The sequence below is a fragment of the Armatimonadota bacterium genome (assembly GCA_028871815.1).
In the GTDB taxonomy this organism is placed as follows: domain Bacteria; phylum Armatimonadota; class Chthonomonadetes; order Chthonomonadales; family Chthonomonadaceae; genus REEB205.
The window spans coordinates 1-55288 of sequence record JAGWMJ010000015.1; the positions used below are offsets into that span (position 1 = coordinate 1).

Here is a 55288-nt window from a genome sequence, read left to right on the forward strand (position 1 = left end):
TTGTCCGTCGTTGACGTCGCGCCCGGAACTTCGCAAAGTATCACAGAATACAGTCCGGACCTCGTACCTGGAACGTACACGGTGGTCACGTACCCAAGGGAAGCTTTGTATGGAACGGCCTTTGGCCCCCCGAAGGGCACGGGTAGCCCTGCCGTTATGCCGGGCGACCCCGCCACGACGGAAAATGCTAACCCGGTGACGATCTGGGTACCGTAGAGGCTGCGTGTAGCGATTCCGACATTGGGATCCGTGTTGCGCAGCTGGTCGCAGTCATCAGAGAAAGGGCGGTTGCGCAACACATGACCTAGCAACCACACAAGACGCCGGCGCGTCTCAGAGTAGCCGACAACTGAACTCGACGCGAGATTCGGAGCGCATTTTCACGTGAGGCGTATACAGTCGCAACGCAAACAGCGCCATCTAGCGCCAGATGGACTGGACAAGCGCCAACACCGGACCCTAGCCCACGATATTTCGACCGCTAGACGGCACCTGACACCGGCTGCAGAAGCCCGTCCGAGAAAACGGCGACCAGGAACGCGCGTGTCGCGACAGCCGACAGCGTAGCTGGAGGATTATGGCAATCTCACTGCGTTGACGTCGGCGGCGCCGGTGACTATAATGCCGCTGTGCGACGAGACTTTAACACATCGCCGCGCGGCGCCGACCGGTTGAACGCGGAAGCGCCCCCGGACCGGGAGTTGATGCGCCGCGTCACTGGGCGGCTGGTCCCGCTGCTGTTTGTGGTCTACATCGTTGCCTACATCGACCGGGTCAATGTGGGCTTTGCGCAGCTCACAATGGGGGCCGCGCTGGGCCTTTCCGCGGGTGTGTACGCATTCGGCGCCGGCATTTTCTTCATCGGCTACTTCCTGTTCGAGATACCGAGCAACCTGATTCTGCAGCGGGTTGGAGCTCGCCGTTGGATTGCCCGGATCATCTTCAGCTGGGGTCTTGTGAGCATGGCAATGGCTCTGACACGCTCACCTGCCATGTTCTGTACGCTCCGGTTTCTGCTCGGTGTTGCGGAGGCAGGCTTCTTCCCCGGCATCATTCTCTACCTCACATGGTGGTACCGGGCTGAGGAGCGCGCGCGACTGGTCGCCCTTTTTATGACCGCCAGCACGCTGGCCGGCGTTGTTGGCAGCCCGGTCTCCGGCATTCTGCTGCACGTGCACCGGTGGATGGGGATGGCAGGTTGGCAGCTGCTGTTCCTGGGGGAAGGCGCGCCGGCCCTCCTTCTGGACGCCTTCGTATTGCGGTGGCTGCCGGATGGCCCGGAAACCGCGCCGTGGCTCAGCGACCCTGAGCGGCAGCGCGTCAAGGAGCGGCTGAAGGGCGATGACCGTGCGATAGACTGCTCGCTGCGGCAGTCGGTGGCCGCGCTGCGTATGCCCGTGGTTTGGCTTCTGACCTGCGTCTACTTCACCGTGACGCTCGCTGGATACGGGGTGCAGCTCTGGCTGCCAATCATCATCAAAGCGGCCGGCCACCTGAGCAACCTGGCAACCGGCTGCACGACCGCGCTTCCCTACCTGGCAGCCACCGCTGCTATGCTGATTATGGGATTCCACTCGGACCGTACCGGTGAACGGAGCTGCCACATCTTTTTCTCCGCGGCCGCTGGAGCGATCGGGTTGGCAGGCGCCTTCTGCTATCCCGCGTATGGGCTGCTGTGGCTCTGCCTGGCGCTGGCCGGAACGAACGGCATCATGGGCCCGTTCTGGGCGCTGGCTACTGCCCGTATGGTACGCGAGACGCGCGCCGCCGGAGTGGCCGCAATCAACTGCATCGGGAACCTCGGCGGTTTCTTTGGTCCACAAGTGGTCGGCGCGCTGGGCGGGGCTGCAGGTGGGCGTGGGCTGCTGGCGCTGGCAGCCGCACTCTTCTTTGGAGGAGCGCTGGCGCTCACGGTGAAATATGATTACGGGAGTTTGAATAGATGAGAGTTTATTGCTGGGTACTGCCGGCGGCGTTGATTGGCACGATCGGAAGCGGGCATCGCATGCACCGGCTGCAGCCCGGACTGATAGTGCCGAATGTGGCGATGGTGATCAGCCGGGTGGGCCGCTACGGCCGGATACCGGTTCATCAGGATGCCGTTGAGGCGGAGATTGTGGCGGGAACCTGGAAGCCACCTCACTCTGGCGACACGGTAACGCTTCCGGATGGTAAGGTACGAACCTGGACGTTGCTGAACGCTGCGAAGAATGGCTCGTTCACCGCGCCGGGGCTGGGCAGCGGATATGCCGACATCGAGGTGAACTCACCATCCGACACGGTGATGCTATTGAACGCCTCGCACTACGGAATGGTCTATGTGAATGGTCAGCCGCGAGCCGGTGATCCGTACGGCAGCGGATACCTGCACCTGCCGGTTCGCCTGCGCGCGGGCCGGAACGACTTCCTCTTTGCCACCGCCGGAAGCGGCCTGCAGATGAGCCTCACGGCGCCGACCGCTCCGCAGATGCTGGATACCGGAGACATCACAACGCCGGACTATGTAATCGGCGCTCGGCGGAAACCATGGGCGGCGCTGGAGGTGGAAAACGCCACGGCGAGTGCGGCCAGTGGTCTGCGTATCCGCGCAGCGCGTGACGGGGCAGGCAGTGTAGAGACCGCCGTTCCGGAAATAGGGCGGCTCACCGTTCGGAAGGTGGGCTTTCGCCTGCCCTCGCCGCCCTCGTCCGCCGGACCGCCCGTGGCCGTGACCGTGCGCCTGATGCGCGGCGGCCACACGCTGTCAACCGCGAAGATCACGATCAACCGAACGCTGAGGGACCAGCTTCATAAAATCACCTTTGTCTCCGGAATTGACGGCAGCGTACAGTACTACGCCATTCAGCCGGCGCATCCGCTGCCGGGAGATCACGCGCCGCGCGCACTGGATCTGTCGCTGCACGGCGCCGGTGTGGAGGCGCTCGGTCAGGCGGCCTCATATGAGCCGAAAACATGGATCGACATCGTGGCGCCAACAAACCGACGTCCTTTTGGCTTCGATTGGGAGGACTGGGGACGACTGGATGCCGAGGAGGTGCTTGCGCTCGCCGAAAAAAGCCTCAAGCCGGATCCCACGCGGATCTTCCTTTCCGGCCACTCGATGGGCGGCCACGGTGCCTGGACGATCGGCGCCAACGACCCGGATCCGTTCGCTGCGATCTGCCCCAGTGCAGGCTGGCTGAGCTTCCGCACGTACGTAGCCAATGCCGTGCCGCCATATCCGGCGAGTGCCGTAGGCGACATGCTCAACCGCGCATGGAACGATAGTGACACTTCACTGCTGGTTCACAACTACAAGGACATGGGCGTTTTTATCATCCACGGTTCAAAGGATGACAATGTGCCGGTTACCGAAGCCATTCATATGACTCACGTTCTGGCGACGTTTCATCATGACTGGGTCTTCTACGAGCAGCCCGGCGCCTCACACTGGTGGGACGCATCGGATGAGCCTGGAACCGACTGCGTGGACCTGATGCAGCTCTGGGATTTCTTTGCCCGCCACCGTCGCCCGGAAGATGGGCAGACGCGGGAAGTGGAACTGGTTACCGTAAACCCGGGCATCACCGCGTGGCGGCACTGGCTGGGAATCATCCAGCAGATTCACCCGTACGCGGTGAGCAAAGTGACCATCCACTACGATCCTGGCCTCTACCGCTTTACGGGTACCACCGTAAACGTCCGTCACATGCAGCTCAAGGTGAACTGCTGGCAGCCTGCCGCCACATTGAAGGTGGTGCTGGATGGCCAGACGCTCAAGGCGATTCCCTGGCCGCGGACGGGCGCTCTCGACCTGGAGCGGCGAGCCGGCAGGTGGTCGGTGAGCGCCCCGGTGCCGGCCGGTGAGAAGAACCCGCTGCGCAGCGGTCCGTTCAAGGACGCATTCAAGAACGACATGGAGTTCGTCTACGGTACCGGCGGTACACCTTCGGAGAACCGGTGGGCATACGGCCGGGCCCGATTTGATGCCGAGACCTTCTGGTATCGTGGAAACGGCAGCGTCGACGTGGTTGCTGATACCGCGTTCAACGCAACCGCTCAACCACAGCGCTCGATTATCCTCTACGGCAACTCATCCACCAACCGCGCTTGGCCGGCACTGCTTGGCAGCAGCCCGCTTCAGGTTAGTGAAGGAGCGGTAAACGTCGGGGGCAAGACTCTCAATGGCGCCGGACTCGCAGTCCTCTTTGTTCAGCCAAGGCCGGGCAGCGCGGTGGCCGATGTCGGGGTGGTCGGCGGTACCGATCTCACCGGGATGCGGCTGACGGATCGGCTGCCGGTCTTTATCTCCGGGGTTGCATATCCGGACTGGATCGTTCTCGATCCGACGGTGCTTACGCAGGGTGTGTCGGGCGTTTTAGGTGCGGGATACTTCAACAATCGCTGGCAGTGGAGCCCCGGTGATGCGGCGTGGGGCGGCCAAGCCTTAGCCGGAGCACGGTGACCAGGTGCAAGCGGGAGGCTGCGGCTGCGGTGCTGGATCTGCTGGAGGCACGCTACCCTGAGGCTTCCTGCGCACTTCAGCACCGCGATCCATGGCAGCTCCTTACGGCCACCATTCTCAGCGCACAGTGCACGGACGTCCGGGTGAACATGGTTACGCCGGCGCTATTTGCAAAGTACGCAACCGCGGCTGCCCTTGGTGCCGCGAAGGCCGAGGATGTGGAGGCGATCATCCGCTCTACCGGCTTTTTCCGCCAGAAGGCGAAGAGCATCATCGCCATGAGCCAGGACCTTGTCGACCGGTTCGGCGGCAAGGTTCCTGAAACGCTTCCGGAGTTGACCTCGCTGCGCGGCGTAGGGCGCAAGACTGCTAATGTGATAATCGGCGTGGCATTTGGTGGTGCAGGCGTGGTGGTGGATACGCACGTCCGTCGCATCAGCCGCCGCCTCGGCTGGACGAAGCAAAGCCACCCGGCGAAGATTGAGCAGGAGTTGATGGCGCTGTTTCCACGGGAGCGGTGGACGCAGATGGGCACGGTGCTGATCTGGCATGGCCGTGACCTGTGCCCGGCGCGCAAACCGCGGTGCGCCGAATGTCCGGTAAATGAGTTGTGCCCCGAAGGCCGCAAGCGCTTAGCTACGCCCAGCACGGCGCGCCCGTAGTCGATCTCTGGGGGCATCGAGCGAATCTATGCGAAACGACGAACGGTTTCGGCGCGTTGGGCTGATGTGGCACGGTGACCGTGAAGCGCGCCAAACAGCATCGCTGGCTGCCGGCCGGTTTGAGCCGATGGCAAACGCCCTTCGCCATAGCGGGCTTGAGCCCGTTCCTGTTGTATTTAACAACGATTTTGCCGACGAAGCCCGTGAGGATCTGCGCGGTCTGGATGCCGTATTGGTGTGGGTGAACCCGATCGAGCAGGATCGCGACCGCAGCGTGTTGGATGCGCTGCTGCGCGGGGCCGCGGATGACGGCATCGGCGTCAGCGCCCATCCCGATACGATCCTGAAGATGGGTACCAAGGAGGTGTTGGTCACCACGCGCAGCATGAGTTGGGGCAGCGACACGCATCTCTATACTTCGCACCGGCAGTTGCTGGAACAGCTGCCGGAACGTCTGGCGGCCGGCTCGGCCCGGGTTCTCAAGCAGCTCCGTGGCAATGGCGGCAGCGGTGTGTGGAAGGCAGAGCGCGTAACGGATGACCACGCTCTGGTCCGAGTTCGACACGCCCAGCGTGGAAGCATAGAGACGGTGGAATCCATAGGACAGTTTATGCAGCGTCTCGAGCCGTACTTTGGGCAGCATGGGCAAGTAATCGACCAGGCATATCAGGAACGGTTGGTGGACGGAATGGTTCGCTGTTATATGGTCCAGGACGCTGTGGTGGGATTCGGCCATCAGGCTGTAAACGCTCTGTTCCCCGCGCCGCCCGGCGTACCGCCTGAGCAAGCGCCGCAACCGGGCCCGCGACTCTACCACCCACCGGATGCGCCTCAGTTTGAGCCTGTTCGAAGGAAGATGGAGGAGGATTGGCTTGACGCGATGTGCCGTACAACTGGAGTGGATCGCGGAGCACTACCCATGATCTGGGATGCCGATCTGTTGTACGGACCCAAAACCACCGACGGCGAGGATACCTACGTCCTCTGCGAAATCAATGTAAGTTCGGTCTACCCATATCCCGATTCGGCCGTTCAGCCGCTTGCCGAGCGCGTGAGCCAATGGATTCAATCACGGCCGCGACAGGCAAACTGACCGGCGCCAGGCGCCGCTGCTGGAGCGCTGGCATCCTTGTCGCGGAGCAGAATCCGCCGTCCGGCATCGGCATCATCCGATCCGACCGATCCGGCAGATTCCGGCGCCTGCGCTGCCCGCATAAGTGAGACACGAAACGTGACGTTCTCGTCCGTGCCGGGCTGCCTTTTACCCCGCCAGCCGAAAGCAGCGGCGTATGCGTCGCGATAAGTTCCACGTTCCGTACCGTCGTTCACTTCCCGGCGTAGTCAATCCGAGCACGGCCGAAGGATCGGCCGTTGGTGGTTCGGGTCCTGTCTCCGTTCCACGCTCTTACCGCACCTCGATCAGCACCGGCGCGACATCGTACACCTGCCGCGGATTGTAGTACGGGTAGACCCGGCTATCCGGCATCTGCGCGCGCAGCGGAAATCGCGCTCGAACCTGCCACTGGAACACCATCGTTTGGTGCGGCAGCAGTTGCGTCAGATAGAGCGTCACCTGCCGGCCCGCAATGGTGAACTTGCTCAACCGGCCCGCCTTCACGGCCGCGTCAAGCTGATCCGGAATCACATCAAAGCCCGGCGGCGTGCCGATGTCAATGAGCGGCATCTGCACCACTCCGGAGGTATTGTTGTGGACCGTCACCTCCAGCCCGGCGATGCTATTCGTACGGAGCTGCATGCGATCCCACGAAACGTGCAGGCTCAGCGGCGCGCGTCGCAGCGGCCGAACCGGGACCGCGCCCCATCGCTGGTACCAGCGCGCTACCACCTGTAACGCCGGCGCTCCCGTGCCGGAGTACTCCACGTCTATGCTATTTGTGCCGGCGTGCACGCGCTTCTTCAGGGTCACCGTCCGCATTACATCGCCGTTCTCCTGAGTTAGCTGCCACGTCGCCGCGGTGGCGCCGTCGGCCGTCACGGTTACCACTCCGCTGCTGTTGCCGGCGCCATGTTCACTGTCGTAGAGCAGCGCCCTGAGCGCCCAAACCGTCGCCTGCGTGGTGCCCCAGGCGCCATCACCACCGCGCTGTGCCGCCAGCCATGCCAGCGACTTCTGAACCACCGAGACATTCTCGCCCCACTTTTCAAGCGCGATAGTGGCCAAACCGACGGTTTCCGCGTCTGCGCTGCCGCCTGTGGCGCCGGTAAATGTCATCTGTTCCGTGCCCGTTGGCCACCACAGATCGCTGCCGTCGGATCGCGCCATGCCGATCAGCCGGTTTGCCGTCGCTCCGGTGGCGGCGCCGTGCGGCTCAAGATCGACCAGCAGGTTCAGGATTAACGCCAGGGTGTAGGCGTCCTTTGCCTCAGAGAGATGGCGCCGGACGTAGTCCGCGCCTCGGGCCGTTACCGAGCCGGTATAGCCCGACTCAACGAGCGCCCAATCCACGTACGCGGTTGTGCGCAGCGCTCCGGTCTGGCGGTTGATGATGCCCTCGGCAATTCCGCCGGTATCTTCCAGCCAGGAGCCGTTCTGCCGCTGCCGGCCGGCCAGCCACTCCTGAGTTCGCGAGATCAGCGCAGGATCAACGCTCGCGGCGCGCGCCATATCTGAGAACTCCAAAAGGCCATAAGCCGTCAGTACCTGATTTGCCGGCTCCTGCCCGAACCAGGAAAAGCCGCCGCCTCGGCACTCGAAGGTAAGCAGACGCTGATATCCGATATTCACAAGCGCTTCGGCCTTCATTCGGATCGCTGGATTATCGCGGTGCGTCGCCTTCAGGTAGTTCAGGACCAGCACGTTCGGGTACGTGGTGGAACTGGTCTGCTCGAAGCAGCCGTAAGGCATTCGCAGAAGACCGTCGAGGCCGTCGAGAGCCTGGCTGAGCGCACCGGGATAGAGCTTCACCTGAATGGAGCTGGCGCCGTCGATCGCCTGCGTCGGGATCACGATCGTCTGATGCCATGACGCCGTAACACGGTGGTTGATGATGCTCTCCATCGGACGGCCATCGGCAGTTACAGCCACCGTACGCCGCACGGCGTCGGAGTGCCTGGGACTTACAGCCGATACGGTGATGTGATGGCTGCCGGGCGTCAGGGCCGTGATCGTGAAAGAGACCGACGTCACTTCGCCGGCCGCCACCGTCACCTGCCGCGTGTCGGCGCCGGTGAGCGCAAACCATGCCGCCGGCTGCATTGAGACACGGATCGTCTGGGCGGTGGTGAGATAGTTGTAGATCGCAACTGGAAGGGTGATCTGGTCGTGCTGCGTCAGTTCCAGCGGCACGTCCACATCCACGAAGAACGGCTGAAACACGCGCACCGGCGTGACCGCGGAACCAAAGTTGCCCTGTAGGTCGATCGCCTCCAAGTTCAGTTGCCACGTGGTGATGGAGTCGGCCATGGTCAATCGCTGAACAGCGTAGCCACTGTCGTCCGTGATCAATTGCGGCTGCCAAAGCAGGGTCTCCGGAAACCACGATCTCAGGCGCGGCGCGGGGCCACCGCCGGCCTCCTGCTGCAGAGAGCCTTTGGCCGCGGCCAATCCATTGGAACCGATGGCATCCGCTGGGGTGTTCGTTGGCACCGCCATTTCCTCGCGGATTTCCCGCCGGTTGACTCCGGCGGGCAGTTCCACCGCGCCGCCGAGACCACCGGGCCCGCCACGGAAACCGCCGGCGCCGCCGAAGAAGCCGCCGACGGGTTCCGCCTCGCCGTCTAGGTCGTCAGCAGTGCCCCAGCGGCGGTCCGGTCCCGCGCTTTTGAGGATGCAGTAGTCAGCGCTTTGCCCCGGCCACTCCGGGCGGTACTGCGTTCCCCACGGATCTACCACGTCGGCCAACAGCAGGTAGCCATGGTGAATCAGCACATCCAGTGCATCGCTCATCCTCAGCGATTCGCCATGCTGCAGGCGGTAGTTCGAAAGCGCCCGGTTGACGCGAGCCTGTGCCTTTTCCAGGACGGCGATGGCAGCCCTCCTGATCGCGGACCAGCGCGTCAGCCAGGAGTCCTCGTTCAGCGACATGTCGGGTGGCCCGTCCGCAGCTGCCAGAACCAGCGCTGCAGCGCGCTCCTGCTCGGGCGAGCCGAACCGGATAGGTCCCGGACTGACGAGCATCGGCGGCGATATCCCGTGGATCTCGTATCGCGGCCGCATCAACGAGCTCTCCAGCGCATAATAGACGCGCGCTAGTCCGGCATGCTCGGCAGACAGAGAGAGCACGCTTTCATCCACCATCGAAAGCCCGAGCGCCGACGGGGCTGGATTGCCCGAGCCATCCGTGACGCGAAACCTGAGGAGTGCAGTTCCGCCCGGCTTGAATTCAGCTTCCGCGCCGGATATTCGTACCTGCAGCCCGGTGGCCGGCATCACAACTGTAGTGCGAGTATCGCGAACGATGTTCTCGTTTGTCAGGATACGGAACGCGCTGAATTGAACGGTGCCAACCATCGCCGCCGTTGCCGGAATGTTGAAGTCTGCGCGACCAGACCGCAGCGGACTATCCTCGGTGAGAACGGTATGCCCATTCAGGATCGCGTCCAGATAGATGGTGCCTGTGGACGCGCTCGCCAAAGCCCGAAAGTGCAGAATCTGACCCGCCTTCACCATCGGGTTGCTGCACTCAAGCAGCAATCCACCATCGTGCGCACTGAGTGGGACCGTAGTCTCCGACCGGCGACCGCCGGCGTCCACCGCGAAAACTGCAAGAGTCGTGCTGCCGGAGCCAGGCGTGAGAGTTATCTCTGCGATTCCCAGTCGGTCGGTCGTTCCTCGACAGATTTCCGTGCTATCGGCCGGACGGACAGAAAGTCGCACGCCAGGCAGCGCCTTTCCATCGGGTGTGGCCACCGAGAGATAGATCTTGTTCGGCAGTCCGGATTGGAGCGCGCCGTCCTCCGGTACCGCAACGACGGAGATAGCTGACCGCGCGACAACAACATCGATCGCAGCCCGCTGGAGGTGGCCGGCGCTGTCCACCACGTCGGCGCCGATCTCAAGGTTTCCATTGCCGTTGGAGAATTGCTGGCCGAACAGCGTATCGGGCAGGCGCAGTAGGAATCCGCACGTGCCGTCGGCGCCGGTGGTCAACTCTTGCGTGCCAAGCGTCTGCGCGCCTACGTCGAATGTCTGATAATCCAGTGAGACCTTGGCGCCGGCGACGGGCTTACCGAAGAAGTAACGCGCGGATAGCGTGCCCGTAACGGTCTGGCCCGGCAGATACCACGGCATCAACGGTTTGATCTCGATCTTGAATTTCGGCAGCGTGTAACGTTCTACGCGCACGTTGATCGTGGCCGAGCCTCCCGGGGTGTCAGCCGTCACGCGGTAGGAACCGAGGTTCACCTCGTCGGCAAGCTGAAAATCCGTGCCGGCGATTCCAAAGCGGGAGAGAGCTGCCGTCTTGCGAAAGACCTTGTTCCCGCGACCGTCCTCCACCAGGAATGCGATGCCGTCGCCGGTCTGCGGCCTTCCCGTCGCCTGGTCAATCGCCATCGCTCGTAGATGGATCAGCTGTCCGGGCTGGTAGAGCGGCTTGTCGCTGGTCAGGAGCAGGCGCACCTGTGGGCTCAGCGATATCGGCTCAGTCAAATGGTCGCGGCCCTCCACGGTAGCCGCCTCGACAACCAGGCTGGCGTGGGTTACGGTTGTGCGCGGTACGCGAAACTGCGCAGCCACGGTTCCGGCGCTATCGGAATGGGCGGAGAATAGTGGGATGCCGCTGGCGCCGGCGGCGCCGACCCGCAACTCGGCCGAGACATCGGCGGCTAATGGCAAACCGGTCTGATGGTCCGTGACGAGCACCCGAATCGCTGCGGTTGAGCCTGGCAGCCACGTGCGCTGGCCAAGTATTCGTGTCTCGATCCTACCAGCGTCCATGTTCCGGGTCTGCCCGGAGGCCGCTCCGAACGGCGTGAACGCCGCCGCCGACGATACTGCGAACACCACCAGGCGCTGAAATCGGTTCATAGATGCCTCCCTCAAGCCGTTCAAGCCGGTAGTTCGACGGCGAGCCCAACGCGTGGGTTACCAGAGAGAGAAAGTAAACAGGCGCGCCGGGCGGCTCGCGGCGTGCAAAGAGCTGGAAAGGCGGATGCGCGCTACAAGTCGTTCACGCCCGGAAGCAGTGGTACCGCCGGTCGCCTACTCCCAATGGCCGTGCGTATTGGGTGGAATGTGCCATCCGGTGGGATAGATGAGGTAAACAATGCCGTGCGATCGAGCCCATGCCCGGATAAACGCCTCACGGGGATAGACCCGCCGTGCGGTGGCCGACTCGGCGGCGTGGTATGCCGGATCGTTCAGCACGATGTCGCCGGCCGCCGTGAATCCGTCGCATACCAAAAGGTGCCCGGGATCGTTATCGACGGCTTTACCGCGAAGCAGGTCGTAAGATACGGAGACCACCACCGGGATACCCACGTACGTCCAGTCCTCGAGCTCACACACTGAATTGAAGCGCGTCACGTAGGCGCGCATTCCACGCCAGCGGCCGGCCCATGCCGTATTGAACGGCCAATTGCCGGTACCGTTGTAGATCGGATCAAAGATCGCTGCCGCGGCCTGCGGCACCGGCACGTCCATGTTCGGTCGATTGAGTCGTTTGGCCCAAAACGCCATGTCCATAGCCGCACTGGTCGGGCTGCACCAGCCGCTGGCTCCCTGCCAATCGAGCTGGCTCTTGCTGGGTACGGCAATCTCCTTACCCCAGGCTTCACGGTTGGCGGGCAACATGTCGCGCGGTGCGCTGGCATCGCAGAGAGAAAGGCCCAGGTATCGCAACGTTGGCGTCTGGCCGGCAGGAGGCGCATGCAGCGCAATACGCAGCTGCCAGCGGCTTGACCCACTCGTCAGCGAAAGCGTATCTGTAGCCACGCTGCCGTCTGCGTCCCGCTGACCGTCCACGCTGCTCCGCGGCATGTTTGGATCGGAAGACCACCGACCCATGCTGTAGTAGCCTGTCCATCGGTCGCCAAGCCATGCGCGGGCGTTGACTTCCAGCCATGTGCCGGGTGGCGTGTCGGCATTCCAGGATGCTACGGCCAAATTGGCAACACAGTCGCCATGGATCACGGGCGATGTCAGCCACATAACGCCCGGTTCACGCAGGTGTACAAAGGATCGAAATGTTGAAAAACCCACGAACTGGCTGCCGAGGCAAGCGCGTGGCGATGCGCTGGTGACTACGCTGCGTTTCAGCATCCGCCGGAGCGCTGCCGGATGGTCGGTCTGAATTCCGTCGGCGCCAAGAGCCAGCGCCCGTCGCCATCCGTCCGGAGTATCATCCGGGCCGAGGCAATCCATATACACAGCCGCACCCAGTGCGTGAGACTCGTCGACGAGTTCCACGGTCCAGTCACCAACGGAACCGTCGAACAGCCGTGCGCCTGTCTCACTCTGAAGCGCGCGCAAACCCGGTCCCGTCCGTTCATCTGGCGGGACGCTTGGCATCACTGGAATCTCAGGATCCAGTTCGCGCCACCCTGCGAGGGTCTGCCGGCCGCCCCATACCACCGTCCGCCGCTCCATGCCAAACCGTTTCAATATCGCCAGAATCGCCGTGGCCGAGCCGGCTTTGTGATCGATATAGAGATTGATGCGTCCGGCAGCTTTCGCAACGCACTGCTCCAGCGTTGGAACTCGCGCGGCCGCGAACCTTGCGCAAAACTTCGAGCCGGCATCCATCCGGGTGATCTCATCCAGGGTCAGGTCGGCGACGGCGCCGCTTCCCGAGGTCGTTCGATCCACGGTGCGGTCGTGCATCGCGATCAGATGTCCGTCACGCGTTTCGCGGACATCGATCTCAACGTAATCGGCCTTCGCGCGGATTGCGGAAGCGATTCCCGGCAGCGTGTTCTCCGGCGCCAGGGAGCTGGCGCCACGATGAGCTATTACGGCAATTGTGTGCTGCAACGGCGGCACCACTGTTGGAGCGATAATGCACATGAAACCATTATAATGCCGCAAAAGTGGCGGCATTTCCGTGTCCGGTTCGTATTCTGAACCGGCGCCCAAGCCGCGTTCAATCTGCCGTAGCCGTCGTTGCCGCAGATTATTGGAAATGGACGGTATAATCCTTGATGGGCGCAACGTGGATCCTCCGCGTTGCGCTTTTCGCGTTTCCTGCCGTATCCGCGCGCGGAGGCTCACGATGCCGATCTTCGACCAGCTTAAAAAGGGTGAGGCCAGAGTGCGGATTCTTCCACCAGATACCATGGGCGGCTTCGCCGTGCTGATGCAGCTCACCGGCGGTAAGCTGCAGGTACTACCGCAGGACCTCTATGTGGTGGAGGCCAAAATCCTGCCGATGCTGCGCGAGCGGAAGATAGCGTTTGAAGAGGTGACGTTTGGTGCGCCGCAGGCGCCGGATGGCGAGACGCAGAAATGACCAGGTTCATCTTTGTTACGGGTGGCGTTGTAAGCAGCCTCGGCAAGGGAATTGCCACCGCCAGCATTGGACGGCTGTTGCGCAGTCGCGGTTTGAACGTCCGGCTGCAAAAGCTGGATCCATATATCAATGTGGATGCCGACACCATGAATCCATTTCAGCATGGTGAAGCATTTGTAACGGACGATGGCGCCGTTACCGATCTGGATCTTGGCCATTATGAGCGCTTCACCAACATTGCGCTTACCCGGCATTCCAGCGTAACGACCGGTAGCGTCTACCGCGATGTAATCGCGGCAGAGCGCCGAGGCGATTACGATGGGGCCACCGTGCAAACGATCCCGCACGTAACAAACGCCATCAAGGATCGGATCCGGCTTGTGGCAAAAACGGGCAAGAACGAGCGTAAGGTGGATGTGGTGGTGGCCGAGGTCGGCGGGACGGTCGGAGACATTGAGGGCCTGCCGTTTTTGGAGGCTATCCGCCAGATGCGTGCGGATGTGGGACTGCGCAATGTGATGTACATTCACGTTACGCTGGTACCGGGTGTCGGACCGTGGGATGAGCAGAAGACCAAGCCGACGCAACATAGCGTTATCAAGCTGCGCGAGATCGGTATCCATCCCGATATGTTGATCTGCCGCTCAAAACGGCAAATGTCCGACGATATGCTGCGCAAGATCTCCCTTTTTTGCGATGTACCGGTTTGTGCCGTCATTCCATCCGTGGATACGAGCACGGTATACGATGTACCACTTAAACTGGAAGTCGCCGGAGTGGCCGAACAGATCGTTAAACGGTTCGGCCTTCGTTGCGACCCGCCGGACCTGGATGCCTGGCAGCGGATCGTTCGCCGCATCACCAGCAACACGCGCCGCGTACACGTTGCAGTGGTTGGGAAGTATGTGGACAACAGCGATGCATACATCTCAATTCGTGAGGCTCTGCACCACGCAGCAGCAGCAGCCGATTGCAACGTGATGATCACGTGGGTCAACAGCCGCGGACTTCGGTCGAGCGATATCGCAAAGGCCGTTAATGGCGCCAACGCCATGGTCGTAGCGCCCGGGTTCGGCGTGGACGGTATCGAGGGCAAACTTCACGCGGTGCAGCACGCGCGGGTTACCGGTCTGCCGTTTCTTGGCATATGCCTTGGCATGCAGATGGCTGTCGTGGAGTTCGCCCGCAACGTGGCGGGAATCCCAGATGCCGAGTCGGGCGAGGTTGACCCGGCCACTCCGAACCCGGTAGTTCATATCATGCCGGAGCAGCGGCTACGCGGGAATCGTGGCGGCACAATGCGGCTCGGAAGCCGCGAGTGTCAACTGGCGGCGAATTCGCTGGCGTCAAGGCTCTACGGCGTGGAGACGATCCGCGAGCGCCACCGCCATCGGTACGAAGTGAACAACGACTATCGCGCACGGCTTATAGGTGCCGGCATGGACTGTAGCGGGACATCACCGGACGGCAAGTTTGTTGAGATCGTGGAGATCCCCGGCCACCCCTTCTTTATCGGCTGCCAATTCCACCCGGAGTTTCAGTCGCGGCCCGATCTGCCGCACCCACTATTCGTCGGCCTGGTCAAGGCAGCGCTAGACCGTGCCGAACGCGAGGCCGCTGGAGACGCCGGCAGGACGCACACGGCTGCAGCCCCCGCAGATGGTGTAAGCAACGTATGAACGCCACGCTGCCACCCTGGCTCACCAAGCGTGTTCCGAGCCCCCAGACGGTAGAGCTGGTAAATACGATGCTCCGCGACGCGCGGCTGCACACGGTCTGTGAGAGCGCTCGCTGCCCTAATCTCGGCGAATGCTGGTCGCACAGCACCGCTACGTTTATGATTCTGGGCGACATCTGTACCAGAAACTGCGGCTTCTGCGCCATCAAAGTTGGGCGGCCGCTGGAGCTGGATGCGGACGAACCGCGTCGTGTTGCAGAGACGGCGAGGACGATGGGTTTGCGGCACGTCGTGGTCACCAGCGTGGCGCGTGATGAGTTGCCGGATGAAGGGTCATCGCAGTTTGCGGAGACGATCACGGCACTGCGCAGCGAGATCCCGGGCGTCATCGTTGAGGTGCTCACGCCCGACTTCAAGGGGAAGCGCTGGTGCATTCGGCGCGTTGTGGACGCCCACCCCGATATCTATAACCACAACATCGAAACGGTGGAAAGGCTTTCACCAACGGTACGCCCGCAGGCAAAGTACCGGCGCACTTTGGACGTGTTGAGCGCGGTCCGAAACATGGACCCCACGATCTACACAAAGTCTGGCATTATGCTCGGGTTGGGAGAAACTCACGACGAAGTGGTCCAGACGCTCCGCGATTTGCGGCAGGTCGGCGTCAGCGCGGTTACCATTGGGCAGTACCTGCGGCCCACAGTAGCAGGTCACCTACCCGTGGCGGCATGGATTACGCCGGCAGAGTTCAAGGAATACGAGCGAATCGGCGAGGAGTTGGGCTTTCTGTTTGTGGCGTCCGGACCATTTGTGCGATCTTCATATAACGCGAAGGCATTCTCGGAAAAACTGCTTGCTGACCGGCTCGCGCGTGTTGGCGAGCCCGAGGCGGCCTAGGCTCCGTGTGATGGCTTGCGCAACATCATGATTGCCCGGACGGGCGTCCGACTGCACGGAAGGCGCACCGCGCCGCCTCCGCGTAATCTCGCCCGCTTACGCCTCGTCGCTACGCTGCTTTCCATGGTGTTGGGTCCCGGTCTCGTCGGCCTGGCCGGGCTCGCGGCACTTTCTCACGCGGTGAGGTATGTAGCCAATCCGACACGCCTGGCGAACCTCGCGTCGCGGGAGGCAAGCGTTCAACTTGGCCGATCCGTACGCATCGGCCGCATCGACGTCAGCTTCAACCCCGGGCACTGGCGGCAGCCGGGTCACGCCGCGGTTACCGGGCTGAGCATCGCCTCGGGTCCCGGTTTTCCGGCGCTTCCTCTTGTGGGCGCCGGCCGTATCGATTTCGACTTCTCAGTGCCACAACTGCTAGCATCCGACCTGAATACTCCGTGGCTCCAGCAGGTGACGATCACCAGACCTCGCGTAGTTGCCATCCGCAACCCGTCCGGCGTCTGGAACTTCTCCGGACTGTTCAAAAAGCAAGCCGCGCAGGGCCGTCCGGTCGCCGCCCGCGTATTGATCGTGGATGGAGCGGTTGTATATCGCGACGACCGCTGCCCAGACAACCAGACCGGCGTGCCGGCTCCGTTCAATGTAGCGGCTCCTCATGTGAATGGCGTTGTCGATCTGCGTCCCGGATCCGGTGCCTGGTTTGCCGCCGATATCGGGCCGGTTAAGGGAGTTTGCGAGTCGCTGCATGCCACCGGTATTGCGGCTCCGTCTGCGCACCTGATCACTGCGTCGCTGGTCGCCACAGCCGTGCCCGCCAGCCCCGAAACCCGAAGGTTCATGAAGCCATCCGTGTTCGACATACGGCAAGGCACCGCCGATATCGACGCTAACGTTGCGGTGAACACGCAGCAGGTCAGCCGGAACGGACGGTTCACTCCCGCGATATCGGTCTCGGCGCACGCCACACCCAAAGACATAACATTGACCGCTGCCGGCATCGCCGCGCCGTTCACGCACGTCAGCGGCACAGTGACCTTCGTGAATTCGCTCCTGTCCGGCGTACTGGCCGGCTCGGTTGCCGGTGCGGTTGTGCACTTGCACGGCAGTTATTTGCCGACCGGCGGTGCTTTTTTCCATCAGGGCAGTCGGAATGGCGCGCCGGCGCAACTGGCGCTTGCCGGCACGCTCGATGGCTTCCACCTGGCCCGCATCGCCGGCGCCATTCGAACTGCGCCGTTTTACCGCAAGGTTTCGCCGGTGGTGCGCCAGTGGCTGGGCGATTCGCACGCCGCCGGCTCGGTGCAGTGGCGTCTTCAGGGACCCGTTACAAACCTCACACTGGCCGCCGACAGCAACCTGCAGGTTGTTCACGTGCGGAAGTGGAACGCGAAGTCGGTCAAGTTGGCGCTGGCCCTGCAGGGCGGAGAGCTTGCAGCCGACATGCATGGCCAGTATGCGGGTGGTCCGGCCGCGGTGCGGCTGCGCGTGGAAACACGCTCGCCGGGGCGGTTCACGATGGAAGCGCATGGCTCCAGCCTTAGCCTCGGCGCACTTGGGATTCCTGTTTCCGGCTCGCTCTCCGGCGTCGGAGACATCGATGCGGCAATGACGGGGCAATCCGGACGCACGCCGTCCATAGTGGCGCGCGCGCATGCAGCCGCCGTCCATTACAACGGAATTGCGCTGCGGAGCCTGTTTGCCAGAGCCACGTCCAACGGGCGTGTTATTGCAATACAGCGACTGCGAGCCGACGATCCTAAGGGCGTGGTGATTGCTGCAGGGACTGTGGATCTTAAGCGCAAGCTGCTGGACCTCACAGTCAACTCCGATGAACTCAATCTGGCAGCGGTAAGCCACCTCGCCGTTGCGCAACCCGTTTCCCTGAAGCACGAGACCTTTGCTCCGCCAATCAGCGGATTCGCCTACCTACGGAGCCGCATCGATGGGCCGTTCCAAAACCTCCAGGCGACGGGCAAGGTGGTTGCCTTTGGTGTGCAAACACGGGCGACGCATATCAACATCGATCGCGTCGCTACTGCCTTCAACGTAACACGCCGTGCGATCACACTCACCGGAGGTGATGCTGAGCGTTATCCGGGCGACCTTGTGTTCAGCGCTGTCGTCACCAACCCGTTCGCCGCTACGGCATCCCTGGACGCCAGCGCAAACGCGCGGGGCTTTGACGTAGGCGAGTTGCTTCGTACGGCCGGTATTGCCATGCCGGCAGACGTACAACTTGCGGGAGAAGCGGATGCGAGCGGCATCCATGTGCTGGGCCCAATAAATCACCTTCGATTGGCTGCGCCCGCCGAGCTCACCGTGCGCGATGCCCGGCTCAACGATCTTCCGCTCGACATAGCCACGGCCGGCATTATGTACCAGGATGGTGCGTGGAGTTGGGACGGGCTGCTCAAGCTCGCCTCAGGGTCGATTCGACTTCATGGCGGACTGTCGAACGAGCAACAGTTGAGCACAGCAATTGCCGTCACCGATATCAACCTCGATTCTCTTGCCAACGCGCTGCCTGCGAACAACCGTCCAGCACTTTCCGGCATTCTGAGTGCGCAGTTGGCGGTGCGTGACCAGATAAGCCATCCGGTTAGTGCATCGGGCAGCGTTGCGGCTGCCGGGCTCGCCGTAAATGGAATCGCCATCGGCGACCTCTCTCTGGCCGGCAGCTGGGATGGTGCAAACGTTACCATGGCATCAGCTGCACTTACCGATCCGTCGGATTCCACCAGCCGGATTACGGCGACGAATGTCGCCTGGAATACCGCGACCGGAAGCTTGTCGGCGGCCAAACCGGTGATCATATCGCACACGCCGGTATCACGTATCCGCAAAGCGCTGGCAGCGTCGGCATTTGGCGCAACATCCACCGGGAAACGGGTGGTTTCGCTCCTGAATGAGGTTACAGGAAGCATCAACGGGCAGGTGGCCGTTTCGGGCAGCATTACCAATCCAGTGGCCAATGTGCGCTGGAATGTTGCCAACTTGCTTGCGTTTGGTCAGCCGTTCGCAGCCGCCACCGGCAGCGCCGAGATCACCCGCACGGCGTTTCTCAGCCCTTCGCCGGGCGATCCGACTGACCTTATACGGTTTGCCGGGCCCGTTTCGGGTACCACCGCGCCGGAACTCCTTCAGGCGAAGAGTGTGGCTGTGGAGTTCGGTGGCAGCTTGAATGCCGATATTGACGCATACCACGTTGACCTCGGCGCCCTTCAGGCCGCTACCAACCCGCTGCCTTCTTCACTGCGCATTCGTGGAACTGCCGATCTTGTCGGCATAAGCGCCAGTGGCACAACGAAATCGCCGGTGCTCGATATTTCAGCCGCGCTTTCACACCTTGCAATGGTTACACCAAGCTCTGGACGCACCTGGCAGTTGGATAACGCCGACATCGGGCATATCCACGTTGCCGATGGCGGCATCGTGGCGGACGACATCACCCTCTCTAAACTCGGCACCGAACAGCCGACGCCCGCGCACTACGTCCTCCGCCTTCGCGGCTCCGTGGGTTTCAACTGGCAGGCTCCGTGGGTAGCGCCGGACGCACCACTAAAGATCACTGCCGACTTCCCGCAGCAGAGCCTTCAGATCCTTCAGGCATTTGGTATCACCGGATTGCACGACACGACCGGTACCGCGGAAGCTCACGCCCAGTTAGCCGGTACGCGGGCTCAGCCTGAGCTGACCGGCGAGATGGACATTCACTCTCCAAACTTCCGCATCGGGCCGCTCGCAACGGGCTTGAAGAATCTAAACGGTGTGGTATCGTTCGAGCAGGATCACATCCAGGTGGTAACATCGGCGGATACGCAGGTGATCTGGCGGGGTAAACCCGTGCCTTCGGCGCAACCCTCACACCTCACCCTTACCGGCTCCCTGCCGTTGGGCTTCACCAAGGAGGCGCATCCGGTATCTGGGCTACAGCTTCGCGCCACCAATCTGTTCTTCGATGAGCCGGTACTACCCGGATTGAACAGCGGAGCCGCCAAGGGGTTGGCTCAGATTGCGCTCGACGTGACAGGATCAGCGCGTAAGCCGGTGATCAGCGGCAGCATTTCGGTGCACGACGGGCAGATCGTGCTGCCCTCCGACTTTGGATCTTTGAGTTCCGCCGCGACGTTGTTACCCGCAATACCTGCGTTTCGTGATGTAACGCTGAACGTGGGTAACAATGTCAGCATGTCGGGCATGGCGCTGGCTGCTAAGGTTACCGGCGCGCTGATGTTGGTTGGCACGCCGAGGGATCCCCGCGTAAACGGCCGGCTGCGGATCACATCGGGCAAGTTTACGCTGCCGACGGCACGGTTCACGGTGGACCCGCCGGGCCTGGTGGACATTACCTATCCCGTGTACGCATCGGCAGATCCGCAGGATAAGCAACTCGGAATCAACGTCAATCTCACTGCCGATACCTTCATCACAGCTTCTTCTATCAGTGGCGTCAACAAGAGGTACCACGTGTTCGTTACCGCCAAGGGGCCGCTGACGGGCGAGGCGTCCAACCGTCTGACCGGCGCACCGCTGATGCAGTTGGCGCTTCGAACCGATCCACCAGACCTGGCGATCGGCCAGGCGAACCTTGCATCCAAACTGGCCGGCGTGTTTACTGGTATCAACTCGCTCAACAGTCTCTCGCGTGCGCCTGGCGATGCGCTGGCCGCAGAGGTGCTTAACGTATTTCAGGGATCGGTGCTGCCGAGCCTGTTCGACAAGCCGGCCAAGCAACTTGGTTTTCAACAGCTCGAACTCAATTACGATCCGATCGAGCAACTCAGCTTTACGGCCAGCCGACGGCTGTTCGGGCCATTTTATGCGAACTACATGCGCAGTCTTACGGCTACGCGCAACTACTACGATCTCAAGGTCAGTATGAAGTTGAGAAACGATCTGCAACTGTCGTGGGAGACGGACGACCAACGTACCGACAAACTGCTGGTAGAAGGAATCTGGAAGTTCTGAAACTGCAGTGGAAGAGTTCTCACCGGGGTGGTGGCTGCCGGTATAGCGTAACAAACCCGGCGACCGAGCGTCGAAATCAGCAACAAGACCGGCCCGGCGCTGTGGAAGGCGGAAAGCCGCAAACGGATTATCGTGCAGTTGCGCGAACTGGTGCGTCCGGGGTAAGGTGTAACCATGGCGGATGGCGTTCGATCGGTACCGGTGCATACCACGCTGGCAGGCGCTTTGGCGCAGGCCGTAGCGGCGCGTCGAAGTGCCGAGACGGCAGCGCGCGCGGCCGGCATCGATGTGGATGCCGGTCTACAATTTGATGAACTGGTCAGCAAATATGAACGCCGTATATTCAACATCATCTTCAGGATGGTGGGTGACTACGAAGACGCATGTGACCTGACGCAGGATACGTTCATAAGCGCCTACCGGCACTATGACAGGTTCCGTGGTGAGGCCAGGGTGTTTACCTGGCTTTACCAAATAGCCCGCAATCTCTGTATCAATCGCCTGCGCCAGCGTGACCGGCACCGACTGATGCGAATCGAATCGCTGGACCAACCCGCACAGGCCGATTCATCCGGAGAAGTCACGCGTGACGTTCCCGACAGCCGACAGGCGCCGCATACCGTGCTCGCGCGCAAGGAACTCAATGCGCAGATTATGGCGGCCATCGACACGCTTCCGCCCGAGTACCGCGAGGTCATCGTACTCCGCGAATTCCAGGATATGACCTACGCCGACATCGTGGAGGCAACCGGCCTTACGCTCGAAAACGTCAAAACCCGCATTTCACGCGCCCGTGCAATGCTCCGACGCGAGCTGACTTCCTACTACCGCAGTTAGCCGCTTCCAGGGGCGCAGAGCCCGGCTGCTCCCGAACTGCTCAGACTCTTATTGATTAGGCGCGCGGAAGCGCGCCACGGGAGATACCGACCGCATGAACTGGTTCAGCAAACGGAGCGCAGCCGCTTCCTCCACGGTTGTTCTGCCGGTAGCCGCGCTGCTGCTGTCGGTCGGCGCGGCCGCAACCGCTTCGCCAACACATCCAGTCTCGCACAAGCATTCGCCCGGCGCCAAACCCACGGCGGCGCCGCTGGGCCCCGCATGGTCTTGGAAGCAGTTCAGCAAAGCGACGCAGCCGGCTCCGCAAGGGGCGTTGGTACAAAACCCTGCCAAGCCACCGAGCCCGGCGAAACCCGATACCCCACCACCGGCGGCGCCACAAACATCGCTTCCGACCGTGCCGCAAGCCGGCGCGACGCCCAAAATCGGCGAAATCGACGTAACCGGTAACAAAACACTCTCCAGTGCATTCATCATCGCTGCCAGCGGACATAAGGTCGGCGATCCGTGCACCGATGAGACGCTGAGCGAGATGCAGACCAACATCTACCGTACCGGCTTCTTTGGTTTCCACAGCGCCGATCCGGCCGATGCAGTCAAAGTGTCGTCACAGGAGAACAACCCCCCGAACGGTTTCTGCAAGGTCCTCATTGAAGTGGATGAGAACCCGACCATAAAGGCGGTGAACATCACCGGTTCCGGACCGATCAAGCCGGAGGAAGTCCGGTCCCTACTGCACATTGACCTCACTCACGGAGCGGTTTATAGTGAGGATCAACTCGGCCGCGACCTGCAGGATATACAGGACCTCTATAACAAGCGCGGATACCTGATGGCGCCGGCGCAGGATACCGGGCCAGACCCCAAAAACCCCAGTATCCTCAATGTATCCCTCGTCGTTGCTCGCGTTGCGGAAATCAAGATCACAGGCAACCACAAGACGCGCAGCAGAGTGATCACGCGCGAGATGCACACGAAGCAGGGCGACTACTTCAATCAGTTCACGTTGGACCGCGACCATGCGCGGCTGCTGAACCTCGACCTTTTTGACGACGTCATTCCGGCGGTGCGCAACCTCGGGCCGGGTCGCGTGGGCGTGGCGTTAAGCGTTCACGAGAAGCGGACCGGTACCGTGAACGTCGGCGTTGGTTACAGCAGCAGATCGCAGCTCATCGGCTTTGCAGAACTGGCTGAAAACAACTTCCGGGGTCTGGGTGAGGCCGTCAGTCTACGTTGGGATACCGGCGGCATTTCCAACAAGAGCAGTGTGGAGCTTGGCTTCACCGAACCGTGGATCGATAAGCGGCACACTTCACTAAACGTTCAGGTTTACGATCGTACGGTGTACCGATTTGCCAACACGATCCAGAACGCGCTGCCTGCGCCAAGCGGCTCTCTTTCAACCTCCGACCACTACAACGAGCAGCGACTGGGCAGCACCATAACCGTAAGTCGTCCCTTCCATTCCGACTATCGCGCCGCCGTTACGGTGCGCGGCGAAAACGTGCGCACCGACGCGCTCAGTCTCTCGCCGATCAACGCCGACATCGTCCAGAACGGGCCTATCTACTCGTTGGCGGGTTCCATAATCCACAACACGCGTGACCTGGATCTGGATCCGGTAGAGGGTGAGTACCAGACTGCGAGCCTGGAGTTTGGACATGCGCGTCTCTCTCCAGTGAACCCCATCATCACAAACGGTGTTTTCGGTGACGTCAACTTTGTGAAACTCAGTCTGGATCAGCGCGAATACTTCAGCCTGACCGGGCCGCGCCCAGCAAACAAGCCCGAGGAGGATAAGTCGGCCATCGCCGTGCGGATGCTGGCCGGCACGGCCGCCGGCAAGCTGCCGTTTTTTGAGCAGTACTTTCTCGGCGGCGCCGACAGCTTGCGCGGCTACCGTGAGGACCGGTTCTGGGGCACCAACATGGTGCTGGGCTCGGTGGAGTTTCGACAGCCAATCGCCCGGCGCCTAAAGGGCGTGCTCTTTTTTGACGTTGGTGATGCCTGGGGTGGCCAGTATGCCAACGTAAATCTCTCGGGGTTCGCGCAGGGCCAGTTCAAGCTGCATCCGGCAATTGGCTTTGGCGTCCGCGTCGGCACCCCGTTAGGTCCGGTTCGCCTCGATTTCGGATTCGGCGATGAAGGCGGACGCACCCATTTCAGCATTGGAAATGTGTTCTGACAGGCGGCTATCTCGCGAGCAACCCGCCGGTATCGCCTGTGAAATTGCGCGACTACGCACGCCGAGCCTCGCGCGTAGTCGGCGTCGGGTCGGTCTGCTATAATACGCATGCATCGGCCGTGAAAGGAACCTCCGTATGACTAGTCCCAGGCTGTCGCTGAATGCCATCGTGCTTGCGGCCATCGTAATGTGCATCGTGATGTCGATGGTTGGCGCCCGCAGCGAGCAGGCCAAGACGACAACCGGCCTGAAGATCGCACGTGTGGATGTCAGCGCCGTTATGTCGCAGTACAAATTCGCGGTTACTGGAACAGCGGCGATTCAGAAGAAGTACGACGTGGAAGTCGCCACGTTACGTGCCTGGGGCCAAAACAATCTGCTCGCTGCAGGCGATCAGGACGCTCTGGCCCAGTTGGTGGCTGCCGATCAAAGTGCGGCCGGCGCCTCTGCCGATCAGAAGGCGCAGGAGCAGAGGCTGTTGACAAAAAGTAAGGGGCTCATTAACGAGTATACAGCCCTGCAGTCCAAACAGGCCGGCAATCTCACGCAGCAGGATAAGGATCGCATGACCGAGCTGATGCGGCGTGCCAGCGATACCGAAACCCGCGTCAACCAGAGCAAGACGAACGACGAGGACGAGCTTCAGACGGAACTCAATACGCTGCGGACCAAAGCCGTACAAGATGTTACCGATGCAATTAGCAAGGTGGCTAAGGACAAAGGTTACAACCTGGTGCTCAGCAGCGAAGTGGCGTACTATACCGATACCGACCTGACGGACACGGTCGTCGCCTCACTCAACAAATAGCACGGCGCAAAAATGCCCACCGGCTGTTTAGCCAATTGGCCGCTTGTCCCGCGTAGGGCACGGTACGCACTCGCGTACCCACTACTGGTCGCACTCATCCTGGCCGGCTGCGCCCGCCAGGCCACACCGCCAGCGCAACCGGTTGCCGTGAACATAAACGTACTTCTCAGGGCGTACCCGCAGCCGGCCGCGCAGCCGGAGTCGCCAGTCAGTGCGTCACCCGTAACGCTGGCTGCGCCGGCAGCCTTGCCCCGGATTGCTCCATCCACTCTCCCCATCGCCAGGAGCCTGGAGGATGCACGCGAGGCTCGAATCCTGCAGCAGCGGCGCCAGTTTCTGACGGCGCTCGTTGCATCGCTTCAACGCAGCAACGCCGTTACCGTTGCTGCCGCACAAAGAGCTGAGCAGAAGCGGCTTACCGGGCTGCTCGCCGCTGCCACCGAGACAGCGGTAAACACCGTGCGCCGCCGTCGGCGGAGCGAGGCTAGCCGTTTTGACGACCAGATCCGCAGCCTCCGGTTCCGAAACACGGTGCTGGCCTTTCAGGCTCGCGTCTTCTCAGGGAGAGATCGGCTCGATACTTTGGCGCAGAAGCAGGTGGTTCAAACCCGGCTAGACAGTCTCGTTGCACAACAGACAGCTATCCTCACGCGCGATACTGCGCCGGCGGTTGAAGCGATCGTGGCGCCGTATCGCAAGCAGATTTTCGCTGAATCTGCCGCGCGCGCACAGGCTCTCGCATCGCGCCTTGCACAGCAGACTACCGACAGAGAAGCGCGCGAGGCGGCGCGAATGGCCGGCGCTGAGCAGGCGCTGAGTTCCATCGATACGGGTATCGCCCGGGTAGCGCCGCTGACGGCTGCAGAGATCACGCCACTTAAGGCGTTTTGGCCGCAAACGCAGTTTCACACACTCCAACCGGCTTCGCTGGCGGCCAGCGCGCGCGGCCAACAGCGGCGCGTCGCCTTGCTATTTGCGGCCGCCACGTACGCCGATGCTGTGAGCTTTGCGCGGCAATATGCTGCCATTCGGGGTTGGAGGCTCGTTCCGTTCGGTACCCGCGGAGCCCACGACATTACGCGTGAAGTGACCACTGCCCTCCGCGCAAGTCTCCGCACCGCTGGAGTCCAGTCACTGTGAACGAAATCGGAGCAAATCGGCGCAATCTGGACTGGACCGCGCAGGACGTGGCCCAATGGCTGGGTGTTCCCTTGGACGGGCTCGGTTCTATGGCCATTTCCGGCATGGCGGATATACCCGTCGCCGAGCCAACCGATCTGGTTTTCGCCGATGACGCTGCCCATTGTGAGCTTGCTGCCGAACGTGGATGCGGAGCTATACTGACCACGCCACAATCGTGGGCTGCTGCGCAGAAGCGGCCGCCGGCCGGTATCCTGGTCTCAAACGTCCGGGCTTCGTGGGTGGACCTCCTGGAAAGGCTTGAGGCCGATGCCCCGTTTCCCGCTGGTATCCATCCAGCCGCAGTCATCGATCCCGAAGCCCAGCTGGCAGATGATGTCTCGATCGGAGCTTTTGTAACAGTGGCGGCCGGTGCCGTACTGCACGACGGCGTGCGCGTGGATGACGGCGCTCGAGTTGGCGCCGGCTGTACGATCGGCGCCGGCACTCGCATCTTTGCAAACGCCGTCCTCTACCCAAATGTGCGCGTTGGACGCCGGTGCCGCCTGCACGCGTGCTGCGTAATTGGCGCCGATGGGTTCGGCTATATCGCCGGTCCGCGTGGCGCACGCAAGATTCCGCACGTCGGCGGTGTGGTGATCGGCGACGACGTTGAGATCGGCGCCGCTGCGTGCATAGATCGCGGGCGCACCGGCAACACCACGATTGGGTCTGGCTGCAAACTCGATAACCTGGTGCACGTGGCGCACAATGTCCAGATTGGCGATGGCACCCTTATTGCCGCTTTGGTGGGTATCGCTGGTAGCGTGCGCGTCGGCCGCGGAGTTGTCTTCGGCGGGCAGTCCGGCGTCGCCGATCAACTCGAGATTGGTGACGGCGCGCGTATCGCGGGCCGCGGCGCTGTAGTGACCAATGTGCCTGGCGGTGAAACCTGGTCGGGATACCCAGCCGGCCGTCACAGCAACCGCATCCGTGAGGCAGTTGCACTCACTTACCTGCCGGATCTGCTCAAACGTGTGCGACGCCTTGAGCGGATTCTGTTCCCGGGTGATGACGGCACACACCGGGGCGACGCACCGTGAGCAGCTGCTCGCACGCGAGTGCATCTGTGCCAAAGGCGACCACGCTGGCGCGTGACTTTCAACTTAGTGGCCGTGGAATCCACACGGGCCAGCCGTGCCGGCTGCAGGTAACAAAAGCGCCTGCCGGCTCGGGCATCGTTTTCTCACGCAACGGGGTGCGGGTACCGGCCACGGCCCTGAATGTGGTGGGTACCGGGCGCTGCACCACTCTGGGGTATAACGGAACGACGGTTGCCACGGTGGAACACCTGCTGTCCGCAATGGTCGCCTGTCGCGTTGATAATGCGCTCATCTGCCTCGACGGTCCCGAGGTGCCAATTATGGATGGCAGCACGCAGCCGTTCTGTAACGCAATACGTCATGCCGGCATCCTCGCGCTGGAAGCACCAGCTCCTGTTCTGCAACTCGATTCCGAAGTCTCGATCCATGCAGGTGACTCCTCGATTACCCTCACTCCCGCACGGGGTCTAAGCCTTGAGGTGAGTACGGAGTTCGATGACTGGGCCGAGGGTGCAGCAACAATACGGCTTGACATGGAACCGGATGCCGCCGATTGGCGAAACCGTGTCGAGCCGGCCAGGACATTCGCATTCCGGCGCGAAGTGGAAGCGCTGCTTGCCGCCGGTTTGGCGAAGGGTGGCACCACGGAAAACGCGCTCGTGATTACTCCGCCGGATGAGTTCTCATCGCCACTTCGTATAGACGCCGAATGGTGTGCGCACAAAGCAGCCGACCTGCTGGGCGATCTGGCGCTGGTTGGGGCGCGCATACAAGCGCACGTAAAGGCAATTCGTCCCGGGCATACGGTAAACTGCGATCTGGCCCGCAGATTACTGGCAATAAGAACAAGCGGAGCGATCGGCCAGATGGAGCAATGCGTATGATGGATATTGAAGAGATTCGCAGCATCCTGCCGCACCGGTTTCCTATGCTGCTGGTGGATCGGATTCTGGAGGTGCAGGAGGGCGTTCGTGTCGTTGGCCTCAAGAATGTGACGATCAACGAGCCGTTCTTTGTCGGCCATTTTCCGGCCGTTGCCGTTATGCCCGGTGTGCTCATCATCGAATCGATGGCGCAGGTTGCGGGCTTGATGCTCCTCCGGATGCCGGATCATCTGCACAAACTGGTCTACATCGCCGAAGTCGAACGGATGCGATTCCGACGGCCGGTGGTGCCCGGCGACACGCTGATCACTGAGGCCACGATGGACTGGCTGCGCGGCGCATTCGGCCAGGTTACCATGGTGGGTCGTGTGAACGGCGAGGTCGTGGCCGAAGGCACAATGAAGTTCAAGATCATGGATTCGCGCGGCAGCCAGACCGCACCGGCGAGGCGTACGCACCTGGCAAATGGCGCCGTGCAGAGGGATGGACCGGAGCTGCTGGGAGAAGACGAAGCCAGTATGGCTGTGACGGCTGCGTTGGTCGGCGGCGAGCAGGAGTAGATCCATGGCGATAGCCCCGGAATTGACGGCCAGTATCCACCCCACGGCAATCATCGATCGATCCGCCGAGCTCGACGCCGGAGTGGAGATAGGGCCGTACTGCATTATCGGGCCGCACGTGTTTCTTGGCGCCGGCACCGTCCTTCACGCTCACGTAGTTATTCAGGGCTATACGCGCATTGGATCTAACTGTCAGATCCACAGCGGGGCCATCATCGGCGGACCGCCGCAGGATACCAAGTTCAAGAACGAGCGCAGTTACGTATCCATCGGCGATAACAACATCCTGCGCGAGTGCGTTACCATTCATAGGGCAACAGGCGAAGGCAACCGCACGGTGCTGCGGGATAACATCATGCTCATGGCCTACGCGCATGTAGCCCACAATTGCGACATCGGAAACTACGTCACTATTGCATCATACGCGGGAATCAGCGGGCACGTCACGGTAGAAGATAACGCCAATATCGGTGGCATCGTGGGTGTTCATCAATTCTGCCGGATTGGCCGTTTGGCGATGGTGGGCGGAATGTCGGGCGTTACGCAAGATGTACCCCCGTACATGCTCGCCGCGGGCCGACCCGCGAAGGTATACGACGTGAACACGCGCGGATTGCGGCGATATGGTATCTCACAGCAGGTACGCATTCAGCTGCGTGAAGCGTACAAGCTGCTCTATCGCTCGGACCTTAACGTTACACAGGCGATGGAAGCTATTGGTGAGGAGATCCCGATCAGTCAGGAGCTCGACCATCTGCTGGAGTTCATTCGCAGCATCCGTAACGGCGTTAGCGGACGCGGCAACAACCTGATGAGCTGATGGAGATCGCGATCATCTCGGGCGAGCCTTCGGGCGACGCGTTGGGAGCCGAGCTGGTCTGCGAACTCAAGCGGCAGCGGCCGGATTGCACCTTCTGGGGGCTCGGCAGCGGCGCTATGCGCAGCCAGGGCGTACGCCTGTTGGCCGACAGCGCATCGTGGGGCGCCATTGGTGTGATCGAGGCACTGACCAAAGTGCCGGTCATCCTCACGCGGATAGCACCCATGATCAAGCGGGAGCTGGCCGCCCGGCGTCCCGATCTTCTAGTCTTAGTCGACTTTGGTGCGTTTAATGTGCCCCTTGGCCGCTTTGCGCGATCATTGAAGCTGAAGACCTTCTACTTTGTTCCACCGGGATCGTGGCGCCGCATCGGAAGAGGCGCCGAGACGCTCGTAGAGGCGTGCGATGCCGTGGCGACACCGTTTGCGTGGTCGGCAGAGTATCTGAGCTCCGCCGGGCTGCCGACAATCTGGTGCGGGCACCCGGTGCTGGATCGATGCCGTCCATCACTTACTCGCGCCGCATTCTGCGAGCAGTTCGGCTTGCGCCCCGGTGCTCCGATCATCGCGCTTCTTCCGGGCAGCAGGACGGCCGAAGCCTCGGCGCTGATGCCGGTACTGGTTGACGCGGCATCCGAGATCACGGCGAAAGAATCCGACGCGCAGTTTGTTGTGGCGGTGGCCCCATCTATTTCACGAGAGATGATGGTGAGCTTACTCGGCCGTCATCCGGATCTCGGAAGTCGCTTCAATGGGCTGTGGCGACGGGCCTCCGATGCTATCGGCCAAACACTTCTGAGGCCGGTTGATCGAACGGTTCCCGTACCGGCTGCCGCGCTTCCAGATGGCTCGAGCGCTCCATTCCCACCAGAGCCGGACCGGAAACGCGCTTCCGTGCGGCGTGAGGCGCCGCCTGCGTTTGTGTTGGTATCCGGAATGGCGATCGATGTAATGGCCCACGCGAACGTCGTCATCGCCTGTTCCGGAACGGCAACGCTGGAAGCGGCCGTGCTCGGCGTGCCAACGGTGATCGTCTACAAGGGGTCGCAGCTTCAGTACATCGAGTACAAGCTGCGCGGGATCCAGCGGAAGGTGCCGTTTATCGGCATCCCAAACATCCTGGCCGAACACCAGATCATGCCGGAGCTCCTGCAAAACGATGCCACGCCGTCGGCGGTTGCTGCGGCCGCATTGGAGTTAATGAACGACGTCGGCTCCAGGGCGGTAGCAAAAGGCGAGATGGAGAAGATCAAGGCGCTGCTTGGTTCGCATGGCGCTGCGGCTCGTGCCGCTGAGTTTGCTCTGAGTATAATGAAGTCATGACCGAAATGCCGAGAAGCGCGTCGGTAGGGGCTTCACTCACCGAGGGGCAGGTTCAGCGCCGGCTGCTCTCGTACCTGCGGCCGCAGCTGACACCGCTGCTCGGAGGATTGTTCTGTGCAGCGGTAACGGCGGCGATAGCCGCCGGGATTGCACGTTTGATCGAGACCGCCATCAACGCGATGATGATGGGCCGGGTTGATCTGCTCGACCTGCTGTGCGCTCTTGTCGTCGGCGTATTTGTGATAAAGGGCGTATTTACGTTTGGCCAAAGCTACCTCCTGGCGCTGGTGGCCAACCGCGTGGCCACGCGCCTGCGCGATGAGATCTTTGCGCACGTGCATTCGCTTTCGCTCTCGTTCTTTCATCGCCGGCGCACCGGGGCCATCATGTCGGTGATTACGAACGATGTTCAGGTGATCCAGAATGCCGCGATGTCGCTGCGCAACGTCGTCTCAGCGCCTATCACTATTGTAGCCAGTGTGCTATACCTGTTCTTTATTAGTTGGCGCCTTGCTATCGCCTCTATCATCTTTATTCCGTTCATGGCGGTCGTCATAAGCAGCATCGGCAAACGGATTCGGAATATCTCGCGGACTGTTCAGGCACGTCTCGCCGACGTTTCCACGATCATGGAAGAGACGGTCGCCGGAGTCCGCGTCATCCAGTCCTTCGCCGCTGAGCGGCATGAGGTCAACCGGTTCGTAACGGAGAATGGCCGGGCCCTGGGCGCTGTTATGAAGGGCGCGCGCCGCAGCGCCCAGCTGCGGCCGCTTATCGAGTTGATTGGCGCCTTCGGCATAGCCCTGGTGCTGTTCATGGGCGGCAACGAGGTCGCTCACACCATTCAGGTGCAGCACCACCTCCAACAAAACTGGATTGCGGCTCATCCAGCACAGCCGCCTCCTGCATCCTCGTCGTTTCCCGTCGCGGGCGCGATGACCGAAGGCGCCCTGATGGCGTTTCTATATCTGCTGAATCTCATGGCTCGCTCGGCCGGCGATATCGGCGGAATTGCCACACTGCGCGCTCAGGCAATGGCCGGCGCAAGGCGCATTTTCGAAGAGATACTGGACGTGGAGTCGGAGGTCGTGCAGCCTGCGGAACCGGTTCGGCTCGACAGGATCAGCGGCCATATCGAGTTTCAGAATGTCAGCTTCAAGTACTCACCCGATGGCGCGCCAGTGCTTTGCAACGTCAGCTTTGAGGTTCGGCCCGGTGAGGTGGTTGCGCTGGTCGGAGCCAGCGGATCGGGCAAGAGCACCATTGCCGACCTGATTCCCCGCTTTTTTGACCCGGTCGCGGGCGCAATCCGCATAGATGGCGTCGATATACGCAGGCTCGATCTTGAGAGCCTTCGCAAGCAGATCGGCATCGTGCCGCAAGAGACATGGCTCTTTGCAGGCACGCTCCGCGATAACATCAAATATGGCTGCCGCGATGCCGAGGAAGAGCGGGTTCGCGCGGCGGCGTATGCCGCCAACGCCTCATTCATCAACAGCATGCCACAGCAGCTGGATACCATCGTCGGGGAGCGTGGCATCCGACTCTCGGGTGGCGAACGCCAGCGTATCGCGATTGCCCGCGCCATCCTTACCGATCCGCGCATCCTGATTCTCGACGAGGCAACCTCGTCGCTGGACGCGTCGTCGGAGGCATTGGTTCAGGAGGCCCTGGACCACCTGATGCAGAACCGCACCACGCTCGTCATTGCGCACCGCCTCTCTACCGTGGTCAATGCGGACCGCATCCTGGCGGTGCGAGAGGGAGCGATCGTCGAGGCCGGCACACATGCCGAACTCCTGAATGCCGGCGGATACTACGCGAATTTGTATGAGACGCAGGTTCGGACCGCGGGTCCGACCGGTGCCTGACGTGGCAGTTACTTCGCTGGAACAGAACGATAGCTGGAGAGCGCGCCATGCACTGCGCACCAGAATCACTTCGGCATTCGTAGTCGGCTTGGTGCGCTCTCTCTATGCCACATACCGCCTGCGCGTGCACCGGTTGGACGAACTGGTGCCTTCATCCGGCGGTGCGATTCTGCTCACATGGCACGGCCGAACGCTGATTCCCGCGAACCTCCTCCGGAATCGCGGCTACTGGGCGCTGATATCGCTGTCGAGGGATGGTGAGCTGCAGAACGCGATCTTTCAGCGGTATGGCTTTCAAACCGTACGAGGGTCCACCGGCAGAGGCGGTATACGTGCCGCGATCGAGGTCGCGAGTAAGCTTCGAGCCGGTGGTATTCTGACCTTCACTCCCGATGGCCCACGCGGCCCCTCGCACAAGGTGCAGCACGGGGTGATTTTTATGGCGCAGAAATCGGGCGTTCCCATTATTCCTGTCGGCATTAGCGCCAGTAGGCGTTGGCAGCTGAAGAGTTGGGACCAGTACATGGTTCCGAAGCCATTTGCAACGATCTGGTTTGTCGTTGGCGATCCCATCTACGTGCCGCCCGTGGTGGATGACGTCCTGCGCGACGAGCTTGCCCGCACGATTGAGGTGGCCATCAACCGGCTGGAGCGCGACGCCGAACTCCGCTGTGGCCACTCAACATATCCTTCGGACTGGCGGCTGGCGTGAGGAAGCTGCGATAAACCACAGAACCTATAATGCAGCCCTGGCTGCCGGCTCGCCTTTGTTGGCGGCATGGCTTGCTCAGCGGTGGATCACCGGCAAGTCGCGACCCGGGTGGCGCGAACGTTGGGGAAAACTGCCCGAGTCCGTTGTTGCCGCCAACGGATGCGTATGGCTGCACGCCGTATCGGTGGGCGAGACTGTAGCGGCCATTCCAATCGCGCAAAGTCTGCGCCAGCAAGCGCCGCATCGTCCGATTGTAGCTTCTGTTTCCACTCCAACGGGAATGGCCATTGCCCAGAGCCGGTTGTCTGCCCTGGTTGATGGCATCTTCTATATGCCGTTTGACCTGCCCTGGGTTGCCGAGCGGGTCCTCGACGGACTCAGGCCGCGCGCGTTCGCAGCAGTTGAAAGTGAACTGTGGCCAAACCTGCTGCATGCGCTGCGCCGCCGCGCGATTCCCACGCTGGTTGTAAATGCCCGAATGAGCGATCGGACACTCCGGTTTGCTTTGGGCGCCGGCCGCGGAGTGTACCGGTGGATGCTTGCCAACGTGGATCGTGTTCTGGCGCAATCGGACGAGGATGCGCGGCGCTTCCGGCAGGTGGCGGGACCGGTCTGGTCTGAGGGTGTGTGCCGCACACTTGGCAACTCCAAATACGATACCGCTTCGCCGGTACTCAACGCGGCGGAAACCGCTGCCCTGCGCGCGAACCTCAGACTTCCCGCAGCGGCGCCCGTCTTCATTGCCGGTAGCACGCGATCTGGGCAAGAGGATGGCGTGGTGCTCGATGCCTACCGCCGGATGGCGCAAGCCGTTCCTGGTCTTTGTCTCATCATCGCGCCAAGGCACCTCGAGCGCGTACCGGCCCTGGAGCGCGAGATGCTCGCCGCGCGACTCACGCCCGTCCGGCGGACGGCCATTCCGCCGGAAGGCGATGTCAGGTGTATCATCCTGGATACGCTCGGCGAACTGGCCTCTCTCTATTCCGTCGCGGATGTTGCGTTCGTCGGCAACAGCTTTCCGCCGGTGGTGAAGGGTGGGGGACAAAGCCTCACGCAGCCGGTGTTGTATGGGCTGCCAACCCTGTTCGGACCGCACATCGCTACGGTACGGTCCGTCGCCGGCCAGCTTCAGGAGGCCGGCATCGGTTTCCAGGTGCATTCGGTTGATAGCCTGTCCGATGTTGCGATCGGGCTGTTTTCTTCTCCAGAGCAGCGCGCCTCGATTCACCTGGCTGCAGCGAACCTGGTTGCGGCAAACCAGGGCGCGTCACAGAGGTTCGCTTCCGAGATCCTGCAGCTGGCTTCGCGCGGCGCAGCCGGGTGCGAAGGCGTCGGGCAACATGGCCGATCGGCTTAACCGCATCCTGAACGCGCCGCACGCGCCGCTGCCCTTGCGGCTGGCAAGAGTTTCGCTGGCTGCGTTGGCACACCTGCACCACGCCGTGTTGCTGCTCTGGATGATGCCATTTGCAATCGGACTGCGGCCGCGCCACAGGCTGGCGCGACCCGTGGTGTCGGTAGGCAATCTCACGAGTGGTGGAACCGGCAAAACGCCATTCACGATCCTCGTTTGCCGAGCTGCCCAGCGGCTTGGCGCCAAGCCGGCGGTTCTTATTCGTGGCTACCGTGGCAAGTTCGAGCATGGCTGTGAGGTTGTGAGCGACGGAGAGCACGTGCTTCTCAGTCCGACCGAGGCAGGCGATGAGGCGGTGCTGCTCGCATTGGAACTGCCTGGCGTACCCGTGCTGGTTGGCCGTGACCGGCGTAAAACGGGGGCGATGGCGATCCGGGAGTTCGATCCGGATTTGCTGGTGCTCGATGACGGCATGCAGTTTCTGCAGTTGCATCGAGACCTGGATATTGCTCTGCTCGACCTCGCGCGGCCGTTCGACAACGGCTGGATGCTGCCGCGCGGTATGCTGCGAGAGCCGCCGTCACACCTGCGACGGGTAGACGCTGTGGTACTCACCTGCTCGCCGGGCGCAGGCGCGTGCACCGACGCCACGACGGAAGCGGACGTTCGTGTACACGCCCCGAGCGCGACACTGCTGCATGCTTTCGTTTCTGCGCACCAACTGCGACGATTGAATCACGGCGCAGATGCAGACGTATCGGGGATGAGCGGTCGGAAGGCCGTACTGGTCTCCGCGATCGCGCAGCCCGAGCGGTTCCATGCATTGGCCCGGGCGCTGGGCATGGATGTTGTATTCGTCGAGCATCATGCCGACCATAACCCGATATCAGCGGAACAGTGGCAGCAGGTATGCTCTAAGGCAATGCGCGCTGGCGCTGATATGGTGGTCACCACGGCAAAGGACGCTGTAAAAGCGCGCAGCCTTCCGCCGGATCCGCCAATTTACAGCCTGGACATCCGACTCCAGGCTCAGGAGGCGTTGGAACTGGACCGCATGCTTCAATGTCTGTTGTCGCGTGGTAATGCGGCCTTTGCAAACGCCCCTCTCCCTGCCGACGTCGGTGAAGCGCATTGAGCGCGCCTGGCAGCCAGGTTGCCGTACGGCGGAGCCTCAGTCGGCATGCGCGCACCGTGGCTCTGGCGGCCGTGGTTGCTCCGATGCGCGCACTGCCGTTAAGGGCTGGCCGGTGCGTGGGACGCTTCGTGGGGCAGTTGGTATTTACCTTGCTCAAACGCTATCGGACAGTTGCAATCTCCAATTTGGAGATGATCTACGGCGACGAGATGACAGCGGCCGAGCGCAAAGGGATCGCCAAGTCGGTATTCCTGAACTTCGGGCAATCTGCCGCCGAGTTTGTAAAGCTGCCGTCGCTCGCCGATGAAACAGTTAGCAGCCTCGTGGATGCTACCGGCGAGGAGTTTTTTGCCGAGGCTTATGCGCGTCATCACGGTGTCCTGTTGATATCCGCGCACTACGGTAACTGGGAGTGGATGGCGCGATGGCTGGCTATACGCGGCCATAAACTGACGATTGTTGCGCGCAAAGCGAATGACGCCGCGGCAGACAGACTGTTGATGCGGACGCGGAACGGCAACGGTACGGCTGTTGTTTTGAGGGGCAACTCGGTAAGAACGATACTTACCGCGCTCAAGAAGAACGAAATGGTGGGCCTGCTGCCGGACCAGAACTCGGCGGATGTCTGGGTGCCGTTTATGGGCCGGTTGACCGGTACGGCCGACGGGCCGGCCGTTCTGCATTTAAGGACCGGCGCCCCAATCGTGTTTGCCTTTTGTCGACGCCGTACCGATGGGCGATTCTGCATTGACGTAGAGCCGCCCCTGATGGTCGAGCCGACCGGTGACAAGGCACGCGACGTGGAGCGAGTTACCGCGGCTATCAACCAGCGCATCGAAGCGCGCGTGCGTGCGCATCCCGACCAGTGGCTGTGGCTGCATGATCGCTGGAAGGCATCGCGACTCGAACCCTGGGTGAGCATGCCGGCCCTGAAGAATGCCGACGTACCGCCGGCGCCGATAAGATAGTGACGAGAACGATTAAAGAGTCGATCGATTGAGCCTAACGCGCGTATCGCCCCGGCGAATCCTTGTGGTAAAGCTGAGTGCCATGGGCGATATCGTGCACGCGCTGCCCGTTTCCGCCGCGCTTGGGCGCGCTTTTCCCCAAGCCGAGATCATCTGGGTGACGCACGACGCGTTCTTGCCGCTTCTCGACGGCAATCCCTGGGTAACGCAAGTCATCAGCGTGCCCCGCTCTTACCGCAAATACGCCAACCTTACGGCCTACTGCCGGCGCTACTTTGGGCAACTGGTTCAGATACGGAAACTCCACTGTGATGTCTCCATTGACCTGCAGGGCCTCGCGAAGAGCGCGGTTGTGGTTGCGGCTGCCGGCGCGCGGACGCGGATAGGGCACTACTTTCAGCGAGAGTGCCTGGCGCGGATATCCCGGCCGGTCCGCCCAAACAGCGCCAGCATGCACGTGGTCGATCAGTATCTCGATGTTGCCTATTCGCTCGGCGGAGAGCGACTGCCGGCCGATTTTCCTCTGGCCGTGTCACCCGCAGATGAGGCCAGCGCGCGGGAACTGCTGCGGAGTGCTGGTATCCAGCCGGACCGGCAGTACGTTGTCATCAATCCTGCAGCTGGTCGTCCAATCAAACAGTGGCCGGCAGAGGCATATGCCCAGCTGATCAACCGAATCGGCGCCGAATTGGGGCTGCCATGCGTGTTGGTGACTGCAGATATGCCGGTGGCCGGCGCGGTTGCCTGCGGCGTCAAAGGTCCATTGGCGAATATCGCGGGCAAGACTAACATCAAGCAGCTGATTGCAATTCTTCGCGACAGCTGTCTGCACATCTGCGGCGATACCGGCTCAGCCCACATTGCGGCAGCAGTTGGCACACCCGTCGTAGCGCTTTTTGGACCCACTGACGCCGATCGCCTGGCGCCATACGGCCAGCGAGCGCAGGTAATTACTGCACGCCATCTTTGCGCCCCGGGTTGCTCACCAACGTCGTGTCGCCGTCATGGCGAGCGCTGCCTTGAAAGCATTACCGTGGATTGTGTCATCCAGCACGTTGGCTCGGTGCTGGAGCAGCGGCGGCGTACGGGCCCTGCAACGCACTTCGAACCGACGTCGGCGGCTGAGGCTGCCGCAGGCCTATGAACCGCCGAGCAGTTACTATCGACCCGAACAACCGGACAGCGGAATATGCCGGCTTCCTGTGCGAACGCCTGGAGCAAGGCGACATTCTAACCCTGGAGCGCACCCCATTCCTACCGTCGGCAGAAGAGATGGCGTTTCTTCGCGGTCAAAGGCAGAGCGCCAGTTCCACCCACAAAAACATCGCCTACAAGCCGGAAGTGGGACGCATCACAGGCGTTGCAGGACAGGCGGAGGTCGATGCCGAGCGCACACGCTGCATTCTCGCAGAGTACTCCCGCGGCGCTTTGGCCTTCCTTGCGGGCTTGTTCCCCCATTACGCAGCGCGTTGGAAGGTGGATTATGCGAGTTTTCGTCCGCTTGAAGAGCATGGTCGCAATATATCTATTCGCCAGCGGAATGATCTGATGCACGTGGACGCGTTTCCCACTCGGCCAACCCATGGCGGCAGGATTCTGCGGGCATTTACCAATATCCATCCGACCAAGGATCGGGTGTGGGCGATCGCCGCACCGTTTGACGCACTTGCCGAAAAATACGCCGCTGCGGCAGGCTTGCTGGCTGTCACGCGGCCGCACGCCACTGTTGCCAGGAAAATGAAACGCCTTGTTCATCGGGCCGTACCGAAAGTTCCGGATCGGTCGGCTTACGATGAGTTTATGCTGCTGTTTCACCACTACCTCAAGACGAACGAAGAGTTCCAGGGAGAGGGCAAACTTGGCGAGTACGTGTTTTCGCCTGGAACAACCTGGATATGCTTCACCGATCAGGTTGCCCACGCGGTACTCTCCGGTCAGTACGCCGTAGAACAGACGTGCATCGTGCCGCTATCGTGCATGAAGCTTCCCGATTGTTCGCCGATGGCCGTGCTTGAGCGCCTTGCGCGACGGAGCTTGCGATAATGCATTCGATGGCGGGTTGCTCCCGGTGACAACTCCTCTCCGCGCCGCGCGAGCCGCCCACAGCCGCCTAACTTCGGCCAAGCGTATCGCCGTTGTTGCCAAATTTGGCTACATGGGCGACACGATTGTGGCGACACCGTTTCTCCACCGGTTGCGCCTCGCTGCTCCCGATGCGCATATCGATCTCATTACGTCGAAGTCCGGCGCGGTGGCCGTAAAGAACTGTCCATGGATCGATCGCGCTCTGGCGGTCGAAAAAGGTCGGAGCAGTCGGATGGGTGAGAACCGCGCATTGCTGCGAGCGCTGAGATCGCCAACGTGTGATGTCGTGTTCCTGCTGAACCGTTCGTTCCGATCGGCGGCGATGGCGGTGCTCGCAGGCGCCAGACTGCGGGTTGGCTTCGACAACGAACATCGGAAGATTCTGCTCTCTCTGCCGGTGCCGTATCTGTTCGACCGTAACGAGCTCGATTGCCATCTGGACCTCCTACGCAGCCTGGGGGTCGACTGCGAACCTGAACTCCCATCGATCTGGGTGACAGACGGTGAACGTGAGGCGGCTCGGTCGGTGCTGAGGAGACCTGGTACCGAAGCGTTGATGCCGGATGCGTTTGTTTTGGGCATGCAGCCGGGCTCGAACGATCCGGCTGTGCGAGCGTGGGGCGTACCACGCTATGCCGAAGCAGCCGATACCATCGCAGCAGACCTTGGCGCGCGTGTTGTACTCCTGGGCGGCGCTGCAGAGCGCCAAACCGCCGACCAGGTAGAGCGCGCCATGAAGACAGGCTGTATCAACATGGTCGGCGAGCTGTCACTCCGAGAATCGCTCGCGCTGATTGGAGTCTGTACCGGTTGGATCGGTAACGACACCGGATTGCTGCACGCAGCGGTAGCCCACCGCGTACCCTCGGTGGGCATCTTCGGGCCAACCAAGGTGGTACGCTGGGGATACAACACGGTGAAGCACCGCTCCGTCGCCGTGTTCAATGGTGGCGCAGCCGCAAGCGATATCCGCGAGTGCCTGAATGCAATACCGGTAGCACGGGTAGTTTCGGAGCTGCACGGCGCCGTGCGGGGAACAATTGGCGCCAATAGCAACGCGGTGCAGTTCGTTGTGCCGCAGCACCTCGGCCAGGGCGGGACCAAAGAAGCCGCACATAAACGGGCCTGAGCCATTCGAATGGAGTTCTGGTGAACGTCGTAAAGGTTGGGCAGCTCTCAATTGGAATGGACGGTGCGCCACCCGCCTTGATCGCGGGGCCGTGCGTCATCGAGAGCCTGGATCTTTGCCGTGAAGTTGCTGCGTGTGCCCGGGAGGTATGCGCCCGCCTAGGCCTTCCTTATATCTTTAAGGCTAGTTTCGATAAAGCCAACAGAACTGCCGGCGCCTCGTTCAGAGGCCGCGGACTCGATGCCGGGTTGGCGGTGCTTGCTGCCATCAAAGAGGAGTATGGCGTACCTGTGCTGACCGATGTACATGAGTCGTGGCAGTGTGCGCCGGTCGGCGAGGTCTGCGACCTGCTGCAAATCCCGGCGTTTCTGTGCCGCCAGACCGACCTCTTAGTAGCCGCTGCCGAAACTGGCCGCGCCGTGAACATCAAGAAGGGCCAGTTCCTGGCTCCATGGGATGCTGTCAACATCGTCCATAAAGTGGAAGCAGCCGGGAACCGTAACATCCTGCTCACAGAGCGTGGCGCCAGTTTCGGCTACAACACGCTGGTGGTGGACTACACCGGGATTCCAATCATGCGGGACTTCGGCTATCCCGTCGTGTTCGACGCGACGCACAGCGTGCAGCTGCCAGGTGGCGGGCCCGGCGGTTCGGTAAGCGGTGGCCGTCGCCAATTCGTGCCGCATCTCGCCCGCGCCGCAGCGGCTGTGGGGGTGGACGCCCTGTTCCTGGAAATACACCCGGACCCGGAGAAGGCGCTCTCGGATGCGGCAACCATGCTTCCGCTTCGCGACCTTGAAGCCCTGATGCAACAGGTCGTCCAAATCGACCGCGTCGTCAAACCGCAACTACTGCAAGCGCAGTGACTGCACGCCAAACTGCCGGAAACGCGTAATGCCGGACCAATCCTCTCGAGAAACGTGGCTCACCTTCGCACAGGAAGCGCTGGGTGTTGAAGCTGAGGCAATTCTCCATGCCGCAGCCCGACTGGACGGCTCGTTTTTGGCGGCACTCGACCTGCTGGACGGCTGTCGCGGCAAGATCGTCGTCAGCGGCGTCGGCAAGTCAGGCATCGTCGCCCGCAAGCTCGCCGCCACGCTCACATCAACCGGAGCGCCCGCCGTGTTTCTGCATCCGACCGAGGCGATGCATGGCGACCTCGGCCTTGTGGCAGCAGAGGATGTGCTGATACTCATCAGTCATAGTGGCGAAAGCGAAGAGCTCCTCGGTATTCTCCCGGCCATTGCAGCCCGTGGCGTGCCAATTATCAGCATTATCGGCAACCTCACCAGCACACTGGCAGAGCGATCCTCGGTGCATCTGGATGCGTCGATTGAGCGCGAAATCTGCCCGCTGAATCTGGCGCCAACGGCCAGCGTGATCACGGCTCTCGCCGTTGGTGATGCGTTGGCCATGGCGCTGCATGGGCGGCGCGGGCTCAAACCGGAAGATTATGCACTGAATCACCCCGGCGGACGGCTGGGCCGCCGGCTGACGATGCGTGTCGCTGACGTGATGATGGCCACAGTACCTTCAGTTGGCCTCGATGCATCCCTGCTCGATGTGCTCGGAGCGATCTCCGCCGGATACGTCGGCGCAGCATGCGTACTGGACGAAGAAGGCGGTCTGTTGGGCCTGATCACCGATAATGATGTGCGGCGTTCGATGCAGAGTACCGAGGGTAATCCCCTGCACCTGACGGCGCGCCAGGTGATGAACCCTGCTCCGGCAGTGGTTCTCACCGCGAACCAGCTGGCCTGGGATGCATTGAACCTCCTGGAGAATCGGCCACGCGCGATTACAGTGGCCCCCGTGGTGGATGAGGATGGGCGGTGCGTGGGTATGGTGCGCGTACACGATTTGGTTCGAGCTGGGTTGGCATGACTGGCGACGCCCGACACCCTTCTCCAGGCCGGGTAGTAGGAATGATACCGGCGCGCCTCGCAGCAACCCGGCTTCCGAACAAGCCGCTGCTCGATATTGGCGGCCGGACAATGATCGAGCACGTCTGGCGGCGCGTGACGGAGTGCTCGGAGCTGACCGATGTTGTTATCGCCACACCCGATGAGGCGGTCTCTGCGGCAGGCCGGGCATTCGGAGCGACTGTGGTGCTTACTTCTCCCGACCACCCCTCGGGAACCGACCGGCTGGCAGAGGCTGCCCGCCTCCTGGGCCTCGATGCCGGCGACCTTGTGGTGAACATCCAGGGCGACGAACCGCTGCTCGAAGTGGAGGTAGTGGATGAGCTGGTACGAGCGCTGATCCGGCGCCCGGCGTTCGGAATGGCCAGCGTGATGTGCCCCTGTCCCGAGGAAGACCTGAATAATCCGGCCTGCGTGAAGGTGGTTGCAGCGCTGTCCGGAGCAGCCTTGTACTTCTCGCGGAGCAGGATACCGTACGAGCGGAATGGAGCGGTCGGTGTGCGGGTGATGCAGCATGTAGGATTGTACGCGTACCGTGCCGCATTCTTGCTGCGATACCACGATCTGCCGCGGACGCCGCTCGAAATGACGGAAGGGCTTGAGCAGCTTCGGGTACTGGAGCACGGGCTGCCAATCTATATGCTGTCTGCGCAGAACGCGCCGATCGGAGTTGACACACCAGAAGATTTGGCGCGTGTGCGGGCAATTCTTGGGGAATCGCGTTCATAATCCAGAACTACTCAGCGAGGATCAACATGGCACAGATAAAGATCGGTGTTATCGGAACCGGCGGTATGGCGCAAGGGCACATCAAACGCCTGATGGAGCACGAAGATGCTGCCGTTGCAGCTCTCTGCGATATCAAGCCACAAGCGCTCGAGCGCACCATTGCAAACCATCCTGGTCTCGAAGACGTTCCGCGTTTCGCAGACTTTGGCGAAATGCTCCGCAATACCGATCTGGACGCGGTACAGATCATCACGCCGCACACCGTTCACTACGACCAGATCATCGAAAGCCTTGGCGCCGGGCTGCATGTTCTCACTGAGAAGCCGATGGTATGTAAGGTGAGCCACGCGCATCACGTGGTCAAGGCCGTTCAGGAATCGGGCAAGGTGTTGGTGCTTTCGTACCAGAGGCACTACCAACCGGAGTTCCTCTACATTCGCAACGCCATCAAATCCGGTGAGTATGGGCCTGTTCAGTTTGTACAGGGCCTGCAGTGTCAGGGCTGGTACCGCGGATGCCGCGGAAGCTGGCGGCAGGAGATGGAGTGGGGCGGAGGCGGCCAACTGAACGATTCGGGATCGCACCTGCTGGCCGTGCTGTTGTTTGTTACCGGTCTCAGCGTCAACCAGGTAGGCGCATTTATCGACAACTTTGATGTACCCGTGGATATCAACTCCGCGCTCTCCATCCAGTTTGATGGCGGCGCGCAGGGCAATATCTCCGTTGTAGGCAACGCGCCGAGTTGGCACGAGGACATCACGATCTGGTGCGACCGCGGTGTGTTCTACATGCGCCAGGGAACGCTGGAAGTCTGCCGGCCGGATGGCTCGCGTTTCAAGCCTACAGCCGCCGAGCTGCCAAAGGGCGACTGCCCGGATGACAACTTTGTGGACGCCATTCTGGGTCGCGCTGAGGTCGGTTCACCGGCGATTTGGGGACTTCGCGTGATCGAGCTGACCGAGGCAGCCTGGAAATCGGCGGCCAGCGGCAAAATCGAACAGGTGGAGCACGTCAAAGCGTGATTGCTGCGCGGTAAGCGTGTGAGATAGATACGCGCGCGGGCGCTCGTAGCACGGCTATGCCAGGCAAAACGCCTGGCATACGGCCAGAGCCGAGCCCCGGCGCCTTCAGCTCGACGGGCATCCAATCCTCGCGCTGGCGGCATCACCGTTGCGCCAGTCGCGCGAAGGAAGTCTGCAATTTAGTGCGGTTGCGCCGCTCACCCGCGGAACCGCGATTGTTCGCTTTGCCGGCGTTCCGTGAATTGATTCCCTGTCCGCAGCCACCACGCCACCGCCTTTCCTGCGCGGTCGCAGGCACCGGGTCGGCGGCGCCGTCCACGTAGATCCGGATTCATGCGGCGTGTCGTGCCAGTTCGTTGTGCGCGAGCCTCATTATTACGTGCGATACTTCCTATAGTACCGAAAAAGTTTGCTCGATTGCCTGTGGGGACGCAACTTCTTAACAAGTTCGCAGCTTAGACTCGTAGAACTCATTCGGAGGGAGAAGATGACCTGCCTCTTCAACCAGCGTACGCCATGTAATGCCGCGTTGGCCATCTTGGGGAGTGGTCGCGCTGCAGATCAGGCGGCAACGGGCCTTGTCGAATCCAGCCGCGGGGTGCTTACGGACGGCCGGCGTAAGCTTGGTCTCGAGTTCGGCGGTTATAGCCGTGGAGACGGGGCGCAGGTCGTCCTTGTCGCACTGCGGGTGCAGTTAGAACAGGCCTGCCAGGTAGCCGCCGTCTCACGCTGCTCCTGTGCGGCGGATGCGCGAAACAGCACCGATGATGTGGTTGCTCTCAAGTCGACTGATCCTCGCCGGATGTTGCCAGCTATGCTGGCAAAGACATCGTTATCGCGCCATTGTTCGACGTGGTTACCAAACAAGTCTGTATTATCGGCGAGGCTCGGGAATATGTCCAATCTGCAACGTTTTCAGGCGTGTTGTGTCAAAACGACTCGGGTATACTACCCGTTGTGACAGTTTGCCGCCCGGGGGTGTGATCGTGACGAAAGTGTTCGACCAGCGTAGGGTCTGTGCGGCAGCGTTGGCCGCCTTAGGCACCGATAGCGCCGCGGATCGGGCGGCAAACGACCTGAGCAGGGACATGTACCGTGTGATTTCTGCCTTTTACCGCCAACTCAATCAAACGTTTAGGGGAGAAGGTTCCGACGACTCCGCTCAGAAAGTCATAATCACCCTATGGCAGCATATTCTGCGCGCCCGGCGGCTAGCGGCAGAGCTTACGTGCGAATTGCCGACACTCGATGTCGTTCTGGCAGCGGCGGAGTCGTGGCAGTGCCCCGGAGTCAAGACAGCAATTGAGTCCGGTGACCCTCGTCAGAAGATGGCCGCGACAGTTGTAAAGTTATCGTCATGGCCCTATTGGAGGCGGGTGGCTGTTAACCAATTGAGGCAGGACGCCAAGGACGGTCATGGTGTGGCACAATTGGATCCGATGGTGGCCGAGGCGCTGCCGGACGACAGGAACCAGCGGGCGCTTACGGAAGTCGAGACGCGCGTGGATCTGGAGCCCGTGATGAATCAGTTCGACACACGAACTCGAGCGCTGCTGCGGATGGTCATGGCCGGCTGGTCAGACTCTGAGATCGCCCGCGCGATCAATGTCGACCGGAGTACAGTCGGTCGGAGACTCCGCAGATTGAGACTGATGTTTCCGTGGCTGGAGTAGCATGGCTCGGCGCCTGGTACCGCTGCGGCGTAGCTTTCAGATCGATCCGATCGGCACTCGGTCTCGCCGGTCGGGTGCTTTTGTTGGCGTCGCAGACTAGTGGTGCAAGGATCAAGTGACAGGCGCTGTACCTCGTGAATGCACACGCCACACGGTTAGTTCTTAGGGCGTCGAACGCTATTGCAACAGGTTGGAGCACCGAAGTCGAGCAGAATCGCGTTGCAGCCGCAGTCGCCTCCGCGGTCGGAATGCACGTGGACCGCCTCCACGCGTCGTGGTGCCAGGCGGATCGGCATCATGCGGTTATAAAAGGCGATGGCAGCTTGGACCGTGAACCGCACGTCCGGTCAGAGGGTGCTGGCTACTGGATAGCTACGTGGCGTCGATCGCTACTGTATCGCTGGCGGCTGAGACTGGGATGGCGGCACGCCTACTTGCGCCACGCCAGCCCTCCGACCCGAAACTGACGGTGATTGCCATAACGGTCTATTGCTGTAGCTGTGCCTTAGTGGGCCACCGCTGCCTGGAAGAGGATGGCAGCGGCCCAAGCTTGTTAGTGTGATGCCAGCAGGTCGGCAGCCATGGCAGAAGAGCATACGAACGGTGGAAACCACAGCGAGACCGAGCCAAACGTCGCTGTTAGCACGTGGATCGACGGGCAAACGAACCCGGATCGGGGCCGCCTCGCGCTGCTCTGCCAGGGCGTACCGTGCACGAAATCGGTACGCAGCTCAAGATCGACGGGGCGACCGTGTGTCACACGCTCACACGCCTCGCCCGCAGCCTAACGCGCTCGTCGCCGGACAGGCGTTCACCGAGACTCGCCCGGTTGAGTTCTACAGGCGCTCCGCGTAGTCTGTGGGGCACCCGCTTCGTCCTGCTTCCCCAGTGTGCAGCATTTCACTCCCGCTTGGGTTGAATAGTAGATATCTATATCGTATTATAAAGTGTCCGCCTGCCGAGATCCTGAGGAGCGTTGAGTTATGCTGGACGTCAATCAACGGCCGTTGATGGCCTATTGGGAAGTTACGCGCGCCTGTGAGCTCTCGTGCCGGCACTGCCGCGCAGAGGCCAATCCGAGCCGACACCCGAACGAACTTACCATGGACGAAGGGATCAAGCTGCTGGATGACATGACCGGCTTCGGATCACCGCTGCCACACCTGGTCTTCACCGGGGGCGACCCGCTCAACCGTCCCGACCTCTGGGACCTTATCGAGGCGGCACGATCTCGAGGATTCATAACCGCGATAACGCCGAGTGGTACGCCGAAGTTGAACGCAGGCATCGTGAAACAGTTTGCTACCGCCGGCATCTGGATGATGGCCTTGAGCATCGATGGATCATGCGCTGCTCGGCACGATGGGATTCGGATGATCGACGGCAGCTTCGCGCGGACGGTTGATGCTGCGGGCTGGGCGCGCGCTGCCGGACTGCCGCTTCAGGTGAACACCCTGATCTGCGAGCAGACGGCCGACGACCTGCCGTCGATCTACCGGCTGATCCAGAATCTCGGCGCGGCGCGATGGAGCCTGTTCTTCCTCATCCAGGTTGGACGGGGCAAGGCGCTTGCTGAAGTTACGCCGGAGCGCAGCGAACAGATCATGGAATGGGTGCTGGCACGGGCGGATGAGGGCCGGATGGATATTAAAACCACCGAGGCGCCGCACTACCGGCGTATGGCTCTGCAGCACCGAGAGGACTCCGGCGACGAACCCGTGCGGAGCGTAAGAAACGGATTCGGCATCCGCGATGGAAGCGGAATCCTCTTTGTATCTCACACGGGAGATGTCTATCCCGCTGGATTCCTTCCAGTCAATTCTGGTAATGTGCGAGATGGAAACATCGTGGAGATCTACCGGAACTCGCGCACGTTCCGCCAACTGCGCGATCCCGCCCTTCTGAAGGGCAAATGCGGCCGGTGCGAATATCGCCGCATCTGTGGCGGCAGCCGCGCGCGGGCTTACGCGCATACCGGTGACATGCTGCAAAGTGACCCTCTGTGCCCCTATCAGCCGCAGCGCATCCATGCATCACAACCCATAATGGTCGGCTAGCCATCCGAGGCGTGCGCTCGCCGGTCGCAGAATACCGATCTATTGACCCTCTTTAACAACAGGCTGCTTGCTGCGTGCGCGGGCCAGCCGACAGATTGTACGCCGATCTGGCTGATGCGCCAGGCTGGCCGCTACCAGCCCGAGTACCGGGCACTTCGTGAGAAGTACACGATGATGGAGTTGTGTACCACGCCCGAGCTGGCCGCAGAGGTTACCCTTGCGCCGCTGAGGCGCTTCGATCTGGATGCCGCGATCCTGTTCTCGGATCTGACGCTCCCATTTACGCCCATGGGCGCGCCATTCCAGCTCAAGGAAGGGCAGGGGCCCGTGGTTGAGACGCCGATCCGCACGCCCGCCGATGTCAATCGCCTGCGCTGCATTCAGCCGGACCAGGACCTTGCGTTTGCGCTGGAAACCATCCGCCTGCTTCGTCCGGCGCTCAACGTGCCGTTGGTTGGTTTCACCGGCGCTCCGTTTACCATGGCGGCCTACCTGATTGAAGGCAGCGGTGTCCGCGACTGTCCGACAACACGGGCATTCATGCTGGCCGAGCCTGGCGCATGGCACGCTCTCATGGAGGTGCTGGTCGAGAACGCCGCCCGGTACCTCGAAGCCCAGGTGCAGGCGGGAGTACAAGCCGTGCAGTTATTCGACAGCTGGGTTGGCGCGCTATCGCCGGATACCTACCGGTCATACCTGCTGCCCCACATGCAGCGCCTCTTCCAGCGCCTCAAGCTATGCCGGATACCGGTGATCCATTTTGGCACGGGCACGGCGACACTACTCGAGGTTATGCGCGAGGCGGGCGGCGATGTGATCTCGGTCGACTGGCGGATTCCGCTCGATGATGCATGGAGGCGGATCGGCGCCGATCGCGCCATCCAGGGGAATCTCGATCCTGTTGCCTTGCTGGCGCCACGCGAAGTCCTGCTGGATCAAACGCGACTGGTTCTGAAGCGGGCGGCCGGCAGGCCAGGCCACATCTTCAACCTGGGACACGGGCTGCTGCCTGCCACACCCATCGAGAGCGTACAGTTACTCGTGGATACCGTTCATGAGGAGAGTGCCGCATGAGCGCGCGGCACGTACTGATCGTAGGCGGTGGCATAACGGGCATGGCCGCTGCCTTTTACCTTGAGCGCGCGGCTGCCGATCGCGGCGTGCCGATCGCGATTACGCTTGTGGAGGCAAGCGATCGGCTGGGCGGCAAGCTCGGCACGCTGCAGCACGACGGGATGCTGATCGATATTGGGCCCGACTCGTTCACGGCGCACAAACCCGCGGCTGCGGCGCTCTGCCGGGAGTTGGGCATGGAAGCTGACCTGGTATCGCCCATTGCGACGCGATTCTCGCTGCTCTTCGGCAACAGGCTCTATCCGGTTCCACACGAGCTGGTTTCGCTTGCGCCTTCGCGTCCGGAGGCTATTTTGAAGGCGGGCTTCCTGTCCGTGGCGGGAAAGGCACGCGCTCTAGCCGAGGGCGCTATTCCGGCTCGCGGCGATGTTGAGGATGAGTCACTCGGCTCGTTCATGCGCCGGCGTTTTGGCGACGAGTTTGCCGTGCGTTTTGTCGAGCCACTGCTGGGTGGCGTGCACGCCGGCGATCCGGAGAAGATGAGCATGGCAGCCATCTACCCATCGTTTTGGCAGATGGAGAAGGAGTTTGGCAGCATCTCCCGCGCGCTGCTTTCCCGGCGGTTGAGCCGATCGGGCACGGTAGAGACCTCGCCAAGGTCACCATTTGTTGCCCTTCGGGGCGGCATGCAGAGCCTTGTCGACCGTCTCCGGGAGCGTTTGAGTGAAACGCAAATCGTGGAACGGGCCACGCTCTGTGGGCTCGGCGTGGAACCTGGTGGCCGCTATGCATGCAGGCTCTCCACCGGTGAGTCGCTCTGCGCAGATGCCGTGATTCTGGCGGTGCCCGCAGCGGTGTCCGCGCCGCTGGTCGCGCCGCTTTCCAGAAACGCCGCCGACCTGTTATCCGGCATCCAATACGCCTCCACGGCGGTGGTCAGCCTTGCCTGGCGTACCGAACACCTCCCGAGGCCGCTCGACGGCTCCGGTTTCCTCGTCCCGCGCAGCCAACAGACAGCGATCACCGGCTGCACGTTCACCAGCAGCAAGTGGCCGGACCGGTGTTCGGCAGGTACCACACTCGTACGTGCTTTTGCCGGCTCTGACGGCCCTGGCGAAACGATCACGGATCTCAGCGACGACGACCTGGTGATGGCCGTCCGCAGGGATCTGTCGACGATACTGGGTATCGGCGCGGATCCTACGTTCTGCCGTGTTAACCGCTGGCCGCAGGCGATGCCGCAATATACGGTCGGGCATTTGAAGCGGGTCGAGGCGATCGAGTTGGCGCTCGCCCGGTTTCCGGGGCTCATCCTCGCGGGCTCGTCGTACCGCGGCGCCGGCATACCCGACTGTATACGCCAGGCGGCTGACGCCGCGGCTGCCGCGTTGCGTGCCTGCAGCGAGCCTGCCCGTGCACGGGCAGGCACATCGGCATAGGTCTGGGAGAAAACGAATTGAGTTATGACGCGCTGTTGTTCGTCTCGTTCGGCGGACCGGAAGGGCCGGCCGATGTGATGCCGTTCCTGCGGAACGTGGTTCGTGGAAGGAATGTTCCCGAGGAGCGCCTGCTCGAGGTGGCGGCGCACTATGGCCGTTTTGGCGGATGCAGCCCGATCAACCAGCAAAATCGCGACCTGATCGCTGCTCTGACGCGCGAGATGCAGCGCTACGGAATGAATATGCCCATCTACTGGGGCAACCGCAACTGGAAGCCGTACGTTACCGACGCGGTTGCGCAGATGAAGTCGGATGGCATTCACCGCGCCATGGCGTTCGTCACCTCGGCATTCAGTTCATACTCGGGATGTCGCCAATACCTCGATAATATCAGCGACGCCGTGGCGCAGGCTGGGCATGGCGGCCCGCAAATCGATAAGCTGCGCGTGTTCTACAACCATCCGTTGTTTATCCGTGCTGTCAGCGAGAATGTGGAGGCCGCACTGCAGCGCTTGCCCGCCTCGGTACGGTCCGGCGCACAGGTCCTCTATACCGCGCACAGCATTCCGATTTCGATGGCCGAAGGCTGCGACTATGCGCGCCAACTTCACGAGTCGTGCAGGTTGGTCTCCGAAGCTCTTGGGCGCACCGGGGATCGACTGGCATACCAGAGTCGCAGCGGCCCTCCGTCGCAGCCGTGGTTGGAGCCGGATGTTCTCGCAGCACTTCGCGATGTCAAGAGCAGCAACACGTTTCAGAGCGTTGTAATTGCGCCAATTGGATTCGTTTCCGACCATATTGAGGTCCTGTTTGACCTGGATGTAGAGGCGCGATCAGAATGTGACGAACTACAGCTTCCAATGGAACGCGCGGCGACGGTGAGCACCAATCCGAAGTTTGTCAGGATGATCCGCGAGTTGATCCAGGAGCGCATGGAAGGTGTCCAGGCAAGGGCGACTCTGGGCGCATTCGGACCGGGTCCCGATCACTGCCTGCCGGATTGCTGTCCGGCGCCTCGGCGACCGTAAACCGGTCACGGTAGCTCACGGCTGCAGCGCAGAACGGCGTAAGATGATATAATGCCTGCAGCGCCGCACAACTCCCCAGCCCCCGCTGCGCACGTTGATCCGATCGTCAATTGCCCGGTTCGACGCCCGTCATGCAGCCTGCGTTTGCAGGTAGGGGGTATCGCGATGAGATTCCTGCGCTTTTTGTTTGCGGCCGCTTTCGGCCTCTCCCTTTCCCTCTCAGCCGCTGCCCAGCTGAATCTCGCCTGGCGGCATACCTTCAGCTGGAACAACCTGAAGGAAGATGCCGCACAAGCGACGGCGTGGACCCCGCAGGGCGATCTCTACGTGGTGGGCTTTCACTATCCCCGCGACGGCGTGTACCTCCAGGTGATCAAGTACAACGCTGCGGGCGCCTACCAGTGGCGGCGCAGCTTCCCATCGCTGGCGTTTCTCACAGCCGGCCAATATCCGCAAATTGGAGTGGATAGCGCCGGCAACCTCATCGTTGCCGCTCAAAACCTCAACTCCTCCAGCACCTGGATGACGGTGCGCAAGTTCGCTCCAAACGGCGCCATACTCTGGAGCGATAACGTGTTTGGGCCACATGGCTACGTAGTTCCAGCCCAACTGGTGGTCGATTCGAAGGATAACGTCTATGTCGCCGCGACCGGTCTCGCCGGCCAACAGTCGAACTACACGTACAACGCCATTACCATCAAATACAACGCGAGCGGTGTACGGCAGTGGTCGGCGGCCTATGATGGACCGCACGTGAACGCATCGGTCAACGGCATGGCCGTGGACTCGAACGGAAACGTGTTCGACCTGGTAACGGTGCTGAATGCACCCGACCCGGTGCGCATTGTCTCGTATTCGGCCTCGGGAGGTCGGATAGGCGTGACGGCGATCCATACCGGATCTGCAAGCCAGTTTTACGCCGGCCAGGCGATAGTCGCATCGGCGAACCGACTCCTGGTGCTGCTGGACAACAGTAATGCACCGGTTACCTCGGCGCTGGTCAGTTACACGATTGTGCCTGCCACCCCGGTCCTGCCGGTAAGGCTTAACGAGCAGTGGGTGAGCCACACGTCGAACCGGCTCTTCGGCCTGGCCGTGGATCGGGCAGGCGATGCTGCTGCCGCGGGTGTGGACAGCAGTGGTACGAATGCGAGCGCACTGGAGTGGGACAGCGCGGGCAAACAGATCTGGCGCCATAGCTTGGCCCTTACGCGAGGCGGCGGATACTGGAATTCCGTTGCGGTAACGCCATCCGGCGAAGTACTCTTGGTAGGAAGCGAGTATGCAACCACCACGCAGCAGGGCATCATCTTGATCATTGTGGCCGTATACTCGAGCAGTGGCGCACTCCTCGGCCATGCGATAGCATCTCAAGGGTCCGCATACCAGGCGGCGCACGGTTCGCTCTCGCCGGATGGCACGCGCCTCGCCGTTGTGGGACAGGAAGAGATTGCGGGCACTCCACTGATCGACCTCGCAGTGACGATGGCCTTCAACCTGTTTTGATCCGTCGCCGCAGTCACACGGCTTACTGTCCGGTTGGAGCGTAATACAATCATGAGAACAGCACGCTGGTTGCTCATGGCCGCCGCCGGTCTCACCCTGACCGTCTGCGCAACCGCGCAACTGAACCTCGCCTGGCAGCGGACGTATAGCTGGAACCACACCGAGGTGGACGGAGCACAGGCGGGGCCGAGACCAGCTCCAGCGGTTCAGGCCAGGATCGACCGAGACGTAAGAGCAATCCACGACGCTTGTAACAACTGGTCCGGGCCTCACGGTCTCGCTCCACGCCCGCACAAAGAAATTGACAAGGCGGTCCCGCGTAGTGAGGCAGTTTGGCTCCTGCGCGCGGCTAGAGGCTACCCGTGGTGGCGGCACGTCGGCCGCGCTGTGAGCTTTATTGGCGCATTCTATGGCATCGATCGCGCACGGTACACCAACCACCTAGCGTCGATATGCCTCTACTTCGGAAGTCACCGCTCACCGAAGGACCTGCGTAATCCTGCGCTGCGGTGGGAGCCGCGGGGCTACGATTGGGCGCTTCCAGCCATGAGTGCCGAGGGCTACCTGATCAACCTCTACTGGTGGCAGCGCGATCGGGCCGCGCTCGCTGCGGCGTTTCGGTACTGGTGGAGCGGCGGTCCGTCCGAGGGGCGGCTCAATGATATCTACGACGCCTGGCGTTACGCGCGGTCCGATATGCTGCGATGCGCCGCGACGGACTACGGCGTAGCCCGTGTGCTCGCCGACGGGTTCTATTCCGGCGGCCCGAACAACGAGGAGGCGGTGCTGCCGGCGCCGACGCGTACGCTAAGGATTCTGAGACGCATGGGACGTCGGCACACGGTGGTCGGCCGTGGCGCGCGTGCTGTAGCCGCAGCTCTCGCGCATGAGCTGCACGTGTACGGCCCTCCGACCTGGTAGGCTTCGACCTCGCTGTCCGTGACCGTACTCAACGTCAATCCGAGGTGCTTGTTCCGGTAAAAGCTTCGACGCCTTCGGCAGCCGCTCCATCTCCGGTACGGCAACCGATCCGTACTCCGGCCTCGGTTCGCAATATGGGTACTATAGCGACACAGAAACCGGCCTGCAACTGCTCGGCTACCGGTACTACGATCCGGCAGAGGGCCGGTTTGTAAACCGTGACCCCATCGGCATGGCCGGAGGGGTGAACGTGTATGGGTATGTGGCGAATGATGCCGGGAATTTGGCGGATCCGGATGGGACGGTTGCCGCCGTCAGGCACGGTCCACCGATACCCCGGGCCGGCGTTATGCCGGTGTGCCCGGCCTGCTGGCAGAAAGGCGTAGGTGCAAAGCGGCACCGACCGGAGGCGTGTCCGGCTGACGGATCGCAAGGCGGCGGCGGGGACGAAACGACTGACCCGGACGCGGGCAAGCAGTGGCCCGTCAGATCGTCGGGCGGTGGCGGGGGCGACGTCGGCGGCGACGAAGGGCCCGACTACGATGTATACGACCCGCCTCCGCCGGCCTACTCCCCAGCGGGGAACCCTAACGAGTTCTCACCCAACTGGGATGGTGACAATCAAATGATCGACGAAGTTGGGCGCAACCACCTCCCGCTGGATAGCGAGTCGGGCGACGGTGAAGGCGCGGAGGGCTGCGGCGATTAGCCGACATGCGCGATTCGCCGTGCCGAAAGTCCACCAGGCGGGGCGGGCTGTGGTCTCGGTGCTGGTCATCGCCGTCATGAGCGCCACCGCATGCGGGCCACGCCGCGGCGATCGTCCCACCGTTTGGTCGGAGTCGCAGTCGGGCATGGCTGCCATGGAGGCAACATCTCCCTGGATGGACTACACCGTTGTAGTTGCCACCGCCGATGGGCAGAAACTGCGTCTCAGGATAGACACGCTGTGCTCCGTCTGCCAACTGACTTCCGCAGCTGCTGCCCGCCTGCACCTTACGCTGAGCAGTCGGACTGTCCTGGCAAGTCTTGTTGCAAGCGGGGTGCCCGAAGCGGCGGCACGGCGTAACGGTGGGCTGGGCAGGGGATGGGCGCTCCGGCAGAGATTACCCGGCTCATACGTGCGCGGCCTGGAGATATGCGGCGTGACGCTCCCAGCCGTCTACTTCGTAGTGCCAAGCCGCGAGCTGCCGGGTCCGACAACGGCGCCAGACCTCGATGGCTTCATTGGGATGCCAGTGCTGTCCAAGGTAGCAGCGGCATTTGATTACCAGCGCCAGCTGGTGCGAATGTGGTTTCCCGGCCACATCGGCCCGCGGGATCTGCGGCAATCTGGGTACGTGCTCGACGACACCTTGCCAGCTCACGCCGGGCCGCTCGGCCTCCCATGGATCCGATGCCAGCTCAACGGTCGTGGGACCTGGTGGTTCCATGTCCGGAACGAAGAGGATTACTCCGTAATACCGGCAGCCCTGGCGATAGGTGCAGGAGTGCCTCCCACAGGCAGCGGCCATCGCGCGCACGCGCACGCTAACTACAGCCTTTCGGTTGTTTCGCATGTGCGCGTGGGAACCCGCACGTTTCGGCGCCTGCCGGTGATTGTATCACGGCGGCCGTCGGATGCAAGGCTGCCCGAGCTAGACGGGGGCTTTTGGCGTCGCACGGGTGTGATGATCCTGGATATGCCAGCGAAGACGCTGTACCTCGCGCATAACGTTCCAGTTCAGGCTGCGGCGGCTCCGCGCTCGCGCGCCGACTTCTAAGGTCCAGACGTTTGAGCCTTTGTGGCGAACGTCGCACCTGCCCCGGGTATCAGCGCGCCGTGCGGGCACTTCAAGTATCTTCTACGCCTTCGATCCGCAGGGCAACCCGGCCGAAGAGGTCAACTCCAGCGATTCCGTTCTCGCCTCGTTCGACTTCGACGCCTTCGGCAGCCGCTCCATCTCCGGTACGGCAACCGATCCG

The 55288-nt window shown here is 61.8% G+C and carries 43 protein-coding genes; 40 read left to right on the forward strand and 3 right to left on the reverse strand.

Annotation, left to right across the window (positions count from 1 at the left end; genetic code table 11):
• The 5 genes from KGJ62_14540 to KGJ62_14560 form a co-directional block, all read left to right on the forward strand.
• Positions 1-216, forward strand: a 216-nt coding sequence (locus KGJ62_14540; protein MDE2127796.1) for a hypothetical protein, incomplete at its 5' end; no start/stop codon positions are given.
• A gap of 488 nt (positions 217-704) precedes the next feature.
• Positions 705-1946: an MFS transporter gene (locus tag KGJ62_14545; GenBank protein MDE2127797.1), complete on the forward strand. Its 1242-nt coding sequence runs from the start codon at positions 705-707 to the stop codon at positions 1944-1946.
• Positions 1943-4444, forward strand: coding sequence for a prolyl oligopeptidase family serine peptidase (locus KGJ62_14550; protein MDE2127798.1), 2502 nt, complete (start codon positions 1943-1945; stop codon positions 4442-4444). The genes KGJ62_14545 and KGJ62_14550 overlap by 4 nt, the downstream gene beginning before the upstream one ends.
• Positions 4441-5106 (forward strand): endonuclease III, encoded by a 666-nt coding sequence (gene nth / locus KGJ62_14555; GenBank protein MDE2127799.1) that lies wholly within the window; start codon positions 4441-4443, stop codon positions 5104-5106. The genes KGJ62_14550 and nth overlap by 4 nt, the downstream gene beginning before the upstream one ends.
• A 28-nt stretch (positions 5107-5134) precedes the next feature.
• Positions 5135-6199, forward strand: a complete 1065-nt coding sequence (locus tag KGJ62_14560; GenBank protein ID MDE2127800.1) for a Cj0069 family protein — start codon at positions 5135-5137, stop codon at positions 6197-6199.
• Here the strand turns inward: KGJ62_14560 and KGJ62_14565 are convergent.
• The 3 genes from KGJ62_14565 to KGJ62_14575 form a co-directional block, all read right to left on the reverse strand.
• Complete coding sequence (locus tag KGJ62_14565; GenBank protein ID MDE2127801.1) at positions 6172-6435, reverse strand: hypothetical protein; 264 nt, start codon at positions 6433-6435, stop codon at positions 6172-6174. The genes KGJ62_14560 and KGJ62_14565 overlap by 28 nt on opposite strands.
• A 76-nt stretch (positions 6436-6511) precedes the next feature.
• Positions 6512-11095 carry a hypothetical protein gene (locus KGJ62_14570; protein ID MDE2127802.1) on the reverse strand — a complete coding sequence of 1528 codons (4584 nt, stop codon included), beginning with the start codon at positions 11093-11095 and terminating at the stop codon, positions 6512-6514.
• A gap of 174 nt (positions 11096-11269) precedes the next feature.
• Positions 11270-13039, reverse strand: a complete 1770-nt coding sequence (locus tag KGJ62_14575; GenBank protein MDE2127803.1) for a C39 family peptidase — start codon at positions 13037-13039, stop codon at positions 11270-11272.
• Positions 13040-13277: 238 nt separating this feature from the next.
• Here KGJ62_14575 and KGJ62_14580 point away from each other — a divergent pair, with 238 nt between their 5' ends.
• The 35 genes from KGJ62_14580 to KGJ62_14750 all read left to right on the forward strand — a co-directional run.
• On the forward strand, positions 13278-13514 hold the full coding sequence (locus KGJ62_14580; GenBank protein MDE2127804.1) for a hypothetical protein: 237 nt from the start codon (positions 13278-13280) through the stop codon (positions 13512-13514).
• The gene (locus tag KGJ62_14585; protein ID MDE2127805.1) at positions 13511-15193 is read left to right on the forward strand and encodes a CTP synthase; all 1683 of its coding nucleotides are present in this window, start codon (positions 13511-13513) and stop codon (positions 15191-15193) included. The genes KGJ62_14580 and KGJ62_14585 overlap by 4 nt, the downstream gene beginning before the upstream one ends.
• Positions 15190-16089: a lipoyl synthase gene (gene lipA, locus KGJ62_14590; protein MDE2127806.1), complete on the forward strand. Its 900-nt coding sequence runs from the start codon at positions 15190-15192 to the stop codon at positions 16087-16089. Before KGJ62_14585 ends, lipA begins: the two co-directional genes overlap by 4 nt.
• A gap of 27 nt (positions 16090-16116) precedes the next feature.
• Positions 16117-21060 (forward strand): translocation/assembly module TamB domain-containing protein, encoded by a 4944-nt coding sequence (locus KGJ62_14595; protein MDE2127807.1) that lies wholly within the window; start codon positions 16117-16119, stop codon positions 21058-21060.
• Positions 21061-21234: 174 nt separating this feature from the next.
• A complete protein-coding gene (locus tag KGJ62_14600) occupies positions 21235-21897 on the forward strand; it encodes a sigma-70 family RNA polymerase sigma factor (GenBank protein MDE2127808.1) in 663 nt (220 codons plus the stop codon).
• Between the two features lie 94 nt (positions 21898-21991).
• A complete protein-coding gene (locus KGJ62_14605; GenBank protein ID MDE2127809.1) occupies positions 21992-24082 on the forward strand; it encodes a BamA/TamA family outer membrane protein in 2091 nt (696 codons plus the stop codon).
• 136 nt (positions 24083-24218) lie between these two features.
• Positions 24219-24890, forward strand: coding sequence for an OmpH family outer membrane protein (locus KGJ62_14610; protein MDE2127810.1), 672 nt, complete (start codon positions 24219-24221; stop codon positions 24888-24890).
• A 147-nt stretch (positions 24891-25037) separates the two neighbouring features.
• Positions 25038-26030 (forward strand): hypothetical protein, encoded by a 993-nt coding sequence (locus KGJ62_14615; GenBank protein ID MDE2127811.1) that lies wholly within the window; start codon positions 25038-25040, stop codon positions 26028-26030.
• Positions 26027-27112 (forward strand): UDP-3-O-(3-hydroxymyristoyl)glucosamine N-acyltransferase, encoded by a 1086-nt coding sequence (lpxD, locus tag KGJ62_14620; protein ID MDE2127812.1) that lies wholly within the window; start codon positions 26027-26029, stop codon positions 27110-27112. Before KGJ62_14615 ends, lpxD begins: the two co-directional genes overlap by 4 nt.
• 26 nt (positions 27113-27138) lie before the next feature.
• On the forward strand, positions 27139-27996 hold the full coding sequence (gene lpxC, locus KGJ62_14625; protein MDE2127813.1) for a UDP-3-O-[3-hydroxymyristoyl] N-acetylglucosamine deacetylase: 858 nt from the start codon (positions 27139-27141) through the stop codon (positions 27994-27996).
• A complete protein-coding gene (gene fabZ, locus KGJ62_14630) occupies positions 27993-28556 on the forward strand; it encodes a 3-hydroxyacyl-ACP dehydratase FabZ (GenBank protein MDE2127814.1) in 564 nt (187 codons plus the stop codon). The genes lpxC and fabZ overlap by 4 nt, the downstream gene beginning before the upstream one ends.
• A 4-nt stretch (positions 28557-28560) precedes the next feature.
• A complete protein-coding gene (gene lpxA / locus KGJ62_14635; GenBank protein MDE2127815.1) occupies positions 28561-29376 on the forward strand; it encodes an acyl-ACP--UDP-N-acetylglucosamine O-acyltransferase in 816 nt (271 codons plus the stop codon).
• Positions 29376-30698: a hypothetical protein gene (locus KGJ62_14640; GenBank protein ID MDE2127816.1), complete on the forward strand. Its 1323-nt coding sequence runs from the start codon at positions 29376-29378 to the stop codon at positions 30696-30698. Before lpxA ends, KGJ62_14640 begins: the two co-directional genes overlap by 1 nt.
• Positions 30699-30703: 5 nt before the next feature.
• Positions 30704-32569 (forward strand): ABC transporter ATP-binding protein, encoded by a 1866-nt coding sequence (locus tag KGJ62_14645; GenBank protein MDE2127817.1) that lies wholly within the window; start codon positions 30704-30706, stop codon positions 32567-32569.
• A 1-nt stretch (position 32570) separates the two neighbouring features.
• Entirely contained in the window at positions 32571-33281 is a 711-nt protein-coding gene (locus KGJ62_14650) for a lysophospholipid acyltransferase family protein (protein MDE2127818.1), read from the forward strand.
• Positions 33241-34638 (forward strand): hypothetical protein, encoded by a 1398-nt coding sequence (locus KGJ62_14655; protein MDE2127819.1) that lies wholly within the window; start codon positions 33241-33243, stop codon positions 34636-34638. The genes KGJ62_14650 and KGJ62_14655 overlap by 41 nt, the downstream gene beginning before the upstream one ends.
• Entirely contained in the window at positions 34622-35770 is a 1149-nt protein-coding gene (lpxK, locus tag KGJ62_14660) for a tetraacyldisaccharide 4'-kinase (protein ID MDE2127820.1), read from the forward strand. The genes KGJ62_14655 and lpxK overlap by 17 nt, the downstream gene beginning before the upstream one ends.
• Positions 35767-36738 carry a lysophospholipid acyltransferase family protein gene (locus KGJ62_14665; protein ID MDE2127821.1) on the forward strand — a complete coding sequence of 324 codons (972 nt, stop codon included), beginning with the start codon at positions 35767-35769 and terminating at the stop codon, positions 36736-36738. The genes lpxK and KGJ62_14665 overlap by 4 nt, the downstream gene beginning before the upstream one ends.
• Positions 36739-36766: 28 nt before the next feature.
• Positions 36767-37882, forward strand: a complete 1116-nt coding sequence (locus KGJ62_14670) for a glycosyltransferase family 9 protein (GenBank protein MDE2127822.1) — start codon at positions 36767-36769, stop codon at positions 37880-37882.
• Entirely contained in the window at positions 37879-38781 is a 903-nt protein-coding gene (locus KGJ62_14675; protein MDE2127823.1) for a Kdo hydroxylase family protein, read from the forward strand. Before KGJ62_14670 ends, KGJ62_14675 begins: the two co-directional genes overlap by 4 nt.
• Before the next feature lie 25 nt (positions 38782-38806).
• Positions 38807-39952 (forward strand): glycosyltransferase family 9 protein, encoded by a 1146-nt coding sequence (locus KGJ62_14680; GenBank protein ID MDE2127824.1) that lies wholly within the window; start codon positions 38807-38809, stop codon positions 39950-39952.
• Positions 39953-39972: 20 nt separating this feature from the next.
• On the forward strand, positions 39973-40818 hold the full coding sequence (gene kdsA / locus KGJ62_14685) for a 3-deoxy-8-phosphooctulonate synthase (GenBank protein MDE2127825.1): 846 nt from the start codon (positions 39973-39975) through the stop codon (positions 40816-40818).
• 28 nt (positions 40819-40846) lie between these two features.
• Positions 40847-41836, forward strand: coding sequence for a KpsF/GutQ family sugar-phosphate isomerase (locus KGJ62_14690; GenBank protein MDE2127826.1), 990 nt, complete (start codon positions 40847-40849; stop codon positions 41834-41836).
• Positions 41833-42603, forward strand: coding sequence for a 3-deoxy-manno-octulosonate cytidylyltransferase (gene kdsB / locus KGJ62_14695; GenBank protein MDE2127827.1), 771 nt, complete (start codon positions 41833-41835; stop codon positions 42601-42603). The genes KGJ62_14690 and kdsB overlap by 4 nt, the downstream gene beginning before the upstream one ends.
• 26 nt (positions 42604-42629) lie before the next feature.
• Entirely contained in the window at positions 42630-43625 is a 996-nt protein-coding gene (locus KGJ62_14700) for a Gfo/Idh/MocA family oxidoreductase (GenBank protein MDE2127828.1), read from the forward strand.
• A gap of 1421 nt (positions 43626-45046) precedes the next feature.
• A complete protein-coding gene (locus KGJ62_14705; GenBank protein MDE2127829.1) occupies positions 45047-45298 on the forward strand; it encodes a helix-turn-helix domain-containing protein in 252 nt (83 codons plus the stop codon).
• Positions 45299-46281: 983 nt separating this feature from the next.
• Entirely contained in the window at positions 46282-47355 is a 1074-nt protein-coding gene (locus tag KGJ62_14710; protein ID MDE2127830.1) for a radical SAM protein, read from the forward strand.
• Between the two features lie 42 nt (positions 47356-47397).
• A complete protein-coding gene (gene hemE / locus KGJ62_14715; protein ID MDE2127831.1) occupies positions 47398-48429 on the forward strand; it encodes a uroporphyrinogen decarboxylase in 1032 nt (343 codons plus the stop codon).
• Positions 48426-49868 (forward strand): protoporphyrinogen oxidase, encoded by a 1443-nt coding sequence (gene hemG, locus KGJ62_14720; protein ID MDE2127832.1) that lies wholly within the window; start codon positions 48426-48428, stop codon positions 49866-49868. Before hemE ends, hemG begins: the two co-directional genes overlap by 4 nt.
• Positions 49865-50896, forward strand: coding sequence for a ferrochelatase (locus KGJ62_14725; GenBank protein ID MDE2127833.1), 1032 nt, complete (start codon positions 49865-49867; stop codon positions 50894-50896). The genes hemG and KGJ62_14725 overlap by 4 nt, the downstream gene beginning before the upstream one ends.
• A gap of 165 nt (positions 50897-51061) precedes the next feature.
• Positions 51062-52402: a hypothetical protein gene (locus KGJ62_14730; GenBank protein ID MDE2127834.1), complete on the forward strand. Its 1341-nt coding sequence runs from the start codon at positions 51062-51064 to the stop codon at positions 52400-52402.
• A 387-nt stretch (positions 52403-52789) separates the two neighbouring features.
• Positions 52790-53323, forward strand: coding sequence for a hypothetical protein (locus tag KGJ62_14735; protein ID MDE2127835.1), 534 nt, complete (start codon positions 52790-52792; stop codon positions 53321-53323).
• 37 nt (positions 53324-53360) lie between these two features.
• Positions 53361-54032, forward strand: coding sequence for an RHS repeat-associated core domain-containing protein (locus KGJ62_14740; GenBank protein MDE2127836.1), 672 nt, complete (start codon positions 53361-53363; stop codon positions 54030-54032).
• 49 nt (positions 54033-54081) lie between these two features.
• Positions 54082-55086, forward strand: a complete 1005-nt coding sequence (locus KGJ62_14745) for a hypothetical protein (protein ID MDE2127837.1) — start codon at positions 54082-54084, stop codon at positions 55084-55086.
• A 19-nt stretch (positions 55087-55105) separates the two neighbouring features.
• Positions 55106-55288 (forward strand): hypothetical protein (locus KGJ62_14750; protein ID MDE2127838.1); only part of this gene is annotated, 183 nt, incomplete at its 3' end.

Coding starts and splice junctions, on each gene's coding strand:
- KGJ62_14545 (MDE2127797.1), top strand. CDS start 705: ATGCGCCGCGTCACTGGGCGGCTGGTCCCGCTGCTGTTTGTGGTCTAC.
- KGJ62_14550 (MDE2127798.1), top strand. CDS start 1,943: ATGAGAGTTTATTGCTGGGTACTGCCGGCGGCGTTGATTGGCACGATC.
- KGJ62_14560 (MDE2127800.1), top strand. CDS start 5,135: ATGCGAAACGACGAACGGTTTCGGCGCGTTGGGCTGATGTGGCACGGT.
- KGJ62_14570 (MDE2127802.1), bottom strand. CDS start 11,095: ATGAACCGATTTCAGCGCCTGGTGGTGTTCGCAGTATCGTCGGCGGCG.
- KGJ62_14580 (MDE2127804.1), top strand. CDS start 13,278: ATGCCGATCTTCGACCAGCTTAAAAAGGGTGAGGCCAGAGTGCGGATT.
- KGJ62_14585 (MDE2127805.1), top strand. CDS start 13,511: ATGACCAGGTTCATCTTTGTTACGGGTGGCGTTGTAAGCAGCCTCGGC.
- lipA (MDE2127806.1), top strand. CDS start 15,190: ATGAACGCCACGCTGCCACCCTGGCTCACCAAGCGTGTTCCGAGCCCC.
- KGJ62_14595 (MDE2127807.1), top strand. CDS start 16,117: ATGATTGCCCGGACGGGCGTCCGACTGCACGGAAGGCGCACCGCGCCG.
- KGJ62_14600 (MDE2127808.1), top strand. CDS start 21,235: ATGGCGGATGGCGTTCGATCGGTACCGGTGCATACCACGCTGGCAGGC.
- KGJ62_14605 (MDE2127809.1), top strand. CDS start 21,992: ATGAACTGGTTCAGCAAACGGAGCGCAGCCGCTTCCTCCACGGTTGTT.
- KGJ62_14610 (MDE2127810.1), top strand. CDS start 24,219: ATGACTAGTCCCAGGCTGTCGCTGAATGCCATCGTGCTTGCGGCCATC.
- fabZ (MDE2127814.1), top strand. CDS start 27,993: ATGATGGATATTGAAGAGATTCGCAGCATCCTGCCGCACCGGTTTCCT.
- lpxA (MDE2127815.1), top strand. CDS start 28,561: ATGGCGATAGCCCCGGAATTGACGGCCAGTATCCACCCCACGGCAATC.
- KGJ62_14640 (MDE2127816.1), top strand. CDS start 29,376: ATGGAGATCGCGATCATCTCGGGCGAGCCTTCGGGCGACGCGTTGGGA.
- KGJ62_14645 (MDE2127817.1), top strand. CDS start 30,704: ATGCCGAGAAGCGCGTCGGTAGGGGCTTCACTCACCGAGGGGCAGGTT.
- lpxK (MDE2127820.1), top strand. CDS start 34,622: ATGGCCGATCGGCTTAACCGCATCCTGAACGCGCCGCACGCGCCGCTG.
- KGJ62_14675 (MDE2127823.1), top strand. CDS start 37,879: ATGAACCGCCGAGCAGTTACTATCGACCCGAACAACCGGACAGCGGAA.
- KGJ62_14690 (MDE2127826.1), top strand. CDS start 40,847: ATGCCGGACCAATCCTCTCGAGAAACGTGGCTCACCTTCGCACAGGAA.
- kdsB (MDE2127827.1), top strand. CDS start 41,833: ATGACTGGCGACGCCCGACACCCTTCTCCAGGCCGGGTAGTAGGAATG.
- KGJ62_14700 (MDE2127828.1), top strand. CDS start 42,630: ATGGCACAGATAAAGATCGGTGTTATCGGAACCGGCGGTATGGCGCAA.
- KGJ62_14710 (MDE2127830.1), top strand. CDS start 46,282: ATGCTGGACGTCAATCAACGGCCGTTGATGGCCTATTGGGAAGTTACG.
- hemG (MDE2127832.1), top strand. CDS start 48,426: ATGAGCGCGCGGCACGTACTGATCGTAGGCGGTGGCATAACGGGCATG.
- KGJ62_14730 (MDE2127834.1), top strand. CDS start 51,062: ATGAGATTCCTGCGCTTTTTGTTTGCGGCCGCTTTCGGCCTCTCCCTT.